The sequence below is a fragment of the Vreelandella alkaliphila genome (genome assembly GCF_016107625.1).
GTDB classification, from domain to species: domain Bacteria; phylum Pseudomonadota; class Gammaproteobacteria; order Pseudomonadales; family Halomonadaceae; genus Vreelandella; species Vreelandella alkaliphila.
Map to the genome: position 1 here is coordinate 172684 of NZ_JABASV010000004.1, position 57671 is coordinate 230354.

The 57671-nt window shown below is 52.8% G+C and carries 50 protein-coding genes (1 of these 50 running past the window's edge); 20 read left to right on the forward strand and 30 right to left on the reverse strand.

The features are described 5' to 3' along the window. Positions 1 to 202: 202 nt before the first annotated feature. From gatC to gatB, 3 genes are all read left to right on the forward strand, one after another. Positions 203 to 490, forward strand: coding sequence for an Asp-tRNA(Asn)/Glu-tRNA(Gln) amidotransferase subunit GatC (gene gatC / locus JFC11_RS07905; RefSeq protein ID WP_038485550.1), 288 nt, complete (start codon positions 203 to 205; stop codon positions 488 to 490). A 68-nt stretch (positions 491 to 558) separates the two neighbouring features. Further along, positions 559 to 2019 (forward strand): Asp-tRNA(Asn)/Glu-tRNA(Gln) amidotransferase subunit GatA, encoded by a 1461-nt coding sequence (gatA, locus tag JFC11_RS07910; protein ID WP_038485553.1) that lies wholly within the window; start codon positions 559 to 561, stop codon positions 2017 to 2019. Further along, on the forward strand, positions 2019 to 3473 hold the full coding sequence (gene gatB, locus JFC11_RS07915) for an Asp-tRNA(Asn)/Glu-tRNA(Gln) amidotransferase subunit GatB (RefSeq protein ID WP_198349136.1): 1455 nt from the start codon (positions 2019 to 2021) through the stop codon (positions 3471 to 3473). Before gatA ends, gatB begins: the two co-directional genes overlap by 1 nt. A gap of 70 nt (positions 3474 to 3543) precedes the next feature. On the opposite strand, the gene sixA is transcribed toward gatB, so the two are convergent. From sixA to JFC11_RS07935, 4 genes are all read right to left on the reverse strand, one after another. Then, positions 3544 to 4026 carry a phosphohistidine phosphatase SixA gene (gene sixA, locus JFC11_RS07920; RefSeq protein WP_198349137.1) on the reverse strand — a complete coding sequence of 161 codons (483 nt, stop codon included), beginning with the start codon at positions 4024 to 4026 and terminating at the stop codon, positions 3544 to 3546. After that, complete coding sequence (locus tag JFC11_RS07925) at positions 4019 to 5089, reverse strand: NAD(P)H-dependent glycerol-3-phosphate dehydrogenase (protein WP_038485562.1); 1071 nt, start codon at positions 5087 to 5089, stop codon at positions 4019 to 4021. The genes sixA and JFC11_RS07925 overlap by 8 nt, the downstream gene beginning before the upstream one ends. A gap of 116 nt (positions 5090 to 5205) precedes the next feature. Further along, entirely contained in the window at positions 5206 to 7110 is a 1905-nt protein-coding gene (htpG, locus tag JFC11_RS07930) for a molecular chaperone HtpG (RefSeq protein ID WP_038485565.1), read from the reverse strand. Between the two features lie 102 nt (positions 7111 to 7212). Then, a complete protein-coding gene (locus tag JFC11_RS07935) occupies positions 7213 to 7560 on the reverse strand; it encodes a YkvA family protein (RefSeq protein ID WP_038485568.1) in 348 nt (115 codons plus the stop codon). A gap of 127 nt (positions 7561 to 7687) precedes the next feature. Here JFC11_RS07935 and JFC11_RS07940 point away from each other — a divergent pair, with 127 nt between their 5' ends. After that, complete coding sequence (locus tag JFC11_RS07940) at positions 7688 to 9640, forward strand: transglycosylase SLT domain-containing protein (RefSeq protein WP_198349138.1); 1953 nt, start codon at positions 7688 to 7690, stop codon at positions 9638 to 9640. 33 nt (positions 9641 to 9673) lie between these two features. On the opposite strand, the gene JFC11_RS07945 is transcribed toward JFC11_RS07940, so the two are convergent. Continuing rightward, on the reverse strand, positions 9674 to 10330 hold the full coding sequence (locus JFC11_RS07945; RefSeq protein ID WP_038485575.1) for a LysE family translocator: 657 nt from the start codon (positions 10328 to 10330) through the stop codon (positions 9674 to 9676). Between the two features lie 135 nt (positions 10331 to 10465). On the opposite strand from JFC11_RS07945, the gene JFC11_RS07950 reads away from it, so the two are divergent. Beyond that, positions 10466 to 10669, forward strand: a complete 204-nt coding sequence (locus JFC11_RS07950) for a cold-shock protein (protein ID WP_009721950.1) — start codon at positions 10466 to 10468, stop codon at positions 10667 to 10669. 70 nt (positions 10670 to 10739) lie between these two features. On the opposite strand, the gene JFC11_RS07955 is transcribed toward JFC11_RS07950, so the two are convergent. The 4 genes from JFC11_RS07955 to JFC11_RS07970 all read right to left on the reverse strand — a co-directional run bounded on the left by JFC11_RS07955 (position 10740) and on the right by JFC11_RS07970 (position 15721). After that, positions 10740 to 11480 carry a hypothetical protein gene (locus JFC11_RS07955; RefSeq protein WP_120386762.1) on the reverse strand — a complete coding sequence of 247 codons (741 nt, stop codon included), beginning with the start codon at positions 11478 to 11480 and terminating at the stop codon, positions 10740 to 10742. A gap of 41 nt (positions 11481 to 11521) precedes the next feature. After that, a complete protein-coding gene (yegS, locus tag JFC11_RS07960) occupies positions 11522 to 12481 on the reverse strand; it encodes a lipid kinase YegS (RefSeq protein ID WP_198349139.1) in 960 nt (319 codons plus the stop codon). A gap of 39 nt (positions 12482 to 12520) precedes the next feature. Further along, entirely contained in the window at positions 12521 to 15151 is a 2631-nt protein-coding gene (gene pepN / locus JFC11_RS07965; protein ID WP_198349140.1) for an aminopeptidase N, read from the reverse strand. 84 nt (positions 15152 to 15235) lie between these two features. Further along, positions 15236 to 15721 carry a YajQ family cyclic di-GMP-binding protein gene (locus JFC11_RS07970; RefSeq protein WP_038485589.1) on the reverse strand — a complete coding sequence of 162 codons (486 nt, stop codon included), beginning with the start codon at positions 15719 to 15721 and terminating at the stop codon, positions 15236 to 15238. 223 nt (positions 15722 to 15944) lie between these two features. Here JFC11_RS07970 and cobO point away from each other — a divergent pair, with 223 nt between their 5' ends. Continuing rightward, positions 15945 to 16544: a cob(I)yrinic acid a,c-diamide adenosyltransferase gene (gene cobO / locus JFC11_RS07975; RefSeq protein WP_038485592.1), complete on the forward strand. Its 600-nt coding sequence runs from the start codon at positions 15945 to 15947 to the stop codon at positions 16542 to 16544. Between the two features lie 131 nt (positions 16545 to 16675). On the opposite strand, the gene JFC11_RS07980 is transcribed toward cobO, so the two are convergent. The 11 genes from JFC11_RS07980 to JFC11_RS08030 form a co-directional block, all read right to left on the reverse strand. Next, the gene (locus JFC11_RS07980; RefSeq protein ID WP_038485594.1) at positions 16676 to 17971 is read right to left on the reverse strand and encodes an adenylosuccinate synthase; all 1296 of its coding nucleotides are present in this window, start codon (positions 17969 to 17971) and stop codon (positions 16676 to 16678) included. Next, the gene (locus JFC11_RS07985; RefSeq protein ID WP_038485596.1) at positions 17971 to 19164 is read right to left on the reverse strand and encodes an ATP phosphoribosyltransferase regulatory subunit; all 1194 of its coding nucleotides are present in this window, start codon (positions 19162 to 19164) and stop codon (positions 17971 to 17973) included. The genes JFC11_RS07980 and JFC11_RS07985 overlap by 1 nt, the downstream gene beginning before the upstream one ends. 199 nt (positions 19165 to 19363) lie before the next feature. Beyond that, on the reverse strand, positions 19364 to 20248 hold the full coding sequence (gene hflC / locus JFC11_RS07990) for a protease modulator HflC (protein WP_038485599.1): 885 nt from the start codon (positions 20246 to 20248) through the stop codon (positions 19364 to 19366). Further along, a complete protein-coding gene (hflK, locus tag JFC11_RS07995) occupies positions 20249 to 21511 on the reverse strand; it encodes an FtsH protease activity modulator HflK (RefSeq protein ID WP_038485602.1) in 1263 nt (420 codons plus the stop codon). It abuts the gene before it with no gap. Between the two features lie 175 nt (positions 21512 to 21686). Beyond that, positions 21687 to 22997 carry a ribosome rescue GTPase HflX gene (gene hflX / locus JFC11_RS08000; RefSeq protein WP_038485605.1) on the reverse strand — a complete coding sequence of 437 codons (1311 nt, stop codon included), beginning with the start codon at positions 22995 to 22997 and terminating at the stop codon, positions 21687 to 21689. 36 nt (positions 22998 to 23033) lie between these two features. Further along, positions 23034 to 23282, reverse strand: a complete 249-nt coding sequence (gene hfq, locus JFC11_RS08005) for an RNA chaperone Hfq (protein WP_009099947.1) — start codon at positions 23280 to 23282, stop codon at positions 23034 to 23036. A 151-nt stretch (positions 23283 to 23433) separates the two neighbouring features. Beyond that, complete coding sequence (miaA, locus tag JFC11_RS08010; RefSeq protein WP_095603198.1) at positions 23434 to 24372, reverse strand: tRNA (adenosine(37)-N6)-dimethylallyltransferase MiaA; 939 nt, start codon at positions 24370 to 24372, stop codon at positions 23434 to 23436. Positions 24373 to 24414: 42 nt separating this feature from the next. Next, on the reverse strand, positions 24415 to 26349 hold the full coding sequence (gene mutL / locus JFC11_RS08015; protein ID WP_415965514.1) for a DNA mismatch repair endonuclease MutL: 1935 nt from the start codon (positions 26347 to 26349) through the stop codon (positions 24415 to 24417). Positions 26350 to 26371: 22 nt separating this feature from the next. Next, positions 26372 to 27811, reverse strand: coding sequence for an N-acetylmuramoyl-L-alanine amidase (locus JFC11_RS08020; protein WP_051626579.1), 1440 nt, complete (start codon positions 27809 to 27811; stop codon positions 26372 to 26374). 50 nt (positions 27812 to 27861) lie between these two features. Continuing rightward, positions 27862 to 28359 (reverse strand): tRNA (adenosine(37)-N6)-threonylcarbamoyltransferase complex ATPase subunit type 1 TsaE, encoded by a 498-nt coding sequence (tsaE, locus tag JFC11_RS08025; RefSeq protein WP_038485618.1) that lies wholly within the window; start codon positions 28357 to 28359, stop codon positions 27862 to 27864. Between the two features lie 11 nt (positions 28360 to 28370). Further along, entirely contained in the window at positions 28371 to 29864 is a 1494-nt protein-coding gene (locus tag JFC11_RS08030; RefSeq protein WP_198349141.1) for an NAD(P)H-hydrate dehydratase, read from the reverse strand. A 95-nt stretch (positions 29865 to 29959) separates the two neighbouring features. Here JFC11_RS08030 and queG point away from each other — a divergent pair, with 95 nt between their 5' ends. Next, entirely contained in the window at positions 29960 to 31072 is a 1113-nt protein-coding gene (gene queG / locus JFC11_RS08035; RefSeq protein WP_198349142.1) for a tRNA epoxyqueuosine(34) reductase QueG, read from the forward strand. Positions 31073 to 31090: 18 nt separating this feature from the next. On the opposite strand, the gene orn is transcribed toward queG, so the two are convergent. Continuing rightward, positions 31091 to 31684, reverse strand: a complete 594-nt coding sequence (gene orn, locus JFC11_RS08040; RefSeq protein WP_038485627.1) for an oligoribonuclease — start codon at positions 31682 to 31684, stop codon at positions 31091 to 31093. Positions 31685 to 31830: 146 nt separating this feature from the next. Here orn and rsgA point away from each other — a divergent pair, with 146 nt between their 5' ends. From rsgA to asd, 3 genes are read left to right on the forward strand one after another with little or no spacing between them, the layout of a single operon-like run. Then, positions 31831 to 32850, forward strand: coding sequence for a small ribosomal subunit biogenesis GTPase RsgA (gene rsgA / locus JFC11_RS08045; RefSeq protein ID WP_198349143.1), 1020 nt, complete (start codon positions 31831 to 31833; stop codon positions 32848 to 32850). A gap of 53 nt (positions 32851 to 32903) precedes the next feature. Further along, positions 32904 to 33746: a sulfurtransferase gene (locus JFC11_RS08050; RefSeq protein ID WP_038485633.1), complete on the forward strand. Its 843-nt coding sequence runs from the start codon at positions 32904 to 32906 to the stop codon at positions 33744 to 33746. 10 nt (positions 33747 to 33756) lie between these two features. Beyond that, positions 33757 to 34590, forward strand: coding sequence for an archaetidylserine decarboxylase (asd, locus tag JFC11_RS08055; RefSeq protein ID WP_038485636.1), 834 nt, complete (start codon positions 33757 to 33759; stop codon positions 34588 to 34590). Positions 34591 to 34607: 17 nt separating this feature from the next. Here asd and epmA read toward each other — a convergent pair whose 3' ends face one another. Next, entirely contained in the window at positions 34608 to 35588 is a 981-nt protein-coding gene (gene epmA / locus JFC11_RS08060; protein ID WP_198349144.1) for an EF-P lysine aminoacylase EpmA, read from the reverse strand. 134 nt (positions 35589 to 35722) lie between these two features. After that, on the reverse strand, positions 35723 to 36289 hold the full coding sequence (gene efp, locus JFC11_RS08065) for an elongation factor P (RefSeq protein WP_038485642.1): 567 nt from the start codon (positions 36287 to 36289) through the stop codon (positions 35723 to 35725). Positions 36290 to 36408: 119 nt separating this feature from the next. Between efp and epmB the strand changes: the two genes are divergently transcribed. Then, positions 36409 to 37431, forward strand: a complete 1023-nt coding sequence (epmB, locus tag JFC11_RS08070; RefSeq protein WP_193085724.1) for an EF-P beta-lysylation protein EpmB — start codon at positions 36409 to 36411, stop codon at positions 37429 to 37431. Positions 37432 to 37529: 98 nt separating this feature from the next. Here the strand turns inward: epmB and leuA are convergent, their stop codons facing one another. After that, entirely contained in the window at positions 37530 to 39236 is a 1707-nt protein-coding gene (gene leuA, locus JFC11_RS08075) for a 2-isopropylmalate synthase (protein WP_198349145.1), read from the reverse strand. Positions 39237 to 39252: 16 nt separating this feature from the next. Next, positions 39253 to 40137, reverse strand: a complete 885-nt coding sequence (locus JFC11_RS08080) for an ion transporter (RefSeq protein WP_198349146.1) — start codon at positions 40135 to 40137, stop codon at positions 39253 to 39255. 158 nt (positions 40138 to 40295) lie between these two features. On the opposite strand from JFC11_RS08080, the gene JFC11_RS08085 reads away from it, so the two are divergent. The 7 genes from JFC11_RS08085 to JFC11_RS08115 all read left to right on the forward strand — a co-directional run bounded on the left by JFC11_RS08085 (position 40296) and on the right by JFC11_RS08115 (position 47116). Further along, positions 40296 to 43127, forward strand: coding sequence for a monovalent cation/H+ antiporter subunit A (locus JFC11_RS08085; RefSeq protein WP_198349147.1), 2832 nt, complete (start codon positions 40296 to 40298; stop codon positions 43125 to 43127). Then, on the forward strand, positions 43127 to 43459 hold the full coding sequence (locus JFC11_RS08090) for a Na+/H+ antiporter subunit C (protein ID WP_038485658.1): 333 nt from the start codon (positions 43127 to 43129) through the stop codon (positions 43457 to 43459). Before JFC11_RS08085 ends, JFC11_RS08090 begins: the two co-directional genes overlap by 1 nt. Beyond that, the gene (locus tag JFC11_RS08095) at positions 43456 to 44967 is read left to right on the forward strand and encodes a monovalent cation/H+ antiporter subunit D (protein ID WP_198349148.1); all 1512 of its coding nucleotides are present in this window, start codon (positions 43456 to 43458) and stop codon (positions 44965 to 44967) included. Before JFC11_RS08090 ends, JFC11_RS08095 begins: the two co-directional genes overlap by 4 nt. Continuing rightward, a complete protein-coding gene (locus JFC11_RS08100; protein WP_198349149.1) occupies positions 44964 to 45461 on the forward strand; it encodes a Na+/H+ antiporter subunit E in 498 nt (165 codons plus the stop codon). The genes JFC11_RS08095 and JFC11_RS08100 overlap by 4 nt, the downstream gene beginning before the upstream one ends. Beyond that, a complete protein-coding gene (locus tag JFC11_RS08105) occupies positions 45455 to 45724 on the forward strand; it encodes a K+/H+ antiporter subunit F (protein WP_038485667.1) in 270 nt (89 codons plus the stop codon). Before JFC11_RS08100 ends, JFC11_RS08105 begins: the two co-directional genes overlap by 7 nt. Positions 45725 to 45752: 28 nt before the next feature. Next, positions 45753 to 46139, forward strand: a complete 387-nt coding sequence (locus JFC11_RS08110; protein WP_038485670.1) for a Na+/H+ antiporter subunit G — start codon at positions 45753 to 45755, stop codon at positions 46137 to 46139. 143 nt (positions 46140 to 46282) lie between these two features. Beyond that, positions 46283 to 47116, forward strand: a complete 834-nt coding sequence (locus JFC11_RS08115) for a DUF6694 family lipoprotein (RefSeq protein WP_319618642.1) — start codon at positions 46283 to 46285, stop codon at positions 47114 to 47116. 49 nt (positions 47117 to 47165) lie between these two features. On the opposite strand, the gene serB is transcribed toward JFC11_RS08115, so the two are convergent. The 5 genes from serB to pgi all read right to left on the reverse strand — a co-directional run bounded on the left by serB (position 47166) and on the right by pgi (position 56653). After that, the gene (gene serB / locus JFC11_RS08120) at positions 47166 to 48371 is read right to left on the reverse strand and encodes a phosphoserine phosphatase SerB (RefSeq protein WP_038485677.1); all 1206 of its coding nucleotides are present in this window, start codon (positions 48369 to 48371) and stop codon (positions 47166 to 47168) included. Between the two features lie 3 nt (positions 48372 to 48374). After that, positions 48375 to 50630: a DNA topoisomerase IV subunit A gene (gene parC / locus JFC11_RS08125; RefSeq protein WP_232482824.1), complete on the reverse strand. Its 2256-nt coding sequence runs from the start codon at positions 50628 to 50630 to the stop codon at positions 48375 to 48377. A gap of 74 nt (positions 50631 to 50704) precedes the next feature. Continuing rightward, entirely contained in the window at positions 50705 to 52672 is a 1968-nt protein-coding gene (locus JFC11_RS08130; RefSeq protein ID WP_120386745.1) for a methyl-accepting chemotaxis protein, read from the reverse strand. Positions 52673 to 52893: 221 nt separating this feature from the next. Then, positions 52894 to 54789, reverse strand: coding sequence for a DNA topoisomerase IV subunit B (gene parE, locus JFC11_RS08135; protein ID WP_198349150.1), 1896 nt, complete (start codon positions 54787 to 54789; stop codon positions 52894 to 52896). A 169-nt stretch (positions 54790 to 54958) separates the two neighbouring features. Then, entirely contained in the window at positions 54959 to 56653 is a 1695-nt protein-coding gene (gene pgi, locus JFC11_RS08140) for a glucose-6-phosphate isomerase (protein ID WP_038485689.1), read from the reverse strand. Between the two features lie 114 nt (positions 56654 to 56767). Here pgi and cmoA point away from each other — a divergent pair, with 114 nt between their 5' ends. Then, positions 56768 to 57511 (forward strand): carboxy-S-adenosyl-L-methionine synthase CmoA, encoded by a 744-nt coding sequence (cmoA, locus tag JFC11_RS08145; protein ID WP_038485692.1) that lies wholly within the window; start codon positions 56768 to 56770, stop codon positions 57509 to 57511. A gap of 1 nt (position 57512) precedes the next feature. After that, positions 57513 to 57671: the 5' end (the start) of a tRNA 5-methoxyuridine(34)/uridine 5-oxyacetic acid(34) synthase CmoB gene (gene cmoB / locus JFC11_RS08150; RefSeq protein WP_198349151.1), read on the forward strand. Its footprint extends 849 nt past the window's final position; 159 of the gene's 1008 nt are visible here — the first part of the coding sequence; the start codon lies at positions 57513 to 57515; the stop codon falls past the right edge of the window.

Consider the following 57671-nt stretch of genomic DNA (forward strand, 5'->3'; position numbering starts at 1 on the left):
AACCCTGTGCGGATGCAAACGGTATCACCGCTACCCCTTGGCAGCAAGCACGAGTCGTGCCTAATACTGCCCGTTAGGGCCAATATGTGGTACCTTTTGCGGCTATTTTCTACGTCTGCTACACAAGACGAATTTAAGATGACCGTATGTATACCGCTGAACGCGGAATATGTTCCATCACGTTTGCGAGGAAAATTCGATCATGGCGCTTGAAGAATCTCATGTGCGCCGGGCCGCACACTTGGCCCGACTCGCCGTTAGCGATGACCAAGCCAGTGGTTTTGTCGACGATCTAAGCCGCATTCTGGACATGGTCGACCAGCTACAAAGCCTGGACACCGATGGCATTGCGCCGCTTGCGCACCCGCTGGATGCCACACAACGGCTGCGAGCCGACGAAGTCACGGAAACTAATCAGCGCGACGCTTTCCAGCGCTGTGCTCCGGCAGTAGAAAATGGCCTGTATCTAGTACCCCGCGTGGTGGAGTAGCCAGATTACCACGCACAGGCCGCTATTTTCTGCTCTTTCTATTCGCCCCCGAACGGAGCTTCCGGGTCATGCATGATAAAACCGTAACGCAGCTTGCCGCCGCCCTGAAAAGCGGTGAGCTTTCCAGCCGAGAGCTGACTTCACACTTTTTACAGCGTATTGAGCAAGCTGATGGCACGCTCAATAGCTTTATTACTGTCACCGCCGAGCAAGCACTTGATCAGGCAGAAGCTGCCGACAATGCGCGTGCTGCAGGCAAGGCTGGCAAGCTAACAGGCATTCCTTTCGCGCTGAAAGATATCTTTTGTACTCAAGGGGTGAAAACCAGCTGCGGTTCGAAAATGCTCGATAATTTTATCGCGCCTTACAATGCCACCGTGGTAGAGAAACTCAACGCTGCCGGCACCATTAGCCTGGGTAAAACCAACATGGATGAGTTCGCTATGGGCTCTTCCAACGAAAATAGCTATTTTGGTGCAGTAAAAAATCCCTGGGACCTTACTGCAGTTCCTGGCGGCAGTTCAGGTGGTAGTGCCGCCGCAGTAGCAGCAGGCCTTGTCCCTGCTGCGATGGGCACAGACACCGGCGGCTCTATTCGTCAGCCCGCAGCGTTTTGCGGCATCACCGGCTTGAAGCCTACGTATGGCCGCGTTTCTCGCTATGGCATTATTGCCTACGCGTCTAGCCTCGATCAGGCTGGCCCTATGGCGAAAAGTGCTGAAGACTGCGCACATCTGCTCAATGTCATTGCTGGCCATGATGTACGTGATTCCACCAGCGTTGCCCGCGGCGTTCCCGACTACACAGAAACGCTCAACGCACCGCTTTCCGGCCTCAAAATCGGCCTGCCAAAGGAGTACTTTGGCGATGGTTTAGACGCTGACGTCGAAAAAGCGGTCCGCGAGGCAGTGAAAGTATATGAATCATTAGGAGCGACCGTACGCGAGGTGAGCCTGCCGCATACCCACTATGCGATTCCGGCTTATTACGTTATCGCCCCTGCAGAGGCGTCCTCGAATCTCTCCCGCTATGATGGTGTGCGCTTCGGGCATCGCTGCGATGCACCGGCTGATCTTATTGATCTCTACACGCGGTCTCGTGCGGAAGGCTTCGGTGATGAGGTGAAGCGGCGCATCCTGATTGGCACACACACGCTTTCTGAAGGCTTTTTTGACGCCTACTACACCAAAGCGCAGAAAGTGCGTCGTTTGATTCGACAGGACTTCCTGGACGCCTTTGAAGACGTAGACGTACTGATGGGGCCCGCATCGCCAACGCCCGCGTTTGATCTTGGCGCCAAGAAAGATCCGGTGTCTATGTACCTACAGGACATTTACACCATCGCCGTTAACCTAGCCGGCATTCCTGGCATCAGCGTTCCAGCAGGCTTTTCCAATGGCCGTCCGGTTGGTCTGCAGATCCTGGGTACCCACTTTGCAGAAGCACAGCTGCTAAACGTGGCTCACCAGTTCCAGCAAGCCACTGATTGGCACTTACAACGCCCTGCTTTTGCCGAGGAGAACGCCTAATGCAATGGGAAACCGTGATTGGGCTGGAAGTACACGTTCAGCTCGCAACTCGTTCGAAAATTTTCTCCGGCGCCTCCACCGCTTTTGGTGCCGAACCGAACACTCAAGCCTGTGCTGTTGACCTTGGCTTACCCGGCGTTCTGCCTGTGCTGAACGAGCAGGCCGTGGCCATGGCCGTTCAATTTGGGCTTGCGGTACACGCCGACATTCCTGAAGTATCGGTGTTCGACCGTAAAAACTACTTCTATCCCGATTTGCCCAAGGGCTACCAAACCAGCCAGATGTATCATCCGATCGTCGGCGCAGGTGATGTTGAAATCACCCTAGATGACGAATCGACCAAGCGTATTCGTATTCATCACGCCCATCTTGAAGAAGACGCTGGCAAGTCGCTGCACGAAGACTTCCACGGCATGACGGGCATCGACCTTAACCGGGCGGGCACACCGCTACTGGAAATCGTCTCAGAGCCGGATATGCGCAGCGCAAAAGAGGCCGCCGCGTATCTCAAAGCAATTCACTCTATTGTGACCTATTTGGGCATTTCCGACGGCAATATGGCGGAAGGCTCAATGCGCTGCGATGTTAACGTTTCAGTGCGCCCTAAAGGCCAAGAAGCCTTCGGCACTCGCGCGGAAATCAAAAACGTCAACTCGTTCCGCTTTGTTGAGCGCGCGATTGCTTATGAGGTCGAGCGCCAGATTGAGCTGATCGAAGACGGCGGCAAGGTCGTGCAGGAAACCCGCCTGTTTGATCCTGAGCGCGATGAAACCCGCAGTATGCGTACCAAAGAGGAAGCTAACGACTATCGCTACTTCCCCTGCCCGGATCTGTTACCCGTGGTGTTAGATCAAGCTTACCTTGATCATCTGCGCAGCCAGTTGCCAGAACTTCCTGCCGACAAACGGGCGCGTTTCCAGAATGAGCTAGGCTTATCGGTCTATGATGCCCACGTACTGTCTGCTAGCCGAGAAATGGCCGAGTTTTTCGAAGAAGTACAGCAAGTGTGCGGCGATGCTAAACAAGCCGCTAACTGGGTACAAGGGGAGCTTTCGGGTGCTCTTAACCGTGAGAACCTAAGCATTCAGAACAGCCCGGTTTCCGCAAAACAGCTCGGCGAGCTAATTAGTCGCGTACTGGATGACACCATTAACGGCAAAGCCGCTAAGCAAGTCTTCCAAGCACTGTGGAATGGCCAAGGCGATAGCGCCGACGCCGTCATTGACGCAAAAGGCTTGAAGCAAGTCACGGATACTGGCGCGATTGAAGCGATGATTGACCAGGTTATCGCAGAGAGCCCGGCTCAGGTTGCTCAATATCGTGATTCTGAGCCAGAGAAACGCGGCAAGATGATTGGTTACTTCGTTGGCCAAGTCATGAAGGCATCTCGCGGCACGGCGAATCCGCAGCAAGTTAATGGCTTGTTAAAAGAGAAGCTGGACGCACTGCTGTAACGTCGACCGACGAGTGACAGCAGTGTCATAGCGGCTGCCTCGGCAGCCGCTTTTTTTGTGTCTATAAGCGTTATAACAACTGGCTTGGCTGGGTAAAGCGTTTTAGCTGCGCGCAACCGGCGGCCCACACGTCAGCCTCCAGCTCTGCAATGGCGGCGGTAGGAAAGCCAATCCCCTGGCTCGGCACTCCTTCTACTAACAGGCCCGCCAACTCACCCACCAGCGGCATATGGCTGACGAGCATAATCGGAGCATCTGCAGATTGATTTAGCAGCCATTCACTAACATCACTAGGTGAATCTTCCGGGGTAATAAACGCCAATGTATTAAGTTGCACACCCAAAGCATCACAGATCCGCTGAGCTGTCTGCTGAGCTCGTACAAAAGGGCTGGCATAAATCGTGGGGCAAGATAGTTCACCCTGCTCAATACGCATGGACAGCCAGCGGGCCATTTTTTCGGCTTCAAGCTCACCACGAGGCGTTAATCGGCGCGATTGATCGGGAAACCCCGATGCAGCCTCACCATGGCGCATAACCAGCACACTAGGCATTCCTGCCTCCATTTTCACGGTGGGCTTGCTGAACAGCCTCACGAGGCAGAATAAATTCCACATCACTGCTTTGCTCGCCCATCATCAGAGTGCGTGCCATCTCCTGAGCCGGAACACCTTCAAACAGCACGCGATTCAGGCCCTCAGCCAGCGGCATATAAACACCCATTTCACGCGCTTTAGCGCAGACAAGCTTGACGGTATTTACCCCTTCAGCTACTTGACCTAATGCCGACACCGCCTCATCAAGACCTCGCCCTTCCCCCATGGCGTAGCCAACCCGATAGTTGCGGGATAGATTTGAAGAGCAGGTAACGATTAAATCACCGACGCCAGCCAAGCCTAAAAACGTCATCGGGTTAGCCCCCTGTGCAACTGCAAAGCGGCTCATTTCTGCTAGCGCTCGCGTCATCAGCATGCTGCGAGTGTTCTCTCCCATTCCCAGCGCTGCCGCCATACCTGCGGCAATGGCGTAGATATTTTTAAGCGCCCCACCCAGCTCAACGCCATGACGATCATTACTGGCATATACGCGAAAATAGCGACAGCCTAACGCTTGCTGCACCCGCGTTCTGGTGAGCGCATCGGCGCTGGCAATGACGGTGGCAGTCAACTGCTTATCAGCGATTTCGGACGCTAAATTGGGCCCCGCTATGACGCCAACGTGGGGAAACCCAGTTTCCTGTTCAAGCACCTGACTCATTAGCAAAAAGCTATCTTGCTCAATACCTTTGGTGGTACTGACCAGAATTTGCTCCGGGGTTAACCAGGGTTTGGCAGCCTGAACAACACTGCGAAACGCTTTGGAAGGGATAGCAATCAGCACTAACTCAGCGCCTTCTAGCACCGATTGAAGATCCGTAGACGCGATGACGGCGGGATTAATTACATAATGTGGTAGATAGCGCCCATTGCGATGCTCGTGATTTATTTGCGTCACTAAAGCTTCATCGCGCATCCACTGGCGCACCTTTGCGCCATTATCTGCTGCAATACTCGCCAGAGCGGTACCAAAACTTCCGCCCCCCAGCACTGCCACATTCATCTGCTGTTCATCAGCCATGACGATATCCTGATCATTGGTCTCGTGCGTTTAGCACTTACTTTATCATCATCTCTATTAAAACAAGCGGCCCGCTTGGATATCCAAGCGGGCCGCGTCAATCAACTACTGATTCATCAAGCCGTTAAGACGTTATTAAGCCGCTTAACATAGGCAGCGGGATCATCAAGATGACCACCTTCAGCGATGATCGCCTGATCCAGCAAAATATGCGCCAACTGGCCAAACAGGTCGCCGTCAGCATTTTCCAGACGCGCCACCAGAGCATGGTTGGGGTTTAGCTCCAGAATCGGCTTCACCTCGGGCAATGGCTGGCCAGCGGCTTCCATAATCCGACGCATCTGATAGCCCATTTCATGCTCAGGAAGCACGACACAGGCGGGCGAATCGGTTAAGCGGTGAGTAATTTTCACCTCTTGAACACCATCGTTTAACGCTTCTTTGACGCGCTTAACCAAGTCTTCTTTGGCTTTAGCTGTTTCTTCCTGGGCTTTCTTCTCTTCCTCGTCTTCCACATCGCCAAGGTCCAACTCACCTTTAGCCACATCGGCAAACGATTTACCATCAAACTCGGTGAGATGACTCATTAGCCACTCGTCAATACGGTCCGATAGCAACAGCACCTCGATACCTTTCTTACGGAAGATCTCTAAGTGAGGGCTATTTTTCGCCGCATTAAAGCTGTCGGCGACCACGTAGTAAATCTTCTTCTGACCCTCTTTCATACGCTCAACGTAGTCGACCAGAGAGTGCTCCTGGGCGGCAGTATCGGTATGCGTTGAAGCAAAACGGAGCAGGCCAGCAATCTTTTCGCGATTGGCGGCGTCTTCACCTGGCCCCTCTTTTAGCACGCTGCCAAATGTATTCCAGAAGGTCTGGTACTGCTCATTGTCTTTCGCCAACTTCTTGAGCATATCCAACGCACGCTTGGTCAACGCACCCTTGATCTTATCGACTTTGGGGTCTTGCTGGAGCAGCTCACGAGAAACGTTCAGAGAGAGATCGCGAGTATCTAATACACCCTTGATAAAGCGCAGATACAGAGGCAAGAACTGCTCCGCGTCGTCCATAATGAACACACGTTGAACATACAGTTTAACGCCTCTAGCGCCATCACGATCGAACATGTCAAACGGTGCACGGCCCGGTACATACAGCAGGCTGGTATACTCCAGCTTGCCCTCAACCTTATTGTGGCTCCAGGTCAGCGGGTCGCTAAAATCGTGGGCAACGTGCTTGTAAAATGCCTTGTACTCGTCCTCAGTGACATCGCTTTTCGGACGAGCCCATAACGCAGTCGCTTCGTTAACCGTTTCCCACGTGGTGATTTCACTGCCTTCAATATCGTTGCCTTCGTCGTCCTTCGCCGTTTCGGTTTTAGGCATACGCACGGGCACTTCAATGTGGTCGGAGTATTTGCGCACTAGCCCTTGCAGGCGATAGTCGTCGGCAAACTCTTTAGCATCGTCTTTAAGATGCAGCGTGATTTCAGTACCGTGACGTTCACACTCAATATCAGCAACGGTGAATTCACCCTCACCCTTTGAGCGCCACTCGACCCCTGCTGAGGCGTCAGTGCCCGCTTTGCGGGTGCGTACCGTTACTTCATCAGCAACGATAAATCCAGAGTAGAAACCTACCCCGAACTGGCCAATTAACTTAGCGTCTTTTTGCTGCTCGCCAGAGAGCTGCTTAAGGAACTCTGCGGTACCTGAGCGTGCGATAGTACCCAGATTCGCAATGACATCATCGCGATTCATGCCAATACCATTATCACGTAGCGTGATGGTGTTAGCCTCGCGATCATGCTCAATTTCAATGCGCAGCTCGCTGTCACCTTCATAAAGCGCATCGTTATCAAGTGCGGCATAACGCAGCTTGTCACAGGCATCAGCCGAGTTAGAGATCAGCTCGCGTAAAAATATCTCCCGGTTAGAGTACAGGGAGTGAATCATTAAATTTAGGAGTTGCTTAACTTCCGTTTGAAAGCCAAGAGTTTCTTCCTGGGTTGCCGTCGTCATGCGCTTAGCCCTCATTAATCACGTTGTGCTTGGCGCTCCTGCCTAACGTTAGGCAGGAGCGGAAAAGGTTGTGAACTCAATATGGGGATAAGCGGCGGGATTTCAAGAAGGTGAGTGAGAAGAAGCGGCTGGCGTTTCTTCTGCATATTTCCAATTACGATATTCTGACAGGTGGGCATCGACACGATTAAGTAACCAACCTACGATCAAAACATCATCAACAATGCCAATCATTACGAGAAAGTCGGGAATAAGATCAAAAGGCATGACAAGATAAGCAAGTGCTAGCGCCATCAGCCCAAAGGCCGACCAGGGAATAGGGCGAAAACTGCCTCGCAGCACGTCACGCGTCATAGGCAGAAACAGCTTTAGTGCTCGGCCAATGCGTTTCACTGCCCATACACGTGTTTTGAGCCGTCGAAACAGCCACCACGTAGACATTCGTGCCATCGTTATTGAATCCTCCAGGTATCGTAATTGCCAGAACATTTTTTGCACATTTAGTTCATCATCAACCCAGCAATACAGTTCTAGCAACATAGCGGCTAGATACCATTAGCGAGCAAGAGGGAGTGCCATGCAAGCTTCGCCATTTCGATTAACATTTCGCAGCCTATGTGCGGCGATGCTCATCGGGTTACCAACTGCCTCCTGGGCAACGTCTGACTCAGCGATGCGCGAGGCACTTGAAGCTGCACGCCAACAGCAGTGGCAACAGATCAATGACCGCGCGATAGAGGGGCATATCCTTAGCGGCTATGTTGACTACCATCGCCTACGTAGCCAATTGCCTAATGCAGCCCCCAGCCAAGTGCTGCAGTTTATCGAGCGCCATGCTGATTCACCGCTATCAGAATGGATGCGTGGCCAAGCGATCGCAAAGTATGGCTATGCGGGTCGATTTGGCGACCTGCTTGCCGTTGCTGACGGCGTACCAGCAGGCACTGCTCGTCAGTGTTACTACTACACTGCTCTCTTGGATAGAGCACCTGCTGAAGCTCGCGAAGCGGGGCTTGAACTGTGGCTTGTAGGTAGCTCCCAGCCGGATGCCTGCGACCCGCTGTTCAATCGCCTTCGCGCGGATGGCACCATTGATGCCACGGCAATTTGGGAGCGTAAAATGCTCGCTTGGCAGGCGGGCGAAGAGCGCTTAAGCAACTATCTAGGCGGGTTACTGAACAGTCAGTGGCAAACAGCACTGAATACAGCCGAAACGGTCAATAACTCACCAAGCGCACTTGCCTCAGCGCCTACCTGTCTTGGCCCTGAATGCGCTGCCACGGCGGCGTTTTATAAAGCCGCCATGCAGCGCTACACGCGAGAAAACACCCCCGCAGCCTTCTCAACGTGGCAAGCCATTGGGCCACGCCTCAACTTAGCCCATACTGACCGCCAAGCGATCGAAGAAGAACTTGCGTTTTATGCACTCGTACGCAACGTTCCTGGCACCCTTTCCTGGGTCGACAGCGTACTGCCTTCGCTGAACAGCGAGCGCGTATTAGAACTGCGTGTTCGCGACGCTCTGGCCAAAAGACAGTGGACCGATGTCGTCCACTGGATCACCGAAATGCCTAGTAGCCAGCAGGAAAGTAGCCGCTGGCAGTACTGGCTAGCCAGGGCCAATGAGCAACTGGGTAATCGTGACGCAGCGTTAGCGCGTTACCAACTATCAGCAACCGACCGAAGTTTCTATGGCTTTGCTGCTGCCGAAAAACTCAACCAACCCTACCAGCTCAACTTAGAACGCAACCATTTTGACGAAGCTACCAGGGCACAAACGGCACGCCTGCCGGTGGTTCAGCGCACCGAAGCACTCCTACGTATTGGCGAAGATGGTCTAGCCAACAGCGAGTGGCTGTATGCCGTACAGAATGGCACACCTTATCAGGCGCGGGCGCTCGCCGATTACGCCGCTCACCAGCAGTGGCATGCTCGCTTAGTGCAAACCACGATTGCAGCTGAAATGTGGGACGCGCTGGATTGGCGTTTCCCAGCGGCTTATCGTGATAGCTTCCTACATTGGGGCCGCATAACCGGCGTCGACCCTTATTTACTGATGGCCATTACCCGTCGTGAAAGTGCTTACAACCCAGTCGCCCTTTCGCCTGCCGGTGCTCGGGGGTTAATGCAATTAATGCCAGGCACGGCAAGCCAAGTTAGTCGTCAACTGGGGCTAAATGATCCAGGACCTTACGGCGTTTTAGAGCCTGAGCTTAATATTCGCTTAGGTAGCACCTACTTACGTGACAAGCTGGAACGCTATCAAGGCAATCGGTTGGCCGCCACCGCCGCTTATAACGCCGGGCCAGGCCGAGTAGATCAATGGCTAGGCAACAACAGCATGGAATCATTTGACCTGTTTGTAGAAAGCATTCCATTCCGGGAAACCCGAGATTATGTACAAGCCGTGTTGAGCTACCGGGTCATTTTCGAAAGCCTGGCAAACGGCGGCAACAGCGAGGGCGTCTCACTGCTTAGTGAGAGTGAACAGGCCGTTCGCTATGACCACGCGCTGCTTGTAAGCCGATAACCTCGACAGACCCTCCACTGATACAGCGCCCGGTTATACCGGGCGCTGCTCTAGCGCTAAACGAACGCCAAATACCACCAGCACCACACCGGTAGCGGCATTGAGCGTTTGTGCAAAACGAGCGCTGGCCAACCACTTACTTGCCCCACCCACCATTAGCACTACGCTAATTTGCCAGATATTGGCAATCACGAAATGAACCCCCGCAAGCCATAATGATTTCAGCAGTGCTGGATCAGAAGGCGAAATAAATTGGGGTAAAAATGCCATGTAGAACACCACGGTTTTGGGGTTCAAGACATTGGACAGCAGGCCTTCTTTGATAGGTTGCCAAAATGGCACTGGTGAGCCGCTTGTCATCACGCCTTGAACAGGCAAGGGGGTGCCACGACGCGCCGCCAGCAAGCTGGAGACACCCAGCCAAATCAGGTAAGCCGCCCCCACCAGTTTTAGCATATGAAATGCCCAGGCCGACTGCAGCAGTATCAGTGAAATACCCAGCGCTGAAATAGTCGCATGGACGAACAGTCCGCAGCAAATAGCAATACTTGTTGCAACACCATCTCGAACACCACCGCGGGCAGTGTTGCGGATGACAAGCAGCGTATCAACGCCAGGGCTTATTGATAGCAGCGTTATCGCCACAAGGAACGAGACAAACTGAGCATCGATAAAGCCGATTTGCGTCATGAGAGGAAGCCCACCAAAAGTTAAAAAATCTTAAGTCCGCAACTGGACGCCTGAACTATTTGCTTCTACATTAATTTTGGCAGGCATTCACAATGGATGCTTGCCCAATCATTAAGCATGTTAAGGATATGGACGATGGCGACTGGCACTGTCAAGTGGTTCAACGAGACCAAAGGTTACGGCTTCATCTCTCCTGATGACGGCGGTGACGATCTATTTGCCCACTTCTCCGAAATTCAAGCTGAAGGTTTCAAGACCCTGCAAGACGGTCAAAAAGTCAGCTTTGAGGTAACACAGGGTAAAAAAGGCCTTCAGGCTTCTAACATTCGTCCGGTCTAACGCCAGAGGAATAAAACAAGGCCCACTCATGCAGCGGGCCTTATTCATATTCACTGATTATGTAAGCACATTACTCCTGGGCACGCTCAGCTTCTTGCTCCTCACCAACACTGTCTATACTTTCACTGATCGGCTGCTCACTCTCGAGGGCCTCAAACTGCTCTTCTAAACGCTTTTGCGCTTCTTCAAAACGTCTCTCAGTGTCTTCAATCAGCGCATCTACGTCGGTAGCTTCCAAATTATCATCTAAGTCAGACGTACCGGGTAAGCTGGACTCTGTTTCCCAACTTGGAGCTGGAGCGTCGCCATCCATCGGCTCCAAGGCCGGTGTCTGCTGCTCGACTTCTTTAAACTGCTCATCTAAGCGGCGCTGGGCTTCTTCAAAACGGCGCTCGGTCTCAGCAATAACGTCATCGACATCTGAACGAGTGGTTTCGCCAGGCATAGCACTGGCTTCATCGAGGGCATCTTCAGGGTCCGCTGCAAGCGTGTCTTCATCCGCCTGCACCTCTTCGTTATTGGGCGAGATTGAGGCTTCCGATGCATCATTACTGTCATCTCTCAGTGCCTCTGCTTCCTCTAGCTCCTCTGCCGCTTGGCGCGCTTCAATGTCCTCTTCGATATCATCCGCACTAGCGGCTTCATCCGTCTCTTCGCTGCCATCTGCAGCAGTAGGTGCTTGTTGAGCATCCACGTCACTGCTAGAGGTGTCCTGCTCATTTGTAGTCGTAGTATCTTCCTGTGCGTCGCCGCAGGCGCTTAGCAGCAGCGCGAGACTGGCTAGTAGCGGCATCCAAAAGCGATTTACCATTGGATTTTCTCCTTAACAGTGATTCAAATAATAAAAAACACTTAGTGGCGATCATTAGCCGTCAATAGTGAGCACCCTTCCGGCAGCAGCACTTTCAGCGCAAGCGGCACTACTTCGACGCAAAATCGCTCATAGCGACGCGCCTCTCCATCTAAGGTTAACGGCCAAGGTTCATCATCTGGCTGAGTCGTTACCGACAGCTGGCTGGCGGTAAAATAATGCACAAAGCGCCCTTCGGCTGGAAACTGCTGCAACTCACTCAGCAACGTCGGCAACTCTGCCGCTGATGAAAAGTCCTTGACCAGTAGCACATCGAAACGGCCATCGTCGAGCTTAGCTCTTGGCGCTAATACTTGCCCGCCGCCAGATTGGCGACCATTGCCCAGCGCGAGAAGTAACAGCGACGCTTCTTGCTGCTGGTCCCCCCAATGCAACGTGCCGCAATAACTACGGTGCCGCCATGCTTTCAAAGCGCCCATTAGGGAGTATGCGCCACCACCTAACATGCGCTTTAGCGTTTTAGGGGTTGATGAGGTAATTTCGGCACCAAATCCGCCAGTTGTCATGTTGACGTAATAACTAACCGCTTCTTCTGCGCCTGACTGAGCGGTCATTCTGATCACATCAATCGGCGATGGAGACAAGTGCCTTGCAGCCTCAAGGGCTGGCCCTGGCTCCAGCGGCAAACCGAGGGAAGTAGCAAAATCGTTGGCACTGCCTAACGGCACAATGCCTAGTGCTGGTCGCAGATCATGAGCAATCCGCATGAGTCCGTTAACCACTTCATTAACGGTACCATCGCCACCACAGGCAATGACCCGCGTAGCGCCCAGCTCGACCGCTTGGGCAGCGAACTCAGCGGCATCGCCGCCTTCCCAGGTCGAACGTACGATGATCGACATCCCTGCCTTGCGCTGCTCTTCAACAGCTTCGCGCAGCGCCGGGTTACCGGCAGACTTACCGTTAATAATCAGTAAATAGTGCTGCTGTGTATCTGTCACCGGCGCATTCCCTCTCCATGGTTAGTTCGCTGGCTTACCTTATGCCAGCGCTTTCTCAACAACTTCGAATACGTTTGACGATAAAGGCTCCTGCTTAATACGCACAAGCTCATCGCGCATTAACTGCTGACGTTCTTCGTCGAAACGCTGCCAACGGGTTAACGGTGTCACCAGCCGTGCGGCTATTTCGGGATTCAGGCGATTTAGCTCAATCACCACATCGGCTAACAGCGCGTATCCTTTACCATCTAAACGATGGAAATTAATCCGATTTTGGGCAAATGCTCCGACCAGGGCACGCACTTTATTAGGGTTCTTAATTGAAAATGCTGGGTGCTGCATTAGATATTGAACACGCTCAAGAACATCTGGCTGCGGGCGTGACACCTGTATGGTGAACCACTGATCCATAACCAACGGGTCATGTGCCCATTTTTCGCCAAAGGCCTTCAGTGCTGGAGACGCGATATCATCACGGTCACTATGAACCAACAAGGTCAGCGCATGACGAACATCGGTCATGTTATGTTCCGCAGCAAACTGCGTTTCGCAAAACGTAATGCCCTCTTCGTCCTCAATCGCCATTAAATAAGTTAAGGCGACGTTTTTGAGGCTACGCTGGGCGATCTGTTCAGGCGTTGGCGCGTAGGGTTTATCGCTTTGGTTCGCTTTATACACGGCGATAAATTCATCACGCAGCGCAACGGCTAACGACTGGCGCACGAATTCGCGAGCGGCGTGTATTGCGTCCACATCTACAATCGGCTGCTGCTCGGCAATATAGGCTTCAGAGGGTAGCGTCAGCATTTCTGCCAGCACCGCTTTATCGCTCATAGCACTAGTAAGCAGCGTTCTAAAGGCTTCCACAACACGGCTGTCCATGACCTTTTCAACACCATTACGATGTGCAGCGATTAGATCATCTAACGCCAGCATAGCAAGCCGCTGGCCGGCATCCCAACGGTTAAAGCCATCGCTATCATGCGTCAGCAAAAACGCAAGGTCTTCACGCGAATAGGGAAAGTGTAGCTTTACGGGTGCAGAAAAATCGCGCAGCAGTGAAGGAACAGGCGCTTCAGCAACGTCAGTAAAGACAAACGTCTGCTCATCTTCAGTGAGATGAATAACAGCGTCGTTACCTAGCTTCTCACCTGACAGTGTTAATGTCAGATCCTGTCCCGACTTGGTGCCCACTAGCCCCATACGTACGGGAATGTGTAACGACAGCTTGTCTGATTGCCCTGGAGTCGCGGGGGTACGTTGGCGCAGAGTGAGATGATACTCCCCATGGGCGTAATCGTATTCACCGTGCGCATCGATTTCAGGCGTGCCTGCCTGGGAGTACCAACGCATAAATTGGCTAAGGTCTACATCAGACACCTCAGCCATGCAGCCCACAAAGTCTTCAATGGTCACTGCCTGACCATCAAAACGTTCAAAATAAAGATCTGAGCCGCGACGGAAGTCTTCCCAACCCAGTAAATTACGCAGCATGCGCACAACCTCTGCACCCTTTTCGTAAATCGTCAGAGTGTAAAAGTTGGTGATTTCAATAAAGTGGTCTGGCCGGATCGGATGCGCCGTTGGCCCAGCATCTTCGGCGAACTGAGCAGTGCGGAAAAATGACACGTCTTGAATGCGCTTAACAGGAGCCGAGTTGGTATCGGCGGAAAAGCACTGATCACGAAATACAGTAAAGCCTTCCTTTAAAGAGAGCTGGAACCAATCACGGCAAGTCACTCGATTGCCTGACCAGTTGTGGAAATATTCATGGGCAACAATCCCTTCCACATTTTGGAAGGCTGCGTCCGTCGCGGTATTGGGATGAGTTAATACCGCAGCGGAGTTAAATATATTAAGCCCTTTGTTTTCCATTGCCCCCATATTGAAATCATTCACTGCCACAATCATAAACAGATCAAGGTCGTATTCACGGCCATAGGTCTGTTCGTCCCATGCCATAGCACGCTTAAGAGAGGCCATCGCATGTTCGGTTTTATCTAGGTTTTCTTGCTCGACCCATAACTGCAGCGTCACGTTGCGGCCGCTCACAGTCTCAAAAGAATCTTCCACTTTATGCAAATTCCCAGCAACTAAAGCGAACAGATAGCAGGGTTTCGGGTGCGGGTCTTCCCAGGTCGCAAAGTGGCGGCCATTTTCCAATGCACCTTGATCAACAGGATTACCATTGGCGAGTAGCACTGGTTCACTGGTGGCGTTACCAATCACCGTTACCTTAAAAGTGGCCATCACATCAGGACGATCGGGGTAATAAGTAATTCGCCGAAAGCCTTCTGCTTCACACTGGGTGCAATACATGCCGTTAGATTGGTACAGCCCTTCCAACGCAGTATTGCTGCTGGGAGCTAGCTCCACCTCACTCTCCAGCATGAAGGTCTCTGGCACATCCGCTATGTGCAGCACCTCATCCGTTAACTGATACGCAGCATCAGCCAAAGGGCTACCATCGATAGCGAGTGATATCAGCGTCAGATGTTCACCGTTAAGCACTAACGGCGCTTGTGAATCAGCGCTTGGATGACGCTCTATTTGCAGACGTGCTTTTACGCGGGTTGCTGCAGGGTCAAGATCAAACGTCAGCTCGGTATGGGTAACTAGGTAGGCGGGCGGCTGGTAGTCGCTTAAATAAACCGGCTGCGGATCAGACATAGTGCGTGACTCCTGTAAGCTTATAAATTATTTGATGAGGCAGCGCCTAACGCTGCACCATCGTATTACTGTCGATCGAGTTAATTAATCACGGAAGTTATCAAATTGTAATGGTAGTTCAGGCCCCTCTTCGCCACGTAAAAGCGCCATCACGCTCTGAAGATCGTCGCGTTTTTTACCCGTAACGCGCACTTTTTCACCCTGAATCTGAGCCTGTACTTTTAGCTTGCTGGCTTTGATACGCTTAACCACATCTTTTGCTTCAGCCTGATCAAGCCCCTGCTTTAGAACGACCTCCTGTCGGGCTTTCACACCAGACAACACCGGGTCTTGAATATCCATACAACGGGCATCAATTCCACGTGCAATCAGCCGATTGCGCAACACATCGAGCATTTGCTTTAGTTGGAAATCAACCTCAGCCTCAAGCTGAACTTTCTCTCCTTCAAGTGAAAAGCTGGCATCAACACCTTTGAAATCAAAGCGCGACTGCACTTCACGATTTGCTTGGTCGATAGCATTGGACGCTTCGTGCTGATCAAACTCTGACACAATATCAAATGAGGGCATGGCATCATTCCTAGTAAGACATGACCCACTATTCTAGAGCAGCTAGCCCCCACCCGGCCAATTTCTTACATAATGTGTCTTGCAGCGCTAACTTCGGCACCCCCAAAACTTGAACAGAATTATCCATTAACTATACAAAACTTAACCACAGCAATATTAAATTGCCGCTGGATGAATTAACCTAGCCATCATTTACTTAATCACTTACCGATGGATACCGACCATGAGCGATCGCGATGCACGTCACAAAGCGTCGATGGAAAAACTGAAAGCCCGCGTTGACGAGAAAGTGGCCAACGCTACCGAGCAGCGTGGGCTGTTGCTGATAAATACGGGCAATGGCAAAGGTAAAACGACTGCCGCCTGGGGCACCGTCACTCGCTCGCTTGGCTATGGCTATAAAGTTGGTGTCGTGCAATTTATTAAGGGATTATGGGAGTGCGGTGAACGCAATCGGCTAGAGGAAGACGCAAACCTCAGTGTTGCCATCATGGCCACGGGCTTTACCTGGGATACCCAGAATCGCGAGTCAGATACCCAAGCTTGCCAAGCAGTATGGCAAGAAGCTGAAAAAATGCTCGCAGACCCAGCGACCTATCTTGTTGTCCTGGATGAAATTACTTACATGTTGAAGTTCGGTTATTTAGATATTGATACGGTTAAGCAAGCACTGATCAATCGACCGCAAGAACAAACGGTGATTATTACCGGACGCAATGCTCATCGAGATTTAGTGGCAATGGCGGATACAGTGACAGAGATGCAAGAGGTACGGCACGCGTTTAACAATGGCCTGCAAGCCCGTCGCGGCATCGACTTCTAGTTTTAATACGGATGCTAAAAAGCAAAAAGGGGCGATTTAATCGCCCCTTTTTTCAGCTACTCAATTTTTTCAACTACTCAATCATCTCAGCAGCTTACAAACACACAAATTATTTATGCATGAATGCTAGCTTAGTCTTCAAACGGGTTACGCAGGACAATGGTTTCCATACGGTCAGGGCCAGTTGAGATAATATCAATGCTGGTACCTACCTGCTCTTCTAAGAAGCTGATGTAAGCACGTGCATTGGCAGGCAGATCCTCAACTTTCTTGGCGCCCAGGGTAGATTCTTTCCAGCCCGGTAGATCATGGTACAGCGGCTCAACAGCTTCGTAGCCTTCTGAATCAACCGGATTATCTAGCACATCGCCATCTTTACTACGATAGCCCACGCACACACGAATATTTTCCAGGCCATCCAAAACATCAAGCTTGGTTAAGCAGATACCAGAGACTGAGTTGATCTGCACCGCATGACGCAACGCTACGGCGTCAAACCAGCCACAACGGCGCGCGCGACCCGTGGTTGCTCCAAACTCATGCCCACGCTCGGCTAAATGACGGCCATGGTCGTCAAAAAGCTCGGTCGGGAATGGGCCAGAGCCAACGCGGGTGGTATAGGCTTTGGTGATACCTAGCACGTAGTCCAGGTAAAGCGGGCCAACACCTGAACCGGTAGCCGTTCCGCCAGCGGTGGTATTAGAGCTGGTGACGTAGGGATAGGTACCGTGATCAATATCCAACAGCGAGCCTTGAGCACCTTCAAATAGGATGTTCTCACCGGCTTTACGCAGATCGTGCACCATACTAACGGTGTCTGTGACCATAGGCCGTAGCTCTTCGGCCATCTGCATAGCGGTATCCAGTACTTCCTGGAAGTCCACCGCCGGCTCGCCGTGATAGTTCACCAACACAAAGTTGTGGTAGTCCAATACCTCGCCAAGCTTCGAGGCAAAACGCTCACGGTGAAGCATATCGCCTAAACGCAGACCACGACGGGCAACTTTATCCTCGTAAGCTGGCCCGATTCCACGACCAGTGGTGCCGATCTTAGCAATGCCGCGCGCTTTTTCACGTGCTTGGTCCAAACGCACATGGTAAGGCAGGATTAACGGACAAGCTGGTGACAGGCGCAAGCGCTCACGTACCGGCACGCCCTTCTCTTCAAGCTCACGGATCTCTTTGATCAGCGCTTCAGGCGACAATACGACGCCATTACCGATCACACAGGTTTTACCTGGACGCAGCACACCAGAGGGAATCAGGTGAAGAACCGTTTTCTCACCGTCAATCACCAAGGTATGGCCTGCGTTATGACCGCCTTGAAAGCGCACCACTGCTGAGGCTGATTCGGTGAGCAGGTCAACAATCTTGCCTTTGCCTTCATCACCCCATTGGGTACCCAGGACTACGACATTCTTACCCATTATGCACTCGTCTCTTGTGTCAGGGTCATTGTCTGCCAACGACCGTCAATAAACTCAAGACGGCGGTCACAACTGTGCTCCGCCGGCCCAGTACGCTGCCCAGGCAGCGCTTGAATCACGCGTTCACCCTGCTCACGCAGCGCAGCAATGGCAGCGTTAAGCGACTCTTCTTCTTGGGCAGGCGCCCAAACAGCCCCCTGGCTGGGTGAAGCCAGCGCCAGGGATGCCAATTGTTTTAAATCCATAGAAAAACCGGTCGCCGGACGCGCACGACCAAAAGCACGGCCAGTGTCATCATAACGCCCACCTTTGGCCAATGCATGGCCATAACCAGGCACATAGGCAGCAAACATCATACCAGTGTGGTACTGATAACCACGCAGCTCCGCTAAATCAAAATAGAGCGAAACGTCAAAGCGCGCCAATACACCTTTATAGAGTGCTTCCAACTGGTCAAGTGCCGCCCTCACCGGCGCGGGGGCACCGGCAAAACGATCTCGTGCTTGCCCTAACACACTTGCATCACCATGCAGCTCACCAAGCGCTATCAGCATATCTGCCAAGGCTGGGTCGCTGACACTACGGTGAACGAGCTCAGCTAACTGGCCCGGCGATTTCAGCGCCAGTGCTTCAAACAGCGCCCGCTCCTGCTCATCGCTAAGCGCAGCTGCCTCGACAAAGCTACGATAAATGCCAATATGGCCCAGCGCCAGGTGAATTTCATCAGCGCCCGCTGCTTTTAAGCTGGCCAGTGCCAAATGAATAATTTCACTGTCAGCTTCTAAACCGGCGTGACCAAACAGCTCGACCCCTACCTGCACAGGGCTTCTCCCCCCCTGATGCTGGTCGGCTTTAGCGCGCAGCACATTCGTGCAGTAGCATAATCGAACCGGCCCTTGCCGCTTCAGGGAGTGGGCATCCATACGCGCCACCTGAGGAGTTACATCGGCAGATGCCCCCATCATGCGACCCGTTAGTTGGTCAGTTAATTTAAACGTCTGAAGATCTAGATCGGTACCGGTACCGGTAAGCAAGGAGTCCAAAAACTCCACCGGCGGCGGCATTACTTGGTCGTAGCCCCAGCAATGGTAGAGATCAAGCAGCGCACGGCGCAGCTCTTCCATGCGGCTTGCCTGAGGCGGCAGCACCTCATCCATGCCGTCGGGCAATAGCCAGCGGTCAGCGATGGTCATGTGAACAATCCTGCGAGACAATGAAGGCCCAAACAAGCAGCTACATCATGACGCGTTTTAGGCGTTCATGGACAAGCGCTAGTGAAATGAGGGCCACAAAAAAACCGGGCGACGCCCGGTTAATTAAGTCTATCACGTTTGTGCGCCAGATGAACCCCGCTAGGACTGCATAACCTTGCGGGGCTGGGCACACATATAACTACTCTCCGTTGCTAGGAACCGCACTACGCAAATAGCGGAAGAAATCACTATCAGGCTCCAGCACCAGCAGGTTGTTATCACCTGCAAAGCTTTCACGATAAGCGTTCAAACTGCGCCAGAAAGCGAAGAATTCCTGATCCTGACCATAAGCCTGGGAGAAAATTGCCGCTGCTTCTGCATCGCCTTCACCACGCAGCGTTTCAGAACGCTCATTGGCCTGGGCGAGCAGTACCTGACGCCGACGATCAGCGTTAGCACGAATACGCTCAGCCTCTTCCTGACCTTGTGCACGCCATTCACGAGCTTCACGCTCACGCTCAGAACGCATACGATCAAATACTGCAGCCGAGACATCTTCTGGCAAGTCGATACGCTTAATGCGAATGTCACGTATCGCCACACCAAGCTCATCGCGCATCAGCTCATCTAGCTCAGCGGTAGGCCCTGTCATCAGATCATCGCGACGTTCGGCGATAATTTCCTGAAGATTCAAGCGACCAAACTCGTTACGTAAGCTTTCATCTACGCGCGGCTGAATCAGGCGAATCGCCATCATTTCATCGCCTGCAGTCGCCTCGTAGTAACGCGTGGGATTTACCACCTGCCACTTGACGTAAGAGTCGACAATAACCGCTTTCTGCTCAAGGGTCAGATAACGGCTGGTATCAGTATCAAGAGTCAGCAGACGCGTATCAAACTTACGAATCGTTTGCGCGATCGGTATTTTGACATGCAGTCCTGGCTGAATATTCTCTTCGATGACCTCACCAAAACGCAGCTTAACGGCACGCTGGGTTTCATCCACTACATACAAGCTATTACTAGCTAGCCAAGCCACAGCGGCCAAGCCACCTACGATTAGCAGGGATCGATTATTAATCATTTAGCGGCCCTCCCTGCGAATGGGGTTACTTGATGACGAGGATGACGAGCTACTCTGGCTTCCCCGTAACGAATCAAGCACCCGCGGATCAATCGATTCACTACTACCATCACCACTATTACTGGAAGAAGCATTACTGCCAGCAGCGCTACCGCCACGCATTTGATCTAATGGCAAATACATCAAAGGCGCATTTTCACTTACATCCAGCAGTACTTTGGGAGTATTACCAAAGACGTCTTCAATCGCATCCAGGTACATACGCTCACGCATGATGTCAGGCGCGTTGCGATACTCGGTCAACAATGCGTTAAAGCGGTTAGCCTGACCTTGTGCTTCAGCCACGACCGACTCTCTATAACCTTGACCTTGCTCAACGACACGCTGCGCTTGGCCTTGAGCTGCAGGGATAATGGCATTGGCGTAGGCCATCCCTTCGTTGATCGTACGCTGACGATCTTCACGTGCGCGAATAACATCATCGAAAGCATCGATAACGGGCGCAGGCGCAGAGGTTGACTCAATGTTAATTGTCTGGAGACGAATACCAGCGCCGTAAGCATCCAAATAAGATTGAAGGCGGCTTGCCACAGAGCTACCTAAAATTTCACGACCAGAGGTTAAAATGTCGATCATGTCAGTGCCACCGACAACGTGACGCAAGGCGGAGTCCAAGGCATTCTCGATAGAAAGTGCTGGATCGCGTACGTTTAATACGAAGTCACGGGGATTAGCCACTTGATACTGAGCAGAAATTTCCACTTCAACGATGTTTTCATCACGCGTCAACATAGACTGCGTTTGGGAAACTGACCGAACACGGGTCACGTTCACCATACGAACATCGTCAATTAGCGGCGGATTCCACTGCAGGCCTGGGTCTACGATGCCCTGATACTCACCAAAACGCAGCACGACGCCACGCTCAGACTGGTCGACCAGATAAAAACCGGATGCGGCCCAGATAGCTAAAGCGACAACGACCAGCAAACCAGGTAGCGCTAGAGAGTTACGCGGCTTACCACCACCGCTTTTACCACTCCCGTTACCGCCACTGCTTTTTTTGCCACCGCCACCCAGCATTCCGTTTAACTTATCTTGGAATTTCTTTAGTGCTTCATCGAGGTCGGGCGGACCTTGATTATTGCCACCATTATTACCTCCACCATTACTTCCACCGCGATCACCGCCGTTATTACCACGTCGGCCACCACTGCTCCAGGGGTCGTGCTGGTTGCCACCACCAGGCTCATTCCAGGCCATACATCTTCTCCACTCAGGTGTTCACCTGCACTTAGCCTCACAGTTAGCAAGGCACGGTGCTTTTAATATTATTACTATATAAATTTTGTACCATACTTCTACCCGAGTTCACATAGGCTTCACATACCCAAGCTCATTTATATTTAAGCCTATATATGCGATGCAGCCTACGTGACTACCACTCGTCAATTTCGCGTAAAGCGACGGGTAAATAGGTATTAGCACGCTCACCAAGTTGAGCCATGAGCTGATTGAAATCACGTCTAGGCAAGCGCACGTCTAAAACAGACTGTCCTTGCTCATCAAAATATTCTTCTCGAACTGCGTTCAACTCATGTAGACCAGCACGCAGCTTACCCTGCTCCGGAGACAGTGTAAGCGAAAAGCCAATAACATCATTTGCTAAACGTTCGGTTAGCGCCTCATGCAGCAAATCAAGGCCTTGCCCTTGCTGAGCTGAGAGCCACACAACCTCAGGAACGCCGTGGCCATCGCGCTCAATTCGCGGTGCACTATCAAGACGGTCGATTTTATTCATGACCTTGAGAACAGGCACGCTATCAGCGCCTATCTCTTTGAGTACACGATCGACTTGCTCAACGTTGGCATCACGATCAGGATCAGCAGCATCTATTACATGCACCAACAGCGAGGCTTCCGCAGCCTCTTGAAGCGTTGCTCGGAAAGCTTCAACCAACTTGTGAGGCAGATGGCGAATAAAACCAACTGTATCGGCCATCACCACAGGGCCAACGTCTGCAATTTCGAGACGACGAAGTGTCGGGTCAAGCGTGGCAAATAGCTGGTCAGCTGCGTATACCTCAGCATTGGTAAGCGCGTTAAACAGCGTCGATTTACCGGCATTGGTATAGCCAACTAATGAAACGCTGTGAATCTCGGCACGTGAACGTGCGCGGCGGTTCTGGTCGCGCTGGCTGCGTACTTTATCGAGCCGTTTATGAATCGACTTAATGCGCCCACGCAGCAAACGACGGTCGGTTTCTAACTGCGTTTCACCAGGGCCGCGTAAACCGATACCGCCCTTCTGACGCTCTAAGTGGGTCCAACCGCGCACTAGGCGAGTGGACATATATTCAAGCTGGGCAAGCTCTACCTGCAGCTTACCCTCATGGGTTCGTGCCCGCTGCGCAAAAATATCGAGTATTAAACCGGTACGATCAAGCACTCGACACTTGAGCTCATGCTCAAGGTTGCGCTCTTGGGAGGGACTTAAGCTATGGTTGAAGATCACCAGTTCTGCTTGGTGAGCTGCGAGCAGTGCTCGCAGCTCCTCCAACTTGCCTGACCCGATAAACGTTCGGGAGTCAGGGCGCTGTCGGCTAGCAGTGAGTAATGTCGCGGGCTCTGCGCCAGCAGAGCGCACGAGCTCTAAGAACTCACCCGGGTCTTCACGTGCTTGCTCATCATGAAAGTCAACGTGAACAAGTACTGCCGTTTCACCGGCATCTGGGCGCTCAAAAAACAATCAATACCTCGTGGACTCTCTAGCTATCCAACGGTGTTAGATGTCCGCGTCGGGCGCGGCTGGATCTTGTGCCGGCAAACGCACGTTGCGCGAAGGCACTACCGTGGAAATAGCGTGTTTATAAACCATCTGACTGACGGTATTGCGCAATAAAATGACAAACTGGTCAAATGATTCAATCTGGCCCTGCAATTTAATGCCGTTCACCAGGAAAATAGAGACCGGAATGCGCTCCTTGCGCAAAATGTTCAGGTACGGGTCTTGAAGGGACTGCCCTTTGGACATGTTGCTCTCCCTAAAACTGTCGTTGGGGTTGGTTATAAATGGCGCGCCCTACTGGTGCTGCGCCGCAATCTTGTTGCCCGAAAGGCCTGGGGTTGTCAAAAGAGCCAGCCGGCCACTCGAAAACACTTGCTTACGAAATCACTATCTTACGCTAAGCACCGCTTTCACGCACGAATTTCAGCACCTTATCCAGTACGTCAGGCTGCTGTGAGTCTACCCACGTAAGCGACGGCCAACTTCTTAACCACGTAAGCTGCCGCTTAGCGAGCTGGCGAGTTGCTATCACGCCACGTTCAATCAACTCGTTTTCGTCGTACTTACCGTCTAAGTGCTCCCATACTTGACGATAGCCAACACTCTTCATTGCTGGCAAGCCAAGATGAATGTCAGATCGTTGTTTGAGGGCGGCTACTTCATCTATCAAGCCCTCAGCCAACATTGTTTTGAAGCGCACCGCAATGCGGTTGTGTAGCAATTGGCGATCACTAGGGGCTAACGCTATCGACATCACCCGCCAGGGAAAGGTTTCTGGCTGCTGTTCCGCCCATAGCTCACTCATAGGACGCCCACTTACATAATATACTTCAAGCGCGCGCATTAAGCGCTGTGGATCATTGGGATGTATGCGCTGCGCTGAATCGGCATCCACTTCAGCCAGCATACGATGAAGCGCTGCCAACCCTTCATTCTGCCGAATAGCTTCCAACCGTTGACGTATGGCGGTGTCTGCGGCAGGCAAGTTAGCAACGCCTTCCACCAGACGCTTAAAGTAGAGCATCGTCCCGCCAACCAATAATGGCACGCTGCCTGCCGCGCTGATTTGCCGCATCTCCTGCAGCGCATCTTCCCGAAAATCAGCGGCTGAATACGGCTCAGACGGATCACGAATATCAATCAAACGATGCGGCGCACGCGCCAACTCGGCAGCACTCGGCTTAGCACTGCCAATATCCATCCCGCGATATACCATCGCTGAGTCGACGCTGATCAGCTCATGCCCCAAACGCTCATGCAGAGCCATCGCCGTGTCGGTTTTACCAGCTGCCGTGGGCCCCATTAGAAAAATCGCCCAGGGGCGTGTGTCAACCATCTGCTCTTAGCACTCCCTTCGTTGTCTTAACTAACCACGCAGCTATTGTCCACGTAAGAACAGGCGGTCGAGTGCTTTCATACTCATTTGCGTCCACGTTGGACGGCCATGATTGCACTGGTCGCTTCGCTCAGTGCGCTCCATATCTCGCAGCAAAGCGTTCATTTCATCAATGGTTAAGCGTCTATTTGCACGGACACTACCATGGCATGCCATGGTCGACAGCAACTCATGAATGCGTGCTTCAACCTGATGAGTTCGGCCAAACCGCGACAGCTCTTCGAGCATTTGACGTATCAGGGTCTCTGGATCTGCCTGAGCCAAAAGAGCTGGCAATTGCCGGACTAGCAAAGTTTCTGGACCCGCCACATCTAGCTCAACGCCTAACTGGGCAATGGCATCGCGCTCACTTTCGGCGGTTGCCACTTCGGCGCGACTGGCGGCCAGGGAAACTGGCACCAGCAGCGGCTGTGTATCAATCCCATCGGCTGCGGCCAGTTGGTTTTTCATGCGTTCATAAACAATTCGCTCGTGAGCAGCGTGCATGTCTACAAGCACCAACCCCTGCGCGTTTTGGGCCAAAATATAAACACCGTGCAACTGCCCTAGCGCAAAGCCCAACGGCGGCGCTGTGGTTGCATCATGCTCAGGCATCGCCTGCGTAACCTCACGCACTTCTGTCGCTTTTGATGTATTAATGCTTGGCGCGCTTGGCTGCGGCGTTAATAGCGACTCTTCATGATCCGGATGCAGCGCTTGGTAGCCCTGCATAAAACGACGCACTCGCTCTGCCCCAGGGTGGCGCTCAGGTGAGTCTGATAGCGCCATGCCTTGCTGCTGCCAACGGGGAGTCGGCGTTTGAACGTCGGCCTCATTAGTGTTGCCCGCAGCACCTACCTCTGCTACTTCACCTTCATGCCCACAAGCGGTGCTCTGTTCTTCTTCAGCAGGCTTAGAAGAAGCAAGACAATGGTGCAGGCTAGAGTAAAGGAAGTCGTGCACCATCCGACCATCGCGAAACCGCACTTCATGCTTCGTTGGATGTACGTTGACGTCGACGACATCAGGATCAAGTTCCAGGTAAAGCACAAACACCGGATGACGACCGTTATACAACACGTCGCGATAAGCCTGACGAACAGCATGGGCAACCAAACGATCACGAACGACGCGGCCATTGACAAAAAAGTATTGCTGATCCGCCTGAGAACGAGAGTGCGTGGGCAAGCCGACCCAGCCACTAATACGCAACCCACCCGCTTCACGTTCAATGTAGCGAGCATGCTCAATAAAGTTTTTACCCAATAGCGAAGCAATGCGCCGCTCGCGTGCGGCTGGCGTCACCCCTGGTGGCAATTGATGCACCACTTTCTGATTATGGCGCAGCACCCAAGCTACGTCGTAACGTGATAACGCCTGGCGACGAAAAGCTTCTTCAACATGGGCAAATTCTGTTTTTTCGGTGCGTAAAAATTTGCGCCGCGCGGGGGTATTAAAAAACAGATCCCGTACCGCGACACTGGTACCACGGGGGTGTGGCGCAGGCGTGACCCGCGCCTCCATACCACGCCCCTCAGCGACGACTCGCCACCCTTGGCGGGGGTCCTCTTCGGCATTAGAGATCAGCTCCAGTCGCGAGACAGAGCTGATCGAGGCCAGCGCCTCACCACGAAACCCCAGCGAACTCACACCCTCTAAATCTTCCAGGCTATTGATTTTGCTGGTCGCATGACGAGCAAGCGCCAGAGGCAAATCCTGCTCACCAATACCAATGCCATCGTCGCGCACTTTAATAAGCCGAGCGCCACCTTGCTCTATCTCTACTTCAATTCGCTGGCTACCAGCATCAATGGCGTTCTCTATCAGCTCTTTCGTCACTGACGAAGGGCGCTCGACAACTTCCCCCGCGGCAATTTGGTTTGCCAAACGAGGATCAAGCACATGAATGCGCGTTGGCGAAGAGATCAATTCAGACAACCGTCACCTCGGAAACCTATAATCATGAACGTGGGATGCGCAGCACTTGACCAACACGGATAACGTCACCGTTAATATCGTTGGCCTGCTTCAGTTGATTCACTGGCACACCATGGCGCACGGCAATAGCTGACAATGTATCTCCCGACTGAATACGGTACTCGTTACCGCTCGGACGACGCTGATTGTCGCGCTGCCATGCCAATAGACTTGCTGGCGGCGGATTACGCTCGAAGTGATCACGCAAACCATTGAAAATAGCCGTTGATAACCCACGCTGATGGACCGGATCCCGCAGGCGACGCTCTTCATCAGGGTTAGAAATAAAGCCAACCTCGATAAGTAGCGATGGAATATCGGGCGATTTCAACACCATGAAACCCGCTTGTTCAACACGAGACTTATGGAGACGGTTGATACGACCTAGTTGGTCGAGCACTTGGCCACCAATCGATAGCGAATCGTTTAACGTTGCCGTCATCGTGAGGTCTAGCAACACACCTCGCAGTACTTGATCTTTGTCGCGCAATGAAAGGTTGCCATCAACACCACCAATCAAGTCAGAGCGGTTTTCGCTATCAGCCAGCCATTGAGCAGTTTCAGACGTTGCACCTCGCTGGGAAAGTGCGTAAACAGAGCTCCCCTGGGGCCGCGGACTCGTAAATGCGTCGGCATGTATCGATACAAAAAAGTCTGCTTTTTGATCCCGAGCAAGCTGGGTACGCTGACGAAGACCCAAGTAGTAATCACCATCGCGAATGAGTACCGCTTTAAAGCCGCGCGTACCGTTTACCTCTGCGGCAAGACGTCGTGCAATCTCCAGCACTACATCTTTCTCGCGTGTTCCAGAAGGACCTATTGCGCCAGGATCTTCGCCGCCATGCCCAGCATCAACAGCAATAATAATATCCCGTTGCGGATGCGGTTGAGCTGGCTGAACCGCGGTAGTCGTTGGCTCTACCGCTGGCGACACCACCTCTTCAGCTACCACTTGCCCCTGTGACTGCCCCTGTGCCCGAGCCTGAGCATTAGCTCTTTGAGCAAGGATTTCTTGGTCACGAATCATCGCCTCGATGGGATCAATAGGGTTTTCAACCGCGCTCTCGCCCGGGTACTCAAGATCGACCACCAAGCGATGCCCATACTGGTCGTTGGGTGGCAATGCAAAGTGACGTGGGGATATTTCACGGTTAAGCTCCAGAACAACACGAAGTCCACCGCCGTCCCGAACACCCGTTCGTACTTCATCAATAGCGCTCCCATCCAATGGCAGCGTAGACACATCGGTGTCTAGGTAGCTTTCATCAAGATCAATGACCAACCGCGACGGGTTCTCAAGGGAAAATACATTAGCGTTTGCTGCTGCCGTCAAATCAAACACCAAACGCGCATGATCAGGAGCCGCCCACAACCGCATGCTCTCTACCGTTGCCGCTTGCAGCGATGACACGCCTGCCACCATAAGAACACAGCCAAACGACACACCGCGTGCCAGATAGTTTAGTGCGCTGTTTATAGCCATTGAATCACACCACTTTCAAGCTGTTCACTGCCATGCTTGCTAACCATCTCGCTGATCACCCGTTCACCCAAGTCAGTTTCTGCGGTTAGCGTAACCAAGCGACCAGGATCAGCTACCTCCAGCGTCACTCGCAAATCAGGCGCGGGGAGCCAACCTTCACCTCGGCTCGGCCACTCAATTAAACAGAGCGCGTCATCGGCAAGCACATCTCGTCCGCCGATAAACTCAAGCTCTTCAGGATCTGCTAAACGATACAGATCTAAATGATAAATGCGCTGCGCCCCCAGTTCGTAGGGTTCTACCAGAGTATAAGTAGGGCTTTTAACCGCCCCCTGGTAGCCATAAGCTCGCAATATACCACGCGTCAATGTTGTTTTTCCTGCGCCTAAGTCGCCCTCTAAATAAACACGCCCGTGACCTTGCAGCGCTTGCCCTAATGCCTCACCAAAGGCAACGTGAGACACTTCATTATTCAATTGCACTTGCATGTAGGCCGCCTTCACGGGTTAATTAACACTCGTGCATAGGATGCCAGATCACTTGCCAGCAAGCCACGTTCCCCCGTTGCTTTAGCCGCTTCATCGCCGGCCAGCGCATGCACCATCACCCCAAGCCACGCTCCACGCTCCATATTGTCGTTCTGAGCAACCAGTGTACCTAGCATACCGCTCAGCACATCCCCCATGCCGCCGCTGGCCATACCAGGATTGCCATAGGGGCAGATTACTAACCCGCTGGGGCCAGCCACTAAGCTACCCGCCCCCTTTAAAATTACGACGCCGCCCCGCGCTCGCTGTAAGGCTCGGGCAGCCGCTGGACGATCTGCTTGAACATCCTCGACGGAACAGCCTAGCAACCGAGCCGCCTCACCTGGGTGCGGTGTTAATACCCAATTATTACGACGCTCATCAGGCCAGCGGCTGGCCAACAGGTTGAGTGCGTCCGCATCAACAATTAATGGCACATCTAATTTCAAGGCACTCTGCAGTATCGCTTGCCCCCAGGCCTCTTGCCCCAGCCCCGGCCCAACAACGATTACATCTGCCTGGGAAGGCAATTGGCCTGCATCGGCGCCACCGCGAACACCATGGGCCATTACCTCAGGGCAGCGCATCAAACTAGCAGTCACATGCTCAGGTGCCGTTGCCAAGCTGACCTTACCGGCGCCTAAACGCGCGGCCGCTTGAGAAGCGAGCAACGCCGCACCACCAAACCCTGGTGCACCTCCCATTACCACGACATGCCCCAGATCACCTTTATGGCTGATACGGGAGCGCGGCGTGAACACCTCACCCAAAAGCTCATCGTCCAAACGCCATGCGCTGGGCGGTATATCAAAAAACGCTTGCGCCTTGACACCTAACGGACGGAAGTCAATTTCGCCGGTATAAGCAGGTGCATCGCCAGTATGCAGGCCAATTTTGTCGCCTATAAACGTCACCGTGCAGGCCGCATTGACGGCCAGCCCCATGACGGCACCCGTGTCTGCCGAGATGCCAGAGGGAATATCCAACGCCAATACCGGTTGATGCGACGTATTGATCGCTTCAATCACCGGCCTTATTTCTCCGGCAACATCACCCGATAGCCCGGTACCGAGCAGTGCATCAACAATCACTTCACCAACCAAGGTGGTACTTGACTGCCACTGGTCCAAACCAACGCCCGCCGCCGATGCCAGCTCGGCAGCGCGAGCAACATCCCCCGTCAACGCCTCGAAAGGCCTGAGTGAGATGCGCTGTACTTTAAGCCCGGACTGCATGGCCAACGCCGCAAGCACATGGCCATCACCCCCGTTATTACCGCTACCACAAAGCACTGTCACGCTTCGTGCATGCGGCCAGCGGGAGCGGAAACTGTGCCATGCACTGGAGGCTGCTCGCTGCATCAAGGCAAAACTTTCAATGCCGCCGGCAATCGTACGCCGATCAAGCTCGCGCACTTGAGCCGCTGTATAAAGGGGGCGTAGCGAGGAAGTACTTAACGTGGGCACGATCTCTCCTTAATCTGGTGACAGTTGAGCGCTAGTAGGTTGATAACCACTTATGCGTTAGCATAGCGCGCTTAACGCGCTACCGTTGATTTACCATGCAAAACTCCACCACCTTTTCACTATCTGATGATGACTTAACGCGTCTTGCAGCCCTAATCAAAACATGGGGTCGAGAGTTAGGTTTTCAGCAAGTAGGTATTACAGACACTCAGCTAGCAGCTCATGAAAAACACCTAGATGCTTGGCTTGAAAAAGGTCACCACGGTGACATGAGCTTTATGGCGAAACATGGTACCAAGCGCACCCGCCCGGAGGAGCTTGAACCTGACACCCAGCGAGTTATCAGCGTGCGCATGGACTACTTACCCGCGGAAGTAGAAAGTACAAAAGTGCTGGGCCAACCTAGCCGTGCCTATGTTTCACGCTACGCACTGGGGCGCGACTATCATAAATTAATGCGCAAACGTTTGGCGCAACTAGCTAAAAAAATCGAGCAGCAAGTCGGCGCGTTTGGTTATCGCGCATTTGTCGACTCAGCGCCCGTTATGGAGCGTGCCTTAGCGCAAAAAGCAGGCCTTGGTTGGTTTGGTAAAAATGCCATGTTACTTAACCCCAAAGCGGGCTCGCTTTTTTTCCTCGGCGAGCTGTATACCGACTTGCCGCTGCCTATCGATGCACCGTTTACTCAGGAACACTGTGGCAGCTGTAGCGCCTGTCGAACCGCCTGCCCAACCGGTGCCATTGTAGATGACAAGGTCGTCGACTCGCGCAAATGCATTTCTTATCTCACTATTGAACTGCATGGCGCGATACCCACGGAGTTTCGCCGCGCCATGGGCAACCGTATTTACGGTTGCGACGACTGCCAGTTGGTGTGTCCTTTCACTCGCTTCACCCGCGTTACCCAGGAAGATGACTTTGCGCCGCGCCATGACCTTGACCGTGCCGACCTCCTTAGCCTGTTTGCCTGGGGCGAAGACGAATTTTTGGATAAAACAGCAGGCAGTCCCATTCGGCGTATTGGCTACGAACGCTGGCTGCGCAATCTCGCCATCGGCCTGGGCAATGCACCCTGGAGTCGCGCGGTAGAGGCAGCCTTGTGGGCAAGAAGAGCCTATCCCAGCAGTTTAGTGCGTGAGCACGTTGCTTGGGCGCTTGAGGAGCAGCGCCTCAAGCGCGGGGCGAAAATTGCCACTGACGGCGCTTAGCCACTTTTCTAAACTACCTTACTCCTCTTCATCTGTTACCGTTTCGAGGCGTAAGAACGTACTGCGATAGTGAACCAACTCGGCAATCGACTCCTTGATGTCATCCATTGCCAGATGGACATTCTGCTTTTTAAATCCTGCTAAGGCACCTGGATTCCAGCGTTTTGCCAACTCCTTAACGGTCGACACGTCCAAATTACGGTAATGGAAAAACGCCCAAAGATCCGGCATTTCACGCTCAAGGAAACGCCGATCCTGGTGAATGCTATTGCCACACATAGGCGATGAGCCAGAGACCACATAGTGGCGAAGAAAATCGAGCGTTTGCTGCTCGGCCTCAGCGGTAGTCACGGTGCTCGCTTTGACGCGCGCAACCAGACCACTCTCCCCGTGGGTCTTCTGATTCCAGTCATCCATTTGTGCCAACTGGCTATCAGGCTGCTTCACCGCAATCACCGGCCCTTCCGCTACGACGTTTAAATCGGCATCGGTAATCAATGTGGCCACTTCAATGATGCGCTCTTTGTTTGGATCCAGACCGGTCATTTCCAAGTCTATCCACACTAGCAAATCATCTCGCGGGGTGGCGTTGTCAGCAGTTTGCTCGCTCATTACATTCATTCCTTGGCCAGTACCGCCACTTAATACGGCGATTAGAGTTAAAGTGTGGCTTATATTGCCTTAACCAGCACCCAATACAGGACAGTAGACTGCCCAGGTGAGTACAATGCCACTATTGTACCGAGCATCAGGTGGTCATGAGCAAACGTAAATTAAGTCGCCAGCAACAGTGGCGAGTCGATAAAGTCCAAGCGGAACGTGCCCAACGTGCTGAAAAGCGCGATGTGAAAGACGCTGAAAAACTTGCCGCTGGCGAATATGGTGCCGAACAACCAGGCCGAGTTATGGCTCACTTCGGGCGAACACTAGAAGTGCGCGATGCCGATGGTACGCCCGTGCGTTGCCACCTTCGCGCCAACCTAGATGGCTTAGTCACCGGCGACCGGGTGATTTGGCGAGCAGGCCAGGACGGCTCTGGCGTCGTCGTGGCCCGCGAGGAGCGCGACAGCGTGCTAAAGCGCCCAGACCCGCGGGGCCAGCTTAAGCCTGTGGCGGCCAACATCGATCAATTGCTGATCGTCTTTGCGGTAGAGCCCGCTCCTCACCCCAATTTGATTGACCGTTATTTGGTCGCTGCCGAAGCAACAGGTATTGCCCCCGTGCTGGTGCTCAACAAAACCGACTTGCTGCCAGAAGATGGTGGCAAACTGGGAGAACTGCTTGAGCGCTACCACTCTCTGGGCTACACCGTGGTGCGCACCACCACTGCTAATGAAGCTGGCTTAGATGATCTACGCCAGCAGCTTGAAGGGCGAACATCTGTGTTTGTCGGTCAAAGTGGCGTGGGCAAATCATCACTGATTGATCTTCTGCTACCCGATGAAACTTTGCGTATTGGCGCTCTGTCAGAAGATTCGCGTAAAGGCACCCACACCACCACTACCGCTCGGCTTTATGCGATGAGTAGTGACGAAGTGGCTGACGGTGAGCTTATTGACTCACCGGGTATTCGCGAGTTTGGCTTAATCCATCTTGATGAGCAGGAAGTTACCGATGGATTTATTGAGTTTCATCCGTTCATTGGCCATTGCCGCTTCCGAGATTGCCGCCACCGCAACGAGCCAGGCTGCGCTTTACTTGAAGCAGTCGAGGCAGGCAAGATCCATCCAGAACGTTTTGCCAGCTATCGGCGCATTCTCGATAGCTTAAACGCATAATTTTTATTAGCTTGATGCCTGATATATCAATTGCTAAGCATAGGGAGCTGTCAATGAGCACCGCTAGCCATTCATCGGAAACCAACCTACTGCCGCTGATTGTTGAGCCCGAGCAGCTTCAAGAACACCTGGATAATCCACAGCTGCTGATTATCGATGTACCAGTAAATGGCGATAGCTATCGCCAAGGTCATGTACCGGGTGCTATTTACCTTGATTTTCGCTACCTAATGCGTGGCGAAGGACCGGTACCCAACGATGTGCCGAGCACTGAATTTCTCTCACGCCTGTTCAGCGCACTTGGCCTAACCCGGGATACTCACGTCGTCGCTTATGATGACGAGGGCGGTGGCTGGGCGGCACGACTGCTATGGACACTGGAGCTAATCGGCCACACCCGTTACTCGTATTTGAATGGCGGCATCCATGCCTGGAGAGATTCCGGCTTGGCAGAAAGCACTGAATCCACCGCCCCAACACCAAGTGAGTACCGAGCGGAGATCTTAAACCCGCACGCCTTAATCACCTGCGATGAAATCAAACAAAAGCTCGCAGATAAGCAGTTCGCCGTTTGGGATGCTCGCTCTAAAGGCGAGTTTGATGGTGAAAAAGGCAACAATAAGCACCTTGGTCATATTCCGGGAGCGGTCAACATGGACTGGCTCAATGCTATGGATCGCAATCGCGCACTTCGTATCCGCGATTACGCTGAGCTAATGACCGAACTAGGCGCGCTCGGCCTAACGCCCGAAATGGAAATTGCTACTCACTGCCAAAGCCATCATCGCAGCAGCTTCACATGGCTAGTCGGTAAAGCGCTGGGCTTTAATATACGTGGTTATGCGGGCTCTTGGGGCGAATGGGGCAACCGCGACGATACACCGATTGAGAAGTGAAAATACGACTGTGACTGTTTCCCAAAAAGCGTTTTCCCTAATTCAGTACCCGCTCCCCCACCATGCGCTTTCGCGTTTAACAGGTAAGCTTGCCCAGTGCGATGCTCCCGCGGTGAAGAACAAGTTAATTAAGGCGTTTATCAAACGTTTTAATGTGGACATGAGCCAAGCGCTGGAGCCAGACCCCACCGCTTATGCAACGTTTAATGACTTTTTCACCCGCGCTTTGAAAGCCGATGCTCGTCCATTGGGAGAGGGCCTGCTAAGCCCTGCTGATGGCACCCTGTCACAGTTCGGGCGTTTACAGGCAGGTCAGTTAGTACAAGCGAAAGGCCACACGTTTTCTGCCCAAACCCTGCTAGGTGGCGACAGCGCGCTAGCCGAAGAGTTTATGGGCGGCAGTTTTGCGACTGTTTACCTCTCTCCTCGAGATTACCACCGCGTACATATGCCGGTTACAGGCACACTGCGCGAGATGATTTATGTGCCAGGGCGGCTCTTCTCGGTCAACCAAGCAACCGCTAACTACGTGCCAGGGCTGTTTGCGCGTAACGAGCGATTGGTGTGTATTTTCGATACCCAGCACGGCCCAATGGCCATGGTATTGGTAGGTGCAATGATCGTCGCGGCGATCGAGACTGTCTGGGCAGGCCAAGTGACGCCGCTTTCAGGCCACCCTCAGCGCATGCGTTTCGGGCAACCCATCACGCTTGAAAAAGGCGCTGAAATGGGCCGCTTCAAACTGGGCTCAACGGTGGTGATGTGCTTTGCCAAGCCGGTGACTTTTGAAGATAATCCGCTAGGCGCCAAGGTACAAATGGGCCAAACACTGGGCGAGCCTTAAAACGCGAGAAATTAGTGCTAACAATTAGCTGTTGAAAATGTAAGCACGTCTTCCAGGCGTGCTTTACCCAGCGCCAGCTGAATAAGCCGATCTATGCCCAATGCCACCCCAGCGCTTTCTGGCATTCCATGGTCTAGCGCTGCTAGCAATTGCTCATCAACATCCACCTCAGGTAAACCTAAACGGCGACGCTCAGCATTATCTTCACTGAAACGCAGCCGCTGCTCCTCAGCATCAATCAGCTCATCATAGCCATTCGCCAGTTCAACACCATTGAGATAAAGCTCAAAGCGAGAAGCGACCCACTCACCATCTGCGTCTTGATGGCGGCGCGCCAAGGCCGCTTGGCTGGCAGGATAATCCAACACAACACTCAGTTCGTTTTGGCCAAGCGTTGGTTCAATTACCATGCTCATTAACAGGTCGAGACAAGTATCGCGACTCTCTTCTGTTAGCGCATTTGCCGACATCTGGCCACGCTCTGCAGCCAAAGTACGCAATGTCTCAATAGACGTCGTGAAGGGGTCTACCGCTAAGTAGGTATGAAACAGCTCACGGTAACGATAGTGCACCACAGGGCCTGCAAAACTCGGCAGCACGTTAGCAACCAGCGTGGTCGTCTCATCAATCAGCTGTGCCAGGGTAAACCCTGGGCGGTACCACTCAAGCATAGTGAATTCAATATTATGGCGGCTGCCAATTTCACCATCACGAAAACTTTTAGCTAGTTGAAATATCGACCCACTACCTGCGGCCAGCAGGCGCTTCATATGAAACTCGGGCGACGTTTGTAGCCATAGCCTACGCTGGCCTTTATCCGTACGCGCCAAGCTAGCGAGCGAGACTAAGTGCACATCGGTGCTGCCACCCTGCCCCAGTATCGGTGTTTCCACCTCCAGCACACCCCGCTCAGCGAAAAATGCACGCACCCCAGCGAGTAAGCGCGCACGCTCGCGCAACGTTTCGATACTTGCCGTTGGCTGCCAGCTAGCCGTCATTTACGTCCCCTCCAATGCTATAAAGCCACGCATGGTCATCACGTGGCTTTATAAAGTAGATGCTTTCGCGGCTAACTAACTACCGGTCACTCGGCAGCGCTTATGTTTGAAAAACACTTATGCTCGAGAAACACTTATGCTCGAGAAACATAGTCGCCAGAGCGCGTATCAATCTTCAGCACTTCACCCTGGTTGATAAACAACGGTACGCGCACAACCGCACCTGATGAAAGTGTGGCAGGCTTAGAACCACCCTGGGCAGTGTCACCTTTCAAACCTGGATCCGTCTCAACCACTTCCAGTTCGATGAAGTTGGGTGGAGTAACGGAAATCGCTTTATCGTTCCAAAGCGTAATAATATAAGGCACCTGCTCCTTGAGCCATTTCTCAGTATCGCCCAACGCTTTCTTTTCAACGGCATACTGCTCAAAAGAGCCATCCGTCTTCATGAAATACCACATGTCGCCGTCGGTGTAGAGATATTCCATCTCCAAATCCATGACATCGGCACCTTCCAGTGAGTCACCGGATTTGAAAGTACGCTCGCCAACACGGCCAGTCATCAGGTTGCGTAGCTTAACGCGGTTAAATGCCTGCCCCTTGCCTGGCTTGACCAGTTCGTTCTCGACGATAGAACAAGGATCGCCGTCGAGCATTACTTTCAAACCGCCTTTGAATTCATTGGTAGAATAGTTCGCCATGATGCCTCTCAGTGTTTTATTTCAGTAACATAGTGCGCGAAGCCATGCTTCGCCGTTGATAATGTCGTTGTAAGCGTCGTCTAATAAGTGCGCGCATGATAACCCGAAGGAGGGCTTTTTTGCAGGAGAACATTATTATCGCTGATAAGCGCCCGTCTACCCAGATATACGCGTCATGGCAGCGGCAGCTTTCCCAAGCGATTCGCGACCCAGCCACTTTGTGCAAGCGCTTAAACTTGGACGACAGCTGGCTACCTGGTGCTGCTACTGGGCACCAGCTGTTTGAGATCTGTGTTCCCGACGCCTATCTTACGCGCATTGCCCCCAACGACCCCAATGACCCTCTGCTCCGCCAAGTACTGCCGGTAAGCGATGAAGCCTCAACACCGCAAGGTTACGTCACCGACCCGCTAGAAGAAGCAGAGCATCAGCCTGTTAAGGGGCTCATTCATAAGTACGCTGGCCGCGTTCTGTTAATTGCCAGCCCCGCTTGTGCAATCAACTGCCGCTACTGCTTCCGACGCCATTTTCCCTACAGCGACAACTCCCCTTCCAGAGCGCAGTGGCAGGAAGCACTAGACTACCTGCGCGCCGACACCACCCTTCATGAAGCGATTCTTTCTGGCGGTGACCCGTTGGCCGCCAACGATCGTCAGCTGGCGTGGCTGGTGGAGCAGCTTGAAAATATTCCGCATCTCAAGCGGCTGCGCATTCATACACGTCTACCCGTAGTGATCCCCGACCGGGTTGATGATGCCCTTCTTGGCTGGCTAGCGGCGACACGCTTGCAAAAAGTCATGGTACTGCATATTAACCACGCCAATGAGATTGACCAAGCGGTCATTGATGCCTGCACACGCTTAAAGCAGGCGGGTGTGACGCTGCTCAACCAAAGCGTGTTACTACGCGGAATTAACGATAGCGTCAGCACGTTGGCTACCCTGTCCGAACGCCTATTTGAAGCGGGAGTGTTGCCCTACTATTTGCATGTGGTCGACCCCGTACAAGGTGCCGCCCATTTTGACGTCCCCGATGAGGAAGCCAAAACACTGGTTAAGCAGTTACTTGAACACTTGCCAGGTTTCTTAATGCCACGCTTAGTGCGCGAAGTGCCTGGCAAGACTAGTAAGACGCCGCTGTAGTTCCCATAACCATGCTAGCTGTCATCACCACATTAGCTAACGATAAGGAGGCCAACGCCTCCTTATAGGTCTGCTAGAGATCACGTTCAATCGGGTATTTACCCTAACGTCTCTGCAGTAACATTGGCAGCCGGCGCTTGGGTGGAGTGATGACGGTTAATGGCGCTGAGCACACCTTTCATTGACGCGCTGGTGATGCTTTCGTCGGTGCCGACACCAAACACTGCTTTGCCATCAATGCGCACCTCAACATAGGCGATTGCTTCAGCATCGGCCCCTTGTCCGCGAGAGTGCTCATGGTAATCAATTATTTCCACCTCTTGACCGCTAGCCACCAGCGCTTTCACAAACGCGGCCAAGGGGCCGTTGCCCTCACCGGTTACTGTTTGGCGCTCACCTCCGCTTTCCAGTATCGCTTCAAGCGCAACTTTTGGGCTTTCTGGTTCAGAGGAAAGGCGATGGCTTATCAGCGCCAGCGGCGAATGCTGCTCCAGGTACTCATCAGCAAACGCCTGGTAAATCATTTGTGAGGTAATTTCGCGCCCAGTGCGGTCAGCGACTTCTTGCACGACTTGGCTAAACTCAATCGACAGCCTACGCGGTAGTTCAATGCCGTGCTCCTGTTCCAGCAGATAGGAAATACCGCCTTTTCCAGACTGACTGTTAACACGAATTACTGCTTCATAGCTACGCCCCACATCCAGCGGGTCAATAGGTAAATAGGGTACATCCCAAGGCGCCTCGGGATGAGCACGACGATCTGCCATGCCTTTTTTAATCGCATCCTGATGCGAGCCTGAAAACGCGGTAAATACTAAATCGCCAACGTAGGGATGGCGTGGGTGGACGGGTAACTGATTGCAGTACTCGACCTCGCGCATAATGGGCGTAATGTTGGAGAAGTCCAGGTTCGGGTGAACGCCTTGAGTATAAAGGTTCATCGCAAGCGTCACGATATCCACGTTACCAGTACGCTCGCCATTGCCAAACAGCGTACCTTCCACCCGGTCAGCACCGGCCATTAGCGTCAACTCTGCCGCCGCTACGCCAGTACCGCGGTCATTATGAGGGTGTACACTGACAATCAGCGTGTCGCGCTTTTTAACATGACGACAGAACCACTCAATTTGATCAGCATAGTTATTGGGTGTTGCGACTTCGACGGTGGCCGGTAAGTTAACGATCATCTGGTTATCAATGCTAGGCCCGAAGGTATCCATCACCGCTTCGACAATTTCCACCGCAAAGTCCATCTCCGTGGTGGTGAATAGTTCAGGCGAGTACTGGAAGGTCCAGTGAGTCTCTGGATTAGCGGCCATTAAATCGCGGATTTGCGCCGTTGCATCAACGGCGATCTGCACGCACTCTGTTTTATCTACATTAAACACTACCCGCCGAAACATCGGATCGGTGGCATTGTAGACGTGCACAATGGCGTTTTTAGCGCCTTTAAGGGCTTCGAATGTGCGTTCAATTAAATGCGGACGCGCCTGGGTCAGCACTTGAATCGTCACATCATCAGGAATTTTATCTTGCTCAATCAACGAGCGGACAAAGTCGAAGTCAGTTTGTGATGCCGATGGGAAGCCTACCTCAATCTCTTTAAAACCAACGCTCAGCAGTAGATCGAACAAACGCTGTTTGCGTTCTTGATCCATGGGATCGATTAACGACTGATTGCCATCACGCAAATCTACACTGCACCATATAGGAGGCATTTCGATGCGCTGACTAGGCCAACGGCGGTCAGGCAATTCAACGGCCACGAAGGGGCGATATTTTTTAGAGGGATCGGACAACATCATGACGTCGCTCCTGTCGTTAATCTGTTTTTGGCAACCCTGTATTAGGTTGGTCGGTTTGGTCACTTGAAGTTGATAGAGTGCCTTTATGGGCCATGGCAGCCTCCATACGATCAAGCTGCGCTTTTAACGTATGCACGTCGCTACGCAGAGCTTGCAATTGAGCTGAGTCGCCTTCGCCGCTATCCAACTCCATCTGCGCACTCTCCTTTTGCATAACATCGAGCACGATACCAATCATCATATTGAGGAAAATAAACGCGGTAAGGAATATAAACGTCAAATAATAGATCCAACTCCAAGCATAGACCTCTTGGGTGGCATACATAACGTCAGTCCAATCTTCAAACGTAGCGATGCGAAACAGCGTGAGCATCGCTACGGAAATGTTACCCCATAAAAAGTCGTCAACGTTATGGAATAAAAAGCTACCCAGGGCAGCATAGATATAAAAGATGATAAACATCAGCAGTACGACATAGCCCATCCGAGGGACCGACTTCACCAACGCTCCCAGCAACATTTGCAGCTCAGGAATCATCGACACCAAGCGCAAAACACGGAAAATTCGCAGCAAGCGTGCCAGCAGTACCATCTCCGAGTCGTCCATGGGGATCAGGCTAGCGGTCACTATCAGAAAATCGAAAACATTCCAACCTTTCTTAAAAAAGCTGACTAAGTTGCGCTCGGCTGCCATTCTGATCAAAATCTCAATCAGAAAGAACACGGTTACGGCAATATCAAGATAAAGCAGCCACTGCTCTATTCGGGAGGTTTCCTCATAGGTTTTCGCGCCTATTACCAGGGCAGAAATCACAATGATGGAAATCACGGCGCCTTCAAACAGCTTGTTTGAGCGCAGCTTTTCGAAGCGGGCTTGCCAGGTATTGAATGGTTCACTCATGGAACAGGGAGTCTCTAAACGGTTAACGGCATCACTTTATACTAAAATCACGTACTTACTATACAAGTGATATCCTGTTGTTTCACTTGAAGTATCTCCGCCACCCAGGTAGCTATTGCCACCTTGGTGTTTCACGATTTTTTGCGCTGGATAAGCCCATGACACTGCTGTGGATAGCCTTACTGCCCCTGTTAGGCGTGCTGGTGCCGGCATTAAATGCCAAACGCGGCCGCACCCTGTGCTCGCTGGCGACAAGCATACTGCCCGCTGTTGCCCTGCTGCTGACACTGTTGCAGATCCCCGCCCTGTTAAAAGGCGAAGCACTGCGTTTTAACGCGGCATGGATGCCTGAGCTAGGCCTTGAGCTGGCATTTCGTTTAGATGGCTTGTCGTTGCTGTTTAATCTTTTGATTATTGGCATCGGTCTGCTGATTTTATTGTATGCACATTTTTACCTAGACAAAGATGAGCCATTCGGACGTTTTTATGCCTTTCTGATGCTGTTTATGGCATCGATGGTGGGCATTTCGATGTCTGACAACCTCATCTTACTCTGGTTATTCTGGGAACTAACCAGTCTTTCGTCATTTTTGCTGATTGGCTTTTGGTCGTATCGTAGTGATGCACGTAAAGGTGCCCGCATGGCGCTTACCGTTACCGGCGCTGGCGGCTTGGCCCTACTAGCGGGTCTCCTACTGCTGGGTAATATGGCCGGCAGCTATCGAATGGACGATGTACTTAGCAGCGGCGCTGCCATCGTCGCCGATCCTCGCTATCCGCTGATGCTTGGGCTGGTTCTACTCGGTGCATTTACCAAGTCAGCTCAGTTCCCTTTCCAGTTTTGGCTACCTCATGCCATGGCGGCCCCAACGCCAGTCTCAGCGTATCTGCACTCTGCCACTATGGTGAAAGCGGGTATTTTTCTGATGGCACGCTTACACCCTGCGATTGCTGGCAGCGAGCTTTGGAGCGTAGTGGTGCCACTCATAGGTACTATCACGCTACTCTACGGCGCTTGGTTTGCCCTGTTTAAGACTGACCTAAAAGGAATTCTGGCGTTCTCAACCGTCAGCCACCTAGGCTTGATCACCGTATTATTGGGTATTGGTAGCCCGATGGCGGTGTTAGCAGCCCTGTTTCATATTTTGAATCATGCGGCCTTCAAAGCGGCCCTGTTTATGAGTGCAGGAATTATCGACCATGAAACAGGCACCCGAGAACTCAAGCAATTAGGCGGTTTGAAAAAGGCGATGCCTGTTACAGCACTGCTGACCACATTGGCCGCTGCAGCTATGGCAGGTGTGCCGCTATTTAACGGATTCCTTTCCAAAGAGATGTTCTTTACCGAGACGTTAGCAACCCCGGTGCTAGGTGGGCTTAGCTGGCTACTCCCTGCGCTGGCAGCGTTAGGAGGCATTCTTTCTGTGGCCTATTCGGTGCGCTTAGTGCATGCGGTATTTTATAAACCTGCAACAGAAGCAACGCCTAAAGCGCCTCACGAACCTCCTCATTTGATGCGGTTACCAGTGGAAATCCTCGTAGCGCTTTGTGTCTTAGTCGGGCTTTTCCCCGCCTTTTTTGCCACTGACATTTTACAACTAGCGACCCAAGCCGTATTGGGCGAGCCACTTGATTTCCACTTGGCTATTTGGCACGGCATCAACTTGCCATTGATGATGAGTGGGCTGGCCTTTGTTGTAGGCATCACACTGTATTGGCGTCATGCGGATCTACGCCGTTTTGTGCAACCATTCCCCAGTATTGATGCGCGTCGCGTCTTTGAACGCTTTATCGTTACCCTTGGTTATCGTGCCGAACAACTCATCACAAAGCTTGAAGGCAACTCTCTTCAGCGCTATATGGGCTGGCTGCTTTTTGCGGCATTACTGATGGGTGTCATTGGCTTGGCAAGCATTGACGGATTAACTGGCTCGAAAGGCAATCAGCCAATTGATGGTATTGTTTTATTAGGTGCTGGCATGCTGATATTCGGGGGAGTAGCAACGGCGGCTACCCATCGATACCGGTTAATCTCACTACTGATGCTTTCGGTCGTAGGCTTATTCGTTGCCCTCACCTTTGCACGCTTTTCTGCCCCAGACTTAGCACTGACTCAGCTATCGGTAGAGGTTGTTACCATGATACTGCTGATGTTAGCGCTATTTTTCTTACCCCAAAAAACGCCGCGTGAATCGAGCCCTAAGCGCAACGTACGGGATATGTTACTGGCAGGCGCATTAGGCTTAGTGGTGGCTAGCCTTAACTATGCGGTGATGACACGTGAGACGCTGTCGATTTCTGAGTTCTTCGTTGAAAACAGTAAACCTGGTGGCGGCGGGTACAACGTCGTCAACGTCATATTGGTCGACTTCCGTGGTTTCGATACGCTTGGCGAGATTACGGTGCTGGCCATTGCTGGCCTAGCCATCTTTAAACTATTAAACCGACTACGGTTGTTTATCCCACATAGCGATGGCGAAGGTCGTGTTTGGTCGCCTGATCGCTACCCCGCCATTTTAACGTCGATTTCTATGACGTTACTGCCGCTGGCGCTGCTGGTTTCTGCGTTTATCTTCTTACGCGGCCATAACCAACCTGGCGGCGGATTTATCGCCGGCTTGATTACGGCTGTCGCGCTTATCTTGCTGTATATGGCACGCGGCGTTGAGTGGGCACAAGAGCGCCTAAACTTCCCCTTCCAGCCAGTGGCCGTGGTAGGCGTTGCCATTGCAACACTTACAGGGCTGGGTAGCTGGCTTTTGGGCTATCCGTTCCTGACGTCATCATTCGGTTATTTTACGCTACCACTGATTGGCACCTTTGAACTGGCTACCGCTCTGCTCTTTGATCTTGGCGTTTATCTAGCGGTTGTAGGTGCAACGCTGATGATTCTGGCCAACCTGGGTAAAGTCACCACGCCACACCGCCCCGTCACCGAACCCAAAGCAAGCGATGATTCGAGTACGCCTAATAACAAGGAGTCCCACTAATGGAAATGCTCTATGCCATTACAACGGGCATATTAACTGCGTGCGGACTCTATCTAACACTGCGCGGGCGTACGTTCCCCGTTGTGGTTGGTCTGACGCTGCTCTCCTACGCGGTCAACCTATTTTTGTTTTCCATGGGAGGCTTAACCACGGATGGCGCTGCTCTGGTAAATGAAGGCACGAACATTGCTGACCCGCTGCCCCAGGCACTGGTATTAACAGCGATCGTGATTGGTTTTGCGATGACCGCCTTTGTGGTCATCCTGGCCATGCGTGCACGCAGCGAAGTAGGTAACGACCATGTCGACGGCAAAAAGGAAGACCACGAATGATCCAGCATCTGATTGTTTTCCCCGTGGTGCTACCGTTAGTCGCGGGTATTTTGTTGCTTTATCAACGCCAGGGCTTAGTGCGCTATAAGCGCACCGTCAGCGTTGTCGCCTCGATACTTCTGCTATTCGTCTCAATAGCACTGGTCAACCAAGCGGCGAGTGGTGACATTACTTACTACGCTCTGGGCGACTGGCAGCCACCGTTCGGCGTGGTGCTAGTGTTGGATCGCTTGTCGGCATTGATGGTGTTAGTCACCTCTATTTTAGCGGTCGGCGCGGTCATTTTTGCCTGCGGCGGCGACGACGAAAAAGGCAGCAACTTCCACGGTCTATTTCAATGGCAATTGCTAGGCATTAACGGGGCCTTTTTAACCGGTGACCTGTTTAACCTCTTCGTATTTTTCGAAGTGTTACTCCTGGCCTCTTACGCATTACTGCTGCACGGTGGCGGTAAAGCACGTATCCAAGCCAGCGTTCACTATGTCGTGCTTAACTTAGCGGGCTCCTCACTGTTCCTGATCGCTGTGGGCATTTTATATGGTGCAACGGGCACGCTGAACATGGCTGATATGGCACACAAGCTGTCCAATCTACCCGCTGAGCGCGAAGGCTTAGTCACCGCAGGGGCATTGATGCTGCTGGTAGTTTTCGGTTTAAAAGCGGCTATTTTGCCTCTCTACTTTTGGCTCCCCCGCGCTTATGCAGCAGCTCCCGCGCCAGTGGCAGCGTTATTCGCCATTATGACAAAGGTGGGGATTTACGCGATTTTGCGCGTTTATTCGCTGATATTCAGCGATCAGGCAGGTGGTCTAGTCGCACTGGAACAGCCCTGGGTATGGTGGTTAGCGCTAGCAACGCTAGCCGCAGCGGGTGTTGGCGTTATCGCCGCACGTGATTTACGCCTACTGATAGCGTATCTGGTGCTTATTTCGGTAGGCACGCTACTGGCTGGCATTGGCATGCGTTCTCCTGCCGCGACATCAGCACTTCTCTATTATCTCATTCACACCACGCTGATTACCGGCGGACTTTTCCTGCTAGCGGAGATGATTGGCCTACAGCGGGGTAAACCCGGCACGCGTATCGTTAAAGGCCGACCATTGGTGCAAGGAAATGCACTAGCGCTTACCTTTTTTATCGGTGCCATTGCCGTGGCCGGGTTACCGCCACTATCCGGCGCGTTAGGGAAGGCACTCATGCTTAACGCCGCCGAAGGTGGTGAGCGCCTGTGGCTTTGGCCGCTATTACTATTAACGAGCCTTGCGTCGTTAATTGCCCTTTCTCGCGCAGGCTCTACGCTGTTTTGGCGCAGCCACCGTGGCAGCCCAAGCGGCAGCAACCTCTCTCGCTACCAATGGATTGGCATGCTGTGGCTACTTAGCGCGGCACCACTAATGGTCGCCTTTGCAGGGCCCGTGAGTAGCTATACCCAGGCCACGGGAGAGCAGTTGGCCAACCCGCAGCTGTTGATTAATTCGCTTCTGCCTGATGCTGGAGACGCTCAATGATTGCCCCCCGCGCTTGGCTCCCTACGCCGGTACTGTCACTGCTGCTGCTGTTGGTATGGCTATTACTTGTGCGTAGCTTTGCATTCGGTCAGATCGTGCTAAGCGGCGCGCTGGCCATCCTTATTCCGTTATTGACCCATCGCTTTTGGGACGCACGCCCCCGCATTGGTAAACCGCTTAAACTGTTGCGTTTTGCGTTTCGCGTACTAGGCGATATCGTCATCGCAAACTTCGAAGTTGCGTACTTAATTGCTAACCCCTGGCGTAAAGTCAAACCCCACTTTATTGAATACCCGCTGATGCTTGAAGAGCGTTTCACTATTACGCTTCTCGCAAGCACCATCAGCCTAACCCCAGGAACAGTTTCAGCGAATTTGAGAATGGATGGAAAATCGTTGCTCATTCATGCACTTGATGTAGACGACGAGGACGCCCTAATTGCCCAAATTCGCGAGCGCTATGAGCGCCCCCTTAAGGAGATTTACGAATGCTAAGCGCCGCACTCGTGATCACTTTAGCGCTGGTGGTAATGGCGCTACTGATGAATCTTTATCGCCTAACCATTGGCCCCGACCTGCCAGATCGCGTGCTGGCGCTCGACACTATGTATGTCAACTCGATTGCGCTGATCGTACTGCTGGGACTGTGGCTCAACAGCAAGACCTACTTCGAGTCTGCGCTGTTAATTGCCATGCTCGGTTTTATCAGCACGGTGGCCGTATGTAAGTACATTTTACGCGGGGATATTATCGAATGAACCCTGTAACGTCTCAGGAGATGCGCTAATGTCGTTTTTTGTCGAAGCGCTGATTTCACTACTGCTGGTAGCAGGCGGTATTTTCGTCTTTATCGGCTCACTGGGTCTCGCTCACCTAAGAGACTTCTACATGCGCCTCCATGGCCCTACCAAGGCCACCACACTCGGCATAGGCTGCATGCTTGTCGCCTCAATGGGTTACTTTTGGAGTATCGATGGCAAGCCTGACGTACAAGAACTGCTAATCACGCTGTTTTTATTCATTACCGCACCGGTTAGCGCTCACTTGCTCGCCAAAACGGGTCTTCACATGCAGCTCAAGCACGTAGATAAAACCCAGGGCAAACCGGTAGAACTCCGCTCAGAAGAAGTCGGTGAAAAACCTGTCCCGCACCCCGACAAGGGACATGGTTAAAAGGCAGGAACAGCCGTTCTTGATCGCTAAGCGCTGGCTGAAACGCCAGCGCTTTTTATATGTCAACGACGCGAGATAGTAGTGGGAAGCGACACTTTCCGGTAAGCTCCTTGCGTTTTGTTAGCCTGTTTTGAGGTAATTATATGTGGAGCCTGCTTAGATTGTCGGCACTGTCATTAACCACGTTGATGATAGCGGGTTGCTCAGACCCCAAAATAGACACAAGCTCAATGCCAGCCGCCGTAGTTTCGGTTGAGAAAGTGCGCGACTCACTCCCCGCCTACAAGCGCGATGAGTTTGATCAAGCATTAACGATCATTGCCATGTCATCGTTTAGCGGCATCGATTTACTCAATGCCCAACGTATGAATGCCGCCGAAATTGCCGAGTCAGCGAATGCCTACATGCATGGCCTAACGGGTGATGAGATTATAGAGCGCGCCGATAAAATGCTGCGCGAACGCCGTGCCCGCGAACGCGAGCAGGCGCTGCAAACGCTTGATCGTCTAGAAACCAAACAAGCGCGGGCCGAACACGATCAACAACAGCGCGCCCAGGTGAGCATTGAAAGTGCCGATTACTACATCAGTACCAGCCCGTATGGCGCATTCGAACCTGTCATTGATCTTCAGGTAACGAATGGTTCTGACCAAGAGGTATCAGAACTGTTTTTACATGGCGTATTGACCAGCCCAGGACGCGAAACAGCGTGGGTCGATGAAACGTTTTACTATGTTATTGCTGGCGGCCTAGCCCCCGGTGAAACCGCACAATGGAGTCTTGCCCCCAACCGCTTCGGCCCCTGGGGTAATGATCAGATTCCCCGCGATTCACAGCTAACCTTAACGCTACTGGGGATAAATAACGCGCAAGGTGAGCCACTTTGGAACTCACCATCGCTTAGCGAAAATGAGGTCGCTAAGCTAGAAGCCCTGCGTGCGGAGTATGGCGGTGTTAACGCTCATACTGCCAACTAGGGCTAAGGCGGTGCTAAGGCACCGCCTGTTCACTTGGTAGCGCTATCAGTCAGTCGATCAAATCTGCTTCCCGATAGCCAATTAAATACAGTACCGCATCAATTCCCAACGTTGAAATTGCTTGACGAGCTTGTGCGCGAACCATCGGCTTGGCGCGAAATGCAATACCAAGCCCCGCTTTTGCCAGCATTTTCAGATCGTTGGCACCATCACCAACGGCAATGGTCTGCTCTAAGGTAAAACCTTCACGTAACGCAATTTGCTCTAAAAGGTCGGCTTTGCGCTGCGCATCGACAATCGGTTCTTTCACATCGCCGGTCACTTTGCCATTTTCAATGACCAGCTCGTTGGCGTGGATTTCGTCAAAACCGAGCTTTTCCTGAAGATGGCGAGCAAAGTAAGTAAAGCCCCCAGACAGTATCACCGTGCGGTAACCAAAGCGCTTTAAGTTCGCCATTAGCCGCTCAACGCCGTCCATTAATGGCAGCTCGGCAGCAATCTCTTTTAAGACCGACTCGTCTAAACCGGCTAGTTTACTCATACGCTCGCGGAAGCTTTCTTGAAAATCCAGCTCGCCACGCATCGCTCGTTCGGTCACGTCGGCGACTTCATCTCCGACCCCATGGCGGCGAGCGAGCTCGTCAATCACCTCAGTCTTGATCAGCGTCGAGTCCATATCAAAACACACTAAACGACGATGCCGACGCCAGATAGTATCTTCTTGAATAGCAATATCGACACCATGCTGGGCACCTAGCGCGAGCGCCTTTTCGCGTAGGGCTTCTAGCTCTACATCACTGCCTCTGAGCCAACATTCAACGCAAGCCCCGTTAGCAGGCGAGTCACCTTCAAGCGCTTCGCGGCCTGAAAGACGGTGAATTAGCTCAACAGTGAGACCAAACTCTGCGGTCAGCGATCCTACTTCAGCTAATATGCCGGCAGGCAGCTTGGGGGCTAGCAGGCTTAAGATTAGTCTTGGTTGGCTGGCTTGCTCACTCCAGCGCTGATAGTCGTCACCACTCACTGCAATTGCCTGCACGTCTAAGCCTAGCGTATCTCCTGCTTCACTAAGAGCGGCTTCCAAAGCGCTGTCCTGATCAAGCCCCACCAACATTTCCAAAGAGAGCATGCCAAACGTCACGCTTTGATTAATATCCAACAGCCGGGCACGCCCAGCCGCCAACGCATTACCCAGGCCAGCTAACTGCCCTGGGCGTGCAACCCCGGTCGCACGAATCAAATAACGTGTTGCCATGACTTACTCCCCTGCCTCTAAACAATCTACTTTTTGGAAACCGCGAGGCAGTTTGCTGCCTCGCCTACCGCGTTCACCACGATAATACGCGAGATCGTCGGCTTTCAGGGTTAGCTTACGCTTACCGGCATGAATAATGAGTTCACCACCCTCTGCCACAACGGCAATATCGCGCACAAACTCTTCACGTCGAGCCGCACGCGGGCCGGGAATATCGAGCATTTTATTGCCTTTCCCTTTGGCCATTTCTGGCAGTTGGTCTAACGGAAACAGCAGCAGCCTGCCTTCATTGGAAACCGATGCAACCCAATGGCCTTCGCCTTCCGGCACTTCCACTGGGGCCATAACGCTGCACCCTTTAGGAACACTCAGTACCGCTTTACCGGCTTTATTTTTGCCTGTCAGCGCCTCGAGCTGCGCGACAAAACCATAACCACCATCACTGGCCAATACGTATCGTTTGGTGGGTGGCGCCAGCATTAGCCCTGCCATGCGCGCACCTGCCGATACGTTGACACGGCCGGTAACCGGTTCACCCTGGCCTCGGGCACTAGGCAGGTTATGTGCCGCTAGGGTATAAGCGCGGCCAGTGTCGTCTAGTAACACCAAGGGTTGATTGGTTTTACCACGAGCCGCCAGTTGGAAACTATCGCCGGCCTTATAGGAGAGCCCTTCCGGATCGATATCATGGCCTTTCGCCGCACGAATCCAGCCTTTTTCCGACAACACGACGGTAATCGGATCAGCGCCTAACAACTCTACTTCAGAGAGCGCTTTTGCTTCACTACGCTCAACCAGCGGCGAACGACGCGCATCACCATGCTCTTTACCCGCCGCGCGGATCTCTTTTTCAATTAACGTGGTTAGCTTAGCTTCACTACCCAGCAAGCCTCGCAGCGACTTGCGCTCTTTCTCCAGCTCATCCTGCTCGCCGCGAATTTTCATCTCTTCCAGCTTGGCAAGATGGCGCAATCGCAGCTCTAGGATCGCCTCTGCCTGCCGCTCAGAAAGACCAAACGCAGCGATCAATGCCGGCTTAGGCTCATCCTCTTCACGAATAATACGGATCACTTCATCAAGGTCGAGGTAAGCCGTCAGCAGGCCTTCAAGAATATGCAGACGGTCTTCGACTTTACCTAAACGATGCTCTAAGCGGCGGCGCACTGTCGCTCGCCTAAAGCGCAGCCACTCGCTCAGCATATCGGGTAGCGGCATCACACGGGGGCGGCCATCCAGGCCGATCACGTTCATGTTCACCCGCACATTCTTTTCTAAATCCGTGGTGGCGAACAGGTGCGCCATCAGCGATTCAACATCCACGCGGTTAGAGCGTGGCTCAATCACCAGGCGAGTAGGCTCTTCATGGGTGGACTCATCACGCAGGTCGGCTACCATCGGCAGCTTTTTGGCCTGCATTTGCGCGGCGATCTGCTCTAACACTTTGGCACCGCTGACCTGATAAGGCACAGCGGTAATCACGATGTTGGTCTCTTCGCGCACATAGCGAGCGCGCAGTTTGACCGAACCGCGGCCTGATTCGTAGAGCTTGCGCAGGTCTTCTTTCGGCGTGATGATTTCGGCATCGGTGGGGAAATCGGGTGCCGGTACAAATTCCATCAGGTCGACAGTGGTCGCTTCCGGGTTCCGCAACAGGTGACAGGTCGCCTCTACCACTTCAGTCACGTTGTGAGGTGGAATATCGGTTGCCATCCCAACCGCGATGCCGGTACCGCCGTTGAGTAGCACGTGCGGCAAACGCGCTGGAAGCACTACCGGCTCTTGCATCGTGCCATCGAAGTTGGGGGTCCAGTCCACGTTGCCCTGGCCTAACTCGCTGAGCAGCACTTCTGCAAACTTAGACAGCTTGGCTTCGGTGTAGCGCATGGCAGCAAAGGATTTGGGGTCATCAGGACTACCCCAGTTGCCTTGCCCATCCACCAGCGGATAGCGATAGCTAAACGACTGGGCCATTAGCACCATTGCTTCATAGCACGCGCTGTCGCCATGGGGGTGAAACTTACCCAGCACATCACCGACGGTACGCGCCGACTTTTTGTACTTGGCATTGGCGTGCAGCGCCAGTTCACGCATAGCGTAAATAATACGCCGCTGCACAGGTTTCATCCCATCGCCAATATTGGGCAAGGCGCGGTCTAAAATGACGTACATCGAGTAGTCGAGGTACGCTTTTTCGGTGTAATCGCGCAGGGACAGCCGTTCGACGTCACCCTCTGCTACTTGAATATCCATGTCGATCATATCCTACCTTAACAACAAAACCGCCCCAGTCGGGGCGGCTGATAAGCGGACACGCGGCCACTTAGCATGGCACGCTATGTTAATTGATACTTTTCATGCGATGCATTCGACAGTGCTGGAGCCTGGGATACCGCTTGCGCACCGCCGTGAAACTCGTCCAGCAAGCCTTTTAAGCGCTGGGCCTGTAACGACAGTTCATTAGCAGCCCCTGCGGCCTGGCTAACCAAGCCCGCATTCTGCTGGGTCACCGTATCCATCTGCGTTACCGCACTGTTAATCTCGTCAATGCCATTGGTTTGTTCGCTGGAAGCTTGGCTGATTTCGCTAATGCGTGCCGTTACTTCCTCAATGGCAACTACAATCTCTTTCATAGCGGACTCAGCTTCTTGAGCATAACCGCTGCCCGTCGCGATCTGCTCAGACGTGGTTTTGATCAGCCCATTAATATTTCTGGCCGATGCAGCACTGCGCGAGGCAAGCTCACGTACTTCACTGGCAACCACCGCAAAGCCTCTTCCGTGCTCACCCGCACGCGCTGCTTCTACCGAGGCATTCAGCGCTAATATATTGGTTTGAAAAGCAATATTTTCGATTACTTGAACAATTGAAGCGACTTCAACAGAGCTTTCGTTGATCGCTTCCATGGACTGCGCCAGCCTCGATACCTGTTGGCCGCCACGCTTTACTTTATCTGCTGATTCTTTTGCCCGTAGGTCGGCCTCTTGAGCGTTATCAGCGTTTCGTTTCACCGTAGCCGCCATCTCTTCCATCGTTGATGACGTTTCCTGAAGAGAAGCCGCCTGTTGTTCTGTTCGGCTAGAAAGCTCCGTATTGCCTGCCGCGATTTCAGTGGACTCGCTGGCGATGGCATCGGCCACGCTCCGCACATCACCAAATAGCCGCTGTAGCTTCTCCGAGTATCGATTAACAGCACGGCGCAGTTCGCCAATCTCATCCTCGCGATAGATGGTTAGCTCTCGACTCGAGTCATCCTGACCCAGCTGATCGATTTGGCGCGTAGTGCTGCGTATTTGCGCTAGCAAAATACGCCCACCCCACCACCCAAGCCCCAGTAAGAGTGCCAACAAGGGAACAATAAATAGCAGTAGATCACGTGTTAACGTGCGTGCCAAAGCCGTGACTTGCTCGCTAGGGGTTACCAACCCCAGCGTCCACCCCGTACGTGGCATGTCAAATAAGCGCACCTCTGCAGCTTCTGCTAACACGCCTGCGCTTTCGACACTCGCTTGTTCCTGGCCAGCAGTTATCGCCGTAACAACGGGCTGGAGCCAAGGCATATCACGAGCAACGTCAGCTAAACCTTTCATCTCATCAGAGGCTTGCTCTACCCCCGGCAGGTCAATGACATTGCGCTCATTATCCAGTACAAAGGCGTAACCGCCTGTACCACCGCCATTTTCTGCAAGAAACTCGGCCACGCCGCCTAGCTGCATATCAATGGTGGCGACTCCGGAAAAAGCGTCATCGATATAATACGGAACACTACAGGTCACCATGGCAACCCCTGTCGCTGGGTCGCGGTACGCGGCAGACCAAACGCACTGCCCTGGCGTCGCATCGCGAGCACTGCTATACCATGCTTCGTCGTGGTATGGCGCAATAGTGCTTGCGTTGTAGTCATCCAGAAACTCCAACGCTCCCTGAGCATTACGTGCCCAGAAAAAACTGAAGCGCTCGACACCCGGCGAAAATGCGTCTGGCTCAGGCCAAATACCGCCTCCGGCAATTGTCATATTGCCGTTATCATCGACCACATTGGGCAGTGCTTGCCGGTAAATCGCTTCATCTTGAGGAAGCGACTCGGCCAACGCCGCTAAGCTCGAGGTATTCCCCTCGACGCGAGCCAGCTGGCCATTCAGCGCATTCACGATAGAGCCGCCCGTACGCTCAATCAATGACTGACTTGCATCGATCACCAGCGGCTGACCACGCCATGCCATCACGCCGTAAATACTGACAGCCATTAGTAGTGTGAGCACCACTGCAGACAACGTTAACTGCCGAGAGATTGTGTTGAACAAAGCTATTCCCCTGTCTATGAGCGTTTTTTTACGCGTCTTAGTATGTAAGCTACCTATTCAACTATCGGCCAAATAGCATGGCACTGTAATAATGCCTGTTAACGTTTGCCTAGCAGATTGGGCTCCCCCCTCCGGTCTTTATAACTGGCTTTGCAACTGTTGCGAAAACAGTCGCAAAAACAGTCATTAAAACCAGACTGATGACGCTTCTATCTCTGTAACTACACCTCTACATCAGCGAGATTGCCGTAATCTTCTAGCCATTTTTTGCGGTCACCGGCGCGTTTCTTGGCCAGCAACATATCCATCATTTCCATCGTGCCATCGCCCTCTTCCAGCGTTAACTGCACTAGGCGACGAGTTTCTACCGACATAGTGGTCTCACGCAGCTGTAGCGGGCTCATTTCACCCAAGCCTTTAAAGCGCTGAACGTTAGGCGTGCCACGCTTTTTCGCCAGTTGCTTGAGAATGGCGGCTTTCTCGCTCTCATCCAGGGCATAGTGCACTTCTTTACCTAAGTCGATTCGGTAAAGCGGCGGCATGGCGACAAACACATGCCCGGCATCCACCAGGCTGGGGAAGTGTTTTACAAACAGCGCGCACAACAGCGTCGCAATGTGCAGGCCATCGGAGTCCGCATCCGCCAGGATACAAATTTTGTGGTAGCGCAGTTTTTCAAGATCTGCGCTGCCGGGGTCGGCACCAATCGCCACGGCGATATCGTGCACTTCCTGAGAGCCATAGATATCGTGGGTATCGACTTCCCAGGTGTTGAGGATTTTGCCGCGCAGCGGAAGAATGGCTTGAGTTTCACGGTTGCGCGCTTGTTTGGCGCTACCACCTGCCGAGTCACCTTCGACTAAAAACAGCTCACTCAGGGCAGGATCCTGGCCGGAACAGTCGGCGAGTTTGCCCGGCAACGCGGGACCAGAAGTCACCTTTTTACGGGCGACTTTTTTGGACTTTTTCTGGCGCTGTTGGGCGGCGCTGATCACCATTTCGGCCAGCTGTTCGGCCTGTTCAATGTGGTGGTTAAGCCAAAGCGAGAAAGCATCTTTCAACACCCCAGACACGAAGCCCGCAATCGTGCGTGAGGAGAGCCGCTCTTTGGTCTGCCCGGCAAACTGGGGATCAAGCATTTTAACCGAAAGCACAAAGGAGGCTCGCTCCCATAAATCATCGGCGGTCAGCTTAATGCCGCGGGGCAACAGGCTGCGGTATTCGCAGAACTCCCGCAGCGCTTCCAACAATCCTGAACGGAAGCCATTAACATGCGTGCCGCCCTGAGGCGTGGGAATCAGGTTCACGTAGCTTTCCAACAACGCGTCGCCACCTTCGGGCAACCACTGAATCGCCCAGTCAACGCCATGCTCGTCATCGCTAAAATGGCCTACAAAGGGTTCATTCGGCACCACTTCATAGCCATCGGTAGCTTCAGCTAGGTAGTCCTTTAAGCCATCGGCATAGGCCCATTCAGTTTTGGTGCCATCAGGCTCTATCAGCGTAACCGCCAGCCCAGGACACAGTACGGCCTTGGCACGTAACAAGTGCTTTAACTTTGAAAGGGCAAGCTTTGGGCTGTCAAAGTAGCTCTCATCTGGCCAGAAACGCACGAGAGTGCCCGTCGCTTTTTTCGCCGCTTTACCAATTTCGTGTAGCTCTTCGACTTTTTCGCCAAACTCAAAGGCCATGGCATGGCGCGCGCCATTACGAGTAACTTCAACATCTAAACGGCGCGATAAGGCATTAACCACCGACACGCCAACCCCATGCAAACCGCCCGAGAAGCGATAGCTGGAGGAGGAAAACTTGCCACCCGAGTGGAGCTTGGTAAAGATTAGCTCGACGCCCGACACGCCATGTTCAGGGTGCAAATCGATCGGCATGCCACGGCCGTTATCCTGCACTTCGATGGCACCATCGGAATGCAGCACCACGCTAATAGCCGATGCATGCCCTGCGAGGGCCTCATCGACACTATTATCGATAACCTCTTGAGCGAGGTGGTTAGGCCGCGAGGTGTCGGTGTACATACCGGGACGCTTACGCACCGGCTCGAGCCCTGACAGGACTTCGATGGAACTCGCGCCGTACTGGGAGGCATCAAACTGGGTCATGTAACATCGGTTCCTAAAAAAATAGCGCTAGCAGCCGCTCTTAAGTACTTGAAACAAAGCGTACTGAAACAAAACTCATTGAAACGAGTCTTTGGCGGCTTACAAAAGGGCACAGGATAGCGGAAAAGCAAAAAGCTGTATATCCAGCCATGAAAATCAGAATAGCGTGCTACTCCTGCTCTGCCGCCCAAAACGCCTCAATCAGGCCGCGGCTGGAAGCATCCATACGGGAAATATCACCGCCTCCATCAATGATCGCCTGGGTGTCAGTGGCAATTTTCTTACCTAGCTCAACGCCCCACTGATCAAACGGATTAATATCCCAAATAACCGCCTGTACAAACACTTTGTGCTCATACAGGGCGATCAGTGCCCCTAGCGTAAAGGGTGTTAGCTTATCCAACAGGACCGTTGTAGAGGGCTGGTTCCCACGGTAGCGCTTGTGCTCTGGGCGAGGGCCTTCATCCTCTAGAGCGTCATCCCCCAGCATCAGCACTCGTGACTGAGCAAAGCAGTTCGCCAGCGCTAGGCGGTGCTGTGCTTTTAAATGGCGACGTGTATCTGGGTCTTCCACTTCATCGTAGCGCTTCAGCGGTGCTATAAAATCGCATACGACCGGCTGGGTGCCCTGGTGAAGTAACTGATAAAAGGCGTGTTGAGCATTGGGACCAAGCTGCCCCCAAAGCACTGGGCACGTTGAATAATTCACCGCTTGGCCTTGGCGCGTCACCGACTTACCGTTGGACTCCATCTCAAGCTGTTCAAGATAGGCAGCAAAGTACTCTAAGCGTCCGTCGTAGGGCAGTATCGAATGGGCACGAATATCCAGGAAATTGACGTTCCAGATACCAGCTAACCCCAGCAGTACTGGCAGGTTTTCTTCCATCGGTGCATCACGGAAGTGGCAGTCCATTGCATGGGCACCCGCCAACAGTTCACGGAAGTTATCCATACCTACGACGAGCGCAATCGGGAGGCCGATGGTGCCCCACAAGGAGTAACGCCCGCCGACCCAGTCCCAGAACATCAGTTGGTGATCTGAGGAAATACCCCACTCACTCATCTTTTCAGGGCTCGCCGACACACCAATGAAGTGCTGGCGAACAATTAACTCTGCGCTTAATGGCGCGGCATTGGGAAGATCGCCATGCTCAGAAAGCTTTCCTAATAGCCAGTCTTTGGCCGTATTAGCATTGGAAAGCGTGTCGATAGTGGTAAACGACTTGGACGATAAAACAAACAAGGTTGTTTCAGGATTAAAGCGACTTAGATAATCCGCCAGCTGGGAGCCATCCATGGTCGACGCAAAGTGCACGTCCAATGGGTGCCCCTCTTTTGGGCGATAATCTGCCAGCGCATGGGTGACCATTAACGGGCCAAGATCCGAGCCGCCGACACCTAAATTCACCACATGCCGGATCGGCTTACCGGTTGCACCACGCCACTGCCCCGCCTGTAAGCGCTGCACCAAGCACTCCATTTGGGCAAGGCTGTCATGCACAGCGGCCACCACATCTTCCCCTTCTACTTCAAGCGTGGCATCAGCAGGTAACCGTAAAGCTGTATGTAGTGCGGGGCGATTTTCACTGACGTTGACACGCTTTCCGCTTAGCAGCGCATCAATCGCCCCAGGCATTCCCGCCTCATGCGCCAGCGCCAGCAAGTGTTCAAGGGTGTCATCATCCCAACGCTGTTTAGATAAATCCAAGGTTAAACCTGCCACTTGGCGCGTGAAGTTCAACCAGCGACTGTCATCATCACCAAACAAATTTTTTAAGTGTACCTGTTGTAGCGTGTCAGCATGATGCTTCAACGTCTGCCATGCGGGTAGTGTATCGGGGGTTGTGCGTGTTGCTGAAGCCATATGCCTTCTCCTGTGGCGCCATTCCATGCAGCAGGAATCTGTTATAAACAGGTCTGTTCTGGTGTATCAAGGGCGCGTAAACTACGCAGCCTCATTAATAATCCTGGCTTGCCCATGAGTGATGCATCTTACCGCGACGCTATCTTTTCAACACCCTTAGATAAGGTGGCAAGGTTCTCCTTCGACGAACAGGTCGTTGCGTGCTTCCCTGATATGATCCGCCGTTCAGTGCCCGGTTACGGGCAAATCCTCGGCATGTTGAGCTTAATTGCCCAACGCCATTTGCGCCATGGCGCTCACGTTTACGACCTAGGTTGCTCGCTGGGCGCATCCGGCCTGGCACTGGCGGGTGCACTTCCCGCCGATGCCTTTCGCTATACCGGTGTGGATCTTTCACCCGCCATGGTGGCTAGGGCCAAGCAAACCTTTTCAGAAGAGTGCCCAGACCATGCCATGCAGATCGAGGAGGCCGACATACGCACGCTTGAGTATGCACCTTCCGGCATGATCATTCTTAATTTTACGCTGCAGTTTCTGCCCCCTGCCGATCGCGATGCGCTGCTGAAGCGGCTTTACGATGCCCTTGAACCGGGCGGCGTACTGATTTTATCGGAGAAAACCATCGATGCCGATGAGCGGGATAACGCATGGCGAGTCGAGCGCTACCATGACTTCAAGCGTGCCAATGGCTACAGCGATATGGAAATCAGCCAAAAACGCACAGCGCTGGAAAACGTGCTGATTCCCGACACGCTTGATGCCTTACATGGCCGCTTAGCCCTAGCGGGCTTTCCTCGCTCAATGACTTGGTTCCAGTACTTGAACTTTACCTCGCTGATCGCCTTCAAGGAGGATTAAGGTGCCGCTGTTACCCGATGATCATCGCGCGCTTTATCAGGCATTTTTAGATCAAGCCAGTCAGGATGCCACACTGACACCCTGGCTTGCCAAGCTGCCTGAACAGCTGGCCAATGGGCTAGATCGCCAGCGCCATGGCGACCTGTCCGCCTGGGAGAAG

Excerpts from the sequence above, each read along its gene's own strand:
- JFC11_RS08100 (WP_198349149.1), top strand. The coding sequence starts at position 44,964 with ATGATTGCCCCCCGCGCTTGGCTCCCTACGCCGGTACTGTCACTGCTG.
- cobO (WP_038485592.1), top strand. The coding sequence starts at position 15,945 with ATGAGCGATCGCGATGCACGTCACAAAGCGTCGATGGAAAAACTGAAA.
- JFC11_RS07935 (WP_038485568.1), bottom strand. The coding sequence starts at position 7,560 with ATGGCACGAATGTCTACGTGGTGGCTGTTTCGACGGCTCAAAACACGT.
- gatA (WP_038485553.1), top strand. The coding sequence starts at position 559 with ATGCATGATAAAACCGTAACGCAGCTTGCCGCCGCCCTGAAAAGCGGT.
- JFC11_RS08020 (WP_051626579.1), bottom strand. The coding sequence starts at position 27,811 with ATGGTGGCAGGCGTGTCATCGCTGCAAGCGGCAACGGTAGAGAGCATG.
- JFC11_RS08115 (WP_319618642.1), top strand. The coding sequence starts at position 46,283 with ATGTGGAGCCTGCTTAGATTGTCGGCACTGTCATTAACCACGTTGATG.
- gatB (WP_198349136.1), top strand. The coding sequence starts at position 2,019 with ATGCAATGGGAAACCGTGATTGGGCTGGAAGTACACGTTCAGCTCGCA.
- htpG (WP_038485565.1), bottom strand. The coding sequence starts at position 7,110 with ATGACGACGGCAACCCAGGAAGAAACTCTTGGCTTTCAAACGGAAGTT.
- tsaE (WP_038485618.1), bottom strand. The coding sequence starts at position 28,359 with ATGCAAGTGCAATTGAATAATGAAGTGTCTCACGTTGCCTTTGGTGAG.
- hflK (WP_038485602.1), bottom strand. The coding sequence starts at position 21,511 with ATGGCCTGGAATGAGCCTGGTGGTGGCAACCAGCACGACCCCTGGAGC.
- pepN (WP_198349140.1), bottom strand. The coding sequence starts at position 15,151 with ATGTCTGATCCGCAGCCGGTTTATTTAAGCGACTACCAGCCGCCCGCC.
- gatC (WP_038485550.1), top strand. The coding sequence starts at position 203 with ATGGCGCTTGAAGAATCTCATGTGCGCCGGGCCGCACACTTGGCCCGA.
- JFC11_RS08080 (WP_198349146.1), bottom strand. The coding sequence starts at position 40,137 with ATGAGTGAACCATTCAATACCTGGCAAGCCCGCTTCGAAAAGCTGCGC.
- parC (WP_232482824.1), bottom strand. The coding sequence starts at position 50,630 with ATGATCGACATGGATATTCAAGTAGCAGAGGGTGACGTCGAACGGCTG.
- rsgA (WP_198349143.1), top strand. The coding sequence starts at position 31,831 with ATGAGCAAACGTAAATTAAGTCGCCAGCAACAGTGGCGAGTCGATAAA.
- serB (WP_038485677.1), bottom strand. The coding sequence starts at position 48,371 with ATGGCAACACGTTATTTGATTCGTGCGACCGGGGTTGCACGCCCAGGG.
- JFC11_RS08095 (WP_198349148.1), top strand. The coding sequence starts at position 43,456 with ATGATCCAGCATCTGATTGTTTTCCCCGTGGTGCTACCGTTAGTCGCG.
- parE (WP_198349150.1), bottom strand. The coding sequence starts at position 54,789 with ATGACCCAGTTTGATGCCTCCCAGTACGGCGCGAGTTCCATCGAAGTC.
- miaA (WP_095603198.1), bottom strand. The coding sequence starts at position 24,372 with ATGGTTGACACACGCCCCTGGGCGATTTTTCTAATGGGGCCCACGGCA.
- efp (WP_038485642.1), bottom strand. The coding sequence starts at position 36,289 with ATGGCGAACTATTCTACCAATGAATTCAAAGGCGGTTTGAAAGTAATG.
- JFC11_RS08085 (WP_198349147.1), top strand. The coding sequence starts at position 40,296 with ATGACACTGCTGTGGATAGCCTTACTGCCCCTGTTAGGCGTGCTGGTG.
- epmA (WP_198349144.1), bottom strand. The coding sequence starts at position 35,588 with ATGACGGCTAGCTGGCAGCCAACGGCAAGTATCGAAACGTTGCGCGAG.
- JFC11_RS07950 (WP_009721950.1), top strand. The coding sequence starts at position 10,466 with ATGGCGACTGGCACTGTCAAGTGGTTCAACGAGACCAAAGGTTACGGC.
- hfq (WP_009099947.1), bottom strand. The coding sequence starts at position 23,282 with ATGTCCAAAGGGCAGTCCCTTCAAGACCCGTACCTGAACATTTTGCGC.
- pgi (WP_038485689.1), bottom strand. The coding sequence starts at position 56,653 with ATGGCTTCAGCAACACGCACAACCCCCGATACACTACCCGCATGGCAG.
- leuA (WP_198349145.1), bottom strand. The coding sequence starts at position 39,236 with ATGATGTTGTCCGATCCCTCTAAAAAATATCGCCCCTTCGTGGCCGTT.
- cmoA (WP_038485692.1), top strand. The coding sequence starts at position 56,768 with ATGAGTGATGCATCTTACCGCGACGCTATCTTTTCAACACCCTTAGAT.
- queG (WP_198349142.1), top strand. The coding sequence starts at position 29,960 with ATGCAAAACTCCACCACCTTTTCACTATCTGATGATGACTTAACGCGT.
- sixA (WP_198349137.1), bottom strand. The coding sequence starts at position 4,026 with ATGCCTAGTGTGCTGGTTATGCGCCATGGTGAGGCTGCATCGGGGTTT.
- hflC (WP_038485599.1), bottom strand. The coding sequence starts at position 20,248 with ATGATTAATAATCGATCCCTGCTAATCGTAGGTGGCTTGGCCGCTGTG.
- JFC11_RS07985 (WP_038485596.1), bottom strand. The coding sequence starts at position 19,164 with ATGACCATCGCTGACCGCTGGCTATTGCCCGACGGCATGGATGAGGTG.
- JFC11_RS07955 (WP_120386762.1), bottom strand. The coding sequence starts at position 11,480 with ATGGTAAATCGCTTTTGGATGCCGCTACTAGCCAGTCTCGCGCTGCTG.
- JFC11_RS08110 (WP_038485670.1), top strand. The coding sequence starts at position 45,753 with ATGTCGTTTTTTGTCGAAGCGCTGATTTCACTACTGCTGGTAGCAGGC.
- orn (WP_038485627.1), bottom strand. The coding sequence starts at position 31,684 with ATGAGCGAGCAAACTGCTGACAACGCCACCCCGCGAGATGATTTGCTA.
- JFC11_RS07940 (WP_198349138.1), top strand. The coding sequence starts at position 7,688 with ATGCAAGCTTCGCCATTTCGATTAACATTTCGCAGCCTATGTGCGGCG.
- JFC11_RS08050 (WP_038485633.1), top strand. The coding sequence starts at position 32,904 with ATGAGCACCGCTAGCCATTCATCGGAAACCAACCTACTGCCGCTGATT.
- JFC11_RS08090 (WP_038485658.1), top strand. The coding sequence starts at position 43,127 with ATGGAAATGCTCTATGCCATTACAACGGGCATATTAACTGCGTGCGGA.
- JFC11_RS07945 (WP_038485575.1), bottom strand. The coding sequence starts at position 10,330 with ATGACGCAAATCGGCTTTATCGATGCTCAGTTTGTCTCGTTCCTTGTG.
- JFC11_RS07925 (WP_038485562.1), bottom strand. The coding sequence starts at position 5,089 with ATGGCTGATGAACAGCAGATGAATGTGGCAGTGCTGGGGGGCGGAAGT.
- JFC11_RS07980 (WP_038485594.1), bottom strand. The coding sequence starts at position 17,971 with ATGGGTAAGAATGTCGTAGTCCTGGGTACCCAATGGGGTGATGAAGGC.
- JFC11_RS07970 (WP_038485589.1), bottom strand. The coding sequence starts at position 15,721 with ATGCCCTCATTTGATATTGTGTCAGAGTTTGATCAGCACGAAGCGTCC.
- JFC11_RS08105 (WP_038485667.1), top strand. The coding sequence starts at position 45,455 with ATGCTAAGCGCCGCACTCGTGATCACTTTAGCGCTGGTGGTAATGGCG.